This window comes from Roseovarius nubinhibens ISM, assembly GCF_000152625.1.
GTDB classification, from domain to species: Bacteria; Pseudomonadota; Alphaproteobacteria; order Rhodobacterales; family Rhodobacteraceae; genus Roseovarius; species Roseovarius nubinhibens.
On record NZ_CH724156.1, the window covers coordinates 2,479,602 to 2,529,601 of the forward strand.

Annotated in this window: 49 protein-coding genes and 1 tRNA gene (1 of these 50 only partly in view); 37 read left to right on the plus strand and 13 right to left on the minus strand. The window is 65.3% G+C overall.

Going from position 1 to position 50,000, the window contains the following annotated elements:
- The first annotated feature begins 174 nt into the window (after positions 1–174).
- The 4 genes from ISM_RS11795 to ISM_RS11810 all read left to right on the plus strand — a co-directional run bounded on the left by ISM_RS11795 (position 175) and on the right by ISM_RS11810 (position 2,304).
- Positions 175–660, plus strand: a complete 486-nt coding sequence (locus ISM_RS11795; protein ID WP_050754140.1) for an EF-hand domain-containing protein — start codon at positions 175–177, stop codon at positions 658–660.
- Between the two features lie 110 nt (positions 661–770).
- On the plus strand, positions 771–1,370 hold the full coding sequence (locus ISM_RS11800) for an RNA polymerase sigma factor (RefSeq protein ID WP_009814405.1): 600 nt from the start codon (positions 771–773) through the stop codon (positions 1,368–1,370).
- Positions 1,367–1,780, plus strand: a complete 414-nt coding sequence (locus ISM_RS11805) for a hypothetical protein (RefSeq protein WP_009814406.1) — start codon at positions 1,367–1,369, stop codon at positions 1,778–1,780. The genes ISM_RS11800 and ISM_RS11805 overlap by 4 nt, the downstream gene beginning before the upstream one ends.
- Entirely contained in the window at positions 1,780–2,304 is a 525-nt protein-coding gene (locus tag ISM_RS11810; RefSeq protein WP_009814407.1) for a periplasmic heavy metal sensor, read from the plus strand. The genes ISM_RS11805 and ISM_RS11810 overlap by 1 nt, the downstream gene beginning before the upstream one ends.
- Before the next feature lie 54 nt (positions 2,305–2,358).
- Here ISM_RS11810 and ISM_RS11815 read toward each other — a convergent pair whose 3' ends face one another.
- On the minus strand, positions 2,359–3,774 hold the full coding sequence (locus tag ISM_RS11815; protein ID WP_009814408.1) for a GGDEF domain-containing response regulator: 1,416 nt from the start codon (positions 3,772–3,774) through the stop codon (positions 2,359–2,361).
- Between the two features lie 81 nt (positions 3,775–3,855).
- Here ISM_RS11815 and ISM_RS11820 point away from each other — a divergent pair, with 81 nt between their 5' ends.
- The 5 genes from ISM_RS11820 (at position 3,856) to ISM_RS11840 (ending at position 7,795) form a co-directional block, all read left to right on the plus strand.
- Positions 3,856–4,143 (plus strand): DUF3572 domain-containing protein, encoded by a 288-nt coding sequence (locus ISM_RS11820; protein WP_009814409.1) that lies wholly within the window; start codon positions 3,856–3,858, stop codon positions 4,141–4,143.
- Positions 4,140–4,865, plus strand: coding sequence for an HAD family hydrolase (locus tag ISM_RS11825; protein WP_009814410.1), 726 nt, complete (start codon positions 4,140–4,142; stop codon positions 4,863–4,865). Before ISM_RS11820 ends, ISM_RS11825 begins: the two co-directional genes overlap by 4 nt.
- Positions 4,862–5,752, plus strand: a complete 891-nt coding sequence (locus ISM_RS11830; RefSeq protein ID WP_009814411.1) for a DMT family transporter — start codon at positions 4,862–4,864, stop codon at positions 5,750–5,752. The genes ISM_RS11825 and ISM_RS11830 overlap by 4 nt, the downstream gene beginning before the upstream one ends.
- Before the next feature lie 91 nt (positions 5,753–5,843).
- Positions 5,844–7,406, plus strand: coding sequence for a trimethylamine methyltransferase family protein (locus ISM_RS11835; RefSeq protein ID WP_009814412.1), 1,563 nt, complete (start codon positions 5,844–5,846; stop codon positions 7,404–7,406).
- Positions 7,406–7,795, plus strand: a complete 390-nt coding sequence (locus tag ISM_RS11840) for a GFA family protein (RefSeq protein ID WP_009814413.1) — start codon at positions 7,406–7,408, stop codon at positions 7,793–7,795. Before ISM_RS11835 ends, ISM_RS11840 begins: the two co-directional genes overlap by 1 nt.
- A 59-nt stretch (positions 7,796–7,854) precedes the next feature.
- Here the strand turns inward: ISM_RS11840 and ISM_RS11845 are convergent, their stop codons facing one another.
- The 3 genes from ISM_RS11845 to dctP are packed head-to-tail and all read right to left on the minus strand — an operon-like array spanning position 7,855 to position 10,641.
- Complete coding sequence (locus ISM_RS11845; RefSeq protein WP_040618050.1) at positions 7,855–9,150, minus strand: TRAP transporter large permease; 1,296 nt, start codon at positions 9,148–9,150, stop codon at positions 7,855–7,857.
- The gene (locus tag ISM_RS11850) at positions 9,150–9,644 is read right to left on the minus strand and encodes a TRAP transporter small permease (protein ID WP_156783375.1); all 495 of its coding nucleotides are present in this window, start codon (positions 9,642–9,644) and stop codon (positions 9,150–9,152) included. The genes ISM_RS11845 and ISM_RS11850 overlap by 1 nt, the downstream gene beginning before the upstream one ends.
- Before the next feature lies 1 nt (position 9,645).
- Positions 9,646–10,641: a TRAP transporter substrate-binding protein DctP gene (gene dctP, locus ISM_RS11855; RefSeq protein WP_009814416.1), complete on the minus strand. Its 996-nt coding sequence runs from the start codon at positions 10,639–10,641 to the stop codon at positions 9,646–9,648.
- A gap of 265 nt (positions 10,642–10,906) precedes the next feature.
- Between dctP and ISM_RS11860 the strand changes: the two genes are divergently transcribed.
- From ISM_RS11860 to ISM_RS11880, 5 genes are all read left to right on the plus strand, one after another.
- Positions 10,907–12,679, plus strand: a complete 1,773-nt coding sequence (locus ISM_RS11860; protein WP_040618051.1) for a DUF4153 domain-containing protein — start codon at positions 10,907–10,909, stop codon at positions 12,677–12,679.
- 76 nt (positions 12,680–12,755) lie between these two features.
- A complete protein-coding gene (locus ISM_RS11865; RefSeq protein WP_009814418.1) occupies positions 12,756–13,355 on the plus strand; it encodes a heme NO-binding domain-containing protein in 600 nt (199 codons plus the stop codon).
- A complete protein-coding gene (locus tag ISM_RS11870; RefSeq protein WP_009814419.1) occupies positions 13,352–14,389 on the plus strand; it encodes a GGDEF domain-containing protein in 1,038 nt (345 codons plus the stop codon). Before ISM_RS11865 ends, ISM_RS11870 begins: the two co-directional genes overlap by 4 nt.
- A 197-nt stretch (positions 14,390–14,586) precedes the next feature.
- Positions 14,587–16,038: an aldehyde dehydrogenase family protein gene (locus ISM_RS11875; protein WP_009814420.1), complete on the plus strand. Its 1,452-nt coding sequence runs from the start codon at positions 14,587–14,589 to the stop codon at positions 16,036–16,038.
- Positions 16,039–16,080: 42 nt separating this feature from the next.
- Positions 16,081–16,470, plus strand: a complete 390-nt coding sequence (locus ISM_RS11880; protein WP_009814421.1) for a carboxymuconolactone decarboxylase family protein — start codon at positions 16,081–16,083, stop codon at positions 16,468–16,470.
- 49 nt (positions 16,471–16,519) lie between these two features.
- On the opposite strand, the gene ISM_RS11885 is transcribed toward ISM_RS11880, so the two are convergent.
- On the minus strand, positions 16,520–17,149 hold the full coding sequence (locus ISM_RS11885; RefSeq protein WP_156783376.1) for a ribonuclease T2 family protein: 630 nt from the start codon (positions 17,147–17,149) through the stop codon (positions 16,520–16,522).
- A 127-nt stretch (positions 17,150–17,276) separates the two neighbouring features.
- Here ISM_RS11885 and ISM_RS11890 point away from each other — a divergent pair, with 127 nt between their 5' ends.
- Both ISM_RS11890 and ISM_RS11895 read left to right on the plus strand, forming a co-directional pair.
- Entirely contained in the window at positions 17,277–18,035 is a 759-nt protein-coding gene (locus ISM_RS11890; RefSeq protein ID WP_009814423.1) for a DUF1013 domain-containing protein, read from the plus strand.
- A gap of 314 nt (positions 18,036–18,349) precedes the next feature.
- Complete coding sequence (locus ISM_RS11895) at positions 18,350–19,528, plus strand: type III PLP-dependent enzyme (RefSeq protein ID WP_009814424.1); 1,179 nt, start codon at positions 18,350–18,352, stop codon at positions 19,526–19,528.
- 81 nt (positions 19,529–19,609) lie between these two features.
- Here the strand turns inward: ISM_RS11895 and recR are convergent, their stop codons facing one another.
- On the minus strand, positions 19,610–20,203 hold the full coding sequence (gene recR, locus ISM_RS11900) for a recombination mediator RecR (RefSeq protein WP_009814425.1): 594 nt from the start codon (positions 20,201–20,203) through the stop codon (positions 19,610–19,612).
- Between the two features lie 453 nt (positions 20,204–20,656).
- Between recR and ISM_RS11905 the strand changes: the two genes are divergently transcribed.
- Genes ISM_RS11905 through ISM_RS11915 form a run of 3 tightly spaced genes read left to right on the plus strand, consistent with a single transcriptional unit; the run spans position 20,657 to position 23,183 of the window.
- Complete coding sequence (locus tag ISM_RS11905) at positions 20,657–22,066, plus strand: cytochrome ubiquinol oxidase subunit I (protein ID WP_009814426.1); 1,410 nt, start codon at positions 20,657–20,659, stop codon at positions 22,064–22,066.
- An 11-nt stretch (positions 22,067–22,077) separates the two neighbouring features.
- Positions 22,078–23,082 carry a cytochrome d ubiquinol oxidase subunit II gene (gene cydB, locus ISM_RS11910; RefSeq protein WP_009814427.1) on the plus strand — a complete coding sequence of 335 codons (1,005 nt, stop codon included), beginning with the start codon at positions 22,078–22,080 and terminating at the stop codon, positions 23,080–23,082.
- Entirely contained in the window at positions 23,082–23,183 is a 102-nt protein-coding gene (locus ISM_RS11915) for a lipoyl synthase (RefSeq protein WP_009814428.1), read from the plus strand. Before cydB ends, ISM_RS11915 begins: the two co-directional genes overlap by 1 nt.
- 74 nt (positions 23,184–23,257) lie before the next feature.
- Here the strand turns inward: ISM_RS11915 and ISM_RS11920 are convergent, their stop codons facing one another.
- The 3 genes from ISM_RS11920 to ISM_RS11930 all read right to left on the minus strand — a co-directional run bounded on the left by ISM_RS11920 (position 23,258) and on the right by ISM_RS11930 (position 26,099).
- Positions 23,258–23,602 (minus strand): YbaB/EbfC family nucleoid-associated protein, encoded by a 345-nt coding sequence (locus tag ISM_RS11920; RefSeq protein ID WP_009814429.1) that lies wholly within the window; start codon positions 23,600–23,602, stop codon positions 23,258–23,260.
- A gap of 120 nt (positions 23,603–23,722) precedes the next feature.
- Complete coding sequence (locus ISM_RS11925; protein ID WP_009814430.1) at positions 23,723–25,585, minus strand: DNA polymerase III subunit gamma/tau; 1,863 nt, start codon at positions 25,583–25,585, stop codon at positions 23,723–23,725.
- Positions 25,586–25,721: 136 nt separating this feature from the next.
- Entirely contained in the window at positions 25,722–26,099 is a 378-nt protein-coding gene (locus tag ISM_RS11930) for a DUF202 domain-containing protein (RefSeq protein WP_009814431.1), read from the minus strand.
- Between the two features lie 172 nt (positions 26,100–26,271).
- Between ISM_RS11930 and ypfJ the strand changes: the two genes are divergently transcribed.
- The 9 genes from ypfJ to ISM_RS11970 all read left to right on the plus strand — a co-directional run bounded on the left by ypfJ (position 26,272) and on the right by ISM_RS11970 (position 34,160).
- A complete protein-coding gene (gene ypfJ, locus ISM_RS11935) occupies positions 26,272–27,111 on the plus strand; it encodes a KPN_02809 family neutral zinc metallopeptidase (RefSeq protein WP_040618508.1) in 840 nt (279 codons plus the stop codon).
- A gap of 7 nt (positions 27,112–27,118) precedes the next feature.
- Complete coding sequence (locus tag ISM_RS11940; RefSeq protein WP_009814433.1) at positions 27,119–27,604, plus strand: phosphatase domain-containing protein; 486 nt, start codon at positions 27,119–27,121, stop codon at positions 27,602–27,604.
- A 41-nt stretch (positions 27,605–27,645) separates the two neighbouring features.
- Entirely contained in the window at positions 27,646–27,780 is a 135-nt protein-coding gene (locus ISM_RS18605; protein ID WP_009814434.1) for a hypothetical protein, read from the plus strand.
- A gap of 174 nt (positions 27,781–27,954) precedes the next feature.
- Positions 27,955–28,743, plus strand: a complete 789-nt coding sequence (gene rpiA, locus ISM_RS11945) for a ribose-5-phosphate isomerase RpiA (RefSeq protein WP_009814435.1) — start codon at positions 27,955–27,957, stop codon at positions 28,741–28,743.
- A 96-nt stretch (positions 28,744–28,839) separates the two neighbouring features.
- Entirely contained in the window at positions 28,840–30,195 is a 1,356-nt protein-coding gene (gor, locus tag ISM_RS11950; RefSeq protein ID WP_040618510.1) for a glutathione-disulfide reductase, read from the plus strand.
- 82 nt (positions 30,196–30,277) lie between these two features.
- Positions 30,278–31,423 (plus strand): FtsH protease activity modulator HflK, encoded by a 1,146-nt coding sequence (gene hflK, locus ISM_RS11955; RefSeq protein WP_009814437.1) that lies wholly within the window; start codon positions 30,278–30,280, stop codon positions 31,421–31,423.
- Position 31,424: 1 nt separating this feature from the next.
- A complete protein-coding gene (gene hflC / locus ISM_RS11960) occupies positions 31,425–32,297 on the plus strand; it encodes a protease modulator HflC (protein WP_009814438.1) in 873 nt (290 codons plus the stop codon).
- On the plus strand, positions 32,294–32,491 hold the full coding sequence (locus tag ISM_RS11965) for a DUF2065 family protein (protein WP_009814439.1): 198 nt from the start codon (positions 32,294–32,296) through the stop codon (positions 32,489–32,491). The genes hflC and ISM_RS11965 overlap by 4 nt, the downstream gene beginning before the upstream one ends.
- 244 nt (positions 32,492–32,735) lie before the next feature.
- Positions 32,736–34,160, plus strand: a complete 1,425-nt coding sequence (locus ISM_RS11970) for a DegQ family serine endoprotease (protein WP_009814440.1) — start codon at positions 32,736–32,738, stop codon at positions 34,158–34,160.
- Positions 34,161–34,229: 69 nt separating this feature from the next.
- Here ISM_RS11970 and ISM_RS11975 read toward each other — a convergent pair whose 3' ends face one another.
- A complete protein-coding gene (locus tag ISM_RS11975) occupies positions 34,230–34,721 on the minus strand; it encodes a DUF1203 domain-containing protein (protein ID WP_009814441.1) in 492 nt (163 codons plus the stop codon).
- 154 nt (positions 34,722–34,875) lie between these two features.
- Positions 34,876–36,696: a BCCT family transporter gene (locus ISM_RS11980; RefSeq protein ID WP_009814442.1), complete on the minus strand. Its 1,821-nt coding sequence runs from the start codon at positions 36,694–36,696 to the stop codon at positions 34,876–34,878.
- A 399-nt stretch (positions 36,697–37,095) separates the two neighbouring features.
- Between ISM_RS11980 and ISM_RS11985 the strand changes: the two genes are divergently transcribed.
- The 8 genes from ISM_RS11985 to ISM_RS12020 all read left to right on the plus strand — a co-directional run bounded on the left by ISM_RS11985 (position 37,096) and on the right by ISM_RS12020 (position 45,724).
- Positions 37,096–38,322 (plus strand): aminotransferase class V-fold PLP-dependent enzyme, encoded by a 1,227-nt coding sequence (locus tag ISM_RS11985; protein ID WP_009814443.1) that lies wholly within the window; start codon positions 37,096–37,098, stop codon positions 38,320–38,322.
- Between the two features lie 57 nt (positions 38,323–38,379).
- The gene (locus ISM_RS11990) at positions 38,380–39,801 is read left to right on the plus strand and encodes a cryptochrome/photolyase family protein (protein WP_009814444.1); all 1,422 of its coding nucleotides are present in this window, start codon (positions 38,380–38,382) and stop codon (positions 39,799–39,801) included.
- A 109-nt stretch (positions 39,802–39,910) separates the two neighbouring features.
- Positions 39,911–40,369 carry a TrgA family protein gene (locus ISM_RS11995; RefSeq protein ID WP_009814445.1) on the plus strand — a complete coding sequence of 153 codons (459 nt, stop codon included), beginning with the start codon at positions 39,911–39,913 and terminating at the stop codon, positions 40,367–40,369.
- A gap of 3 nt (positions 40,370–40,372) precedes the next feature.
- On the plus strand, positions 40,373–41,311 hold the full coding sequence (locus tag ISM_RS12000; RefSeq protein ID WP_009814446.1) for an NUDIX domain-containing protein: 939 nt from the start codon (positions 40,373–40,375) through the stop codon (positions 41,309–41,311).
- 51 nt (positions 41,312–41,362) lie between these two features.
- Entirely contained in the window at positions 41,363–42,394 is a 1,032-nt protein-coding gene (locus ISM_RS12005) for a cysteine synthase A (RefSeq protein ID WP_009814447.1), read from the plus strand.
- Entirely contained in the window at positions 42,391–44,853 is a 2,463-nt protein-coding gene (locus ISM_RS12010; protein WP_009814448.1) for a DUF3772 domain-containing protein, read from the plus strand. The genes ISM_RS12005 and ISM_RS12010 overlap by 4 nt, the downstream gene beginning before the upstream one ends.
- 3 nt (positions 44,854–44,856) lie before the next feature.
- Complete coding sequence (locus ISM_RS12015; protein ID WP_009814449.1) at positions 44,857–45,573, plus strand: alanyl-tRNA editing protein; 717 nt, start codon at positions 44,857–44,859, stop codon at positions 45,571–45,573.
- A gap of 61 nt (positions 45,574–45,634) precedes the next feature.
- Positions 45,635–45,724 (plus strand) — tRNA-Ser (locus ISM_RS12020).
- Between the two features lie 64 nt (positions 45,725–45,788).
- Here the strand turns inward: ISM_RS12020 and ISM_RS12025 are convergent.
- Entirely contained in the window at positions 45,789–46,643 is an 855-nt protein-coding gene (locus ISM_RS12025; RefSeq protein WP_040618052.1) for a CE1 family esterase, read from the minus strand.
- Between the two features lie 236 nt (positions 46,644–46,879).
- On the opposite strand from ISM_RS12025, the gene ISM_RS12030 reads away from it, so the two are divergent.
- Positions 46,880–49,393: a cation:proton antiporter gene (locus ISM_RS12030; protein ID WP_040618053.1), complete on the plus strand. Its 2,514-nt coding sequence runs from the start codon at positions 46,880–46,882 to the stop codon at positions 49,391–49,393.
- A gap of 102 nt (positions 49,394–49,495) precedes the next feature.
- Here the strand turns inward: ISM_RS12030 and ISM_RS12035 are convergent, their stop codons facing one another.
- Positions 49,496–50,000 carry the 3' portion of a GlxA family transcriptional regulator gene (locus tag ISM_RS12035; RefSeq protein WP_040618054.1) on the minus strand. Its footprint extends 494 nt past the window's final position, so only the last 505 of its 999 coding nucleotides appear in the window; the start codon falls outside the window, past its right edge; its stop codon occupies positions 49,496–49,498.

Below are 50,000 nucleotides of genomic sequence, written 5' to 3' on the forward strand. Positions count from 1 at the left end.
GCGTGGGGGGGTGTGGGAGGGGGAGGAGTGGGGGTGCGAAATTTTTTCAAAGTTTTTGCGACGGAAGCCCCGAGCCCCTGCGTGTAAGGTGCGACATCGGGCAGAAAACGGTGTCTGAAACCGCAAACAAGATGGCGCGAGAGATCGGGCCGAAAGACTTGGAGAGACCCAAAGATGACACGTAACAACATTTTCAAGATGGTTGCCCTCAGCTCGGCGATTGCCCTGACCCTGCCGATGGCGGTGGCGGCTGGCCCCGGCAAGCACGAGCGTCCGAGCTTTGAGCAGCTCGACATCAATGGCGATGGCAAGATCACCCAAGACGAGATGAAAGCGCGCGGCGAGGCGCGGTTCAAGGAGGCGGATGCCAATGGCGACGGCATGCTGAGCCAGGACGAGCTTGCCGCGAAGGGCAGCGAGCGCGCCACGAAACATGCCGCCAAGATGATCGAGCGTCATGACACCGATGGCGATGGGCAGCTCAGCCAGGACGAGATGAAAGCCGGCATGAAGGGCAAGAAGGGCCATGACCGCGGCGCCAAGATGTTCGAAAAGGCCGACACCGATGGCGACGGCGGCATCTCGAAGGCCGAGTTCGACGCCATGAAGGAAAAAATGGGCGAGCGTCACGGCAAGAAACACGGCAAGAAAGAGCAGTAAGACTGCGCTGTGTCTCAGGTGGCGGGGGGTGTGTCCCCCGCCGCGATCCCGGTCGGGCAAGCTCTGGACCGGATTGAAGGTGGAACGATTAAAGGGTAGGCCGCGGCCCCATGATAGGACCGTTTCGGAAATCTGCGCCAAAGGGCGCGGGGCTGGCGGATGACGAGGCGTTGCTTGCGGCCTATGCTGCGGGCGATGCGGCGGCGGCGCGCGCGTTGACCGAGCGGCATTTGCCGCGGGTGCTGGCGCTGTCGATGCGGATGCTCGGCAGCCGGGCCGAGGCCGAGGATGTGGCGCAGGAGGCGATGTTGCGCCTTTGGCGGATCGCGCCGCGCTGGGAAGCGGGCCGGGCGCAGATCGGGACCTGGCTCTACCGGGTGGCGTCGAACCTGTGCACGGATCGGTTGCGGCGGCGGTGCGGCGTGGCGCTCGACGAGGTGGCCGAGCCGGTGGACGAAAGCCAGATGAGCGTCGAAGCGGCGCTGCATCAGGAGGCGCGGGTCGAGGCGTTGCAAGAGGCGTTGATGCGCCTGCCGGAGCGGCAGCGTCAAGCGGTTGTGTTGCGGCATATCGAAGGTCTGGGCAATCCCGAGATTGCCGGGATCATGGAGATCAGCACCGAGGCGGTGGAAAGCCTGACCGCGCGTGGCAAACGCGCCTTGCAGGCGGAGCTGGCACCGAGGCGCGAGGAACTGGGGTTGGACGGATGACGGACCGGAAAGACATGACGGGCGAGATGCGGGGGCCGGAACCTGGTGCCGGAGAGGCGGCCGGGCTCGAGCTCTTTTTCAAAGCGGCGCGTGCGCAGAGCCCGGTGCCGGGCGATGATCTGATGGCGCGGGTTCTGGCGGATGCGGCGGCTCTGCAGCCGCAGGGCGCGGCCTCGGCCGGGCTCTGGTCGCGGCTGGTGAGCCGGGCGCAGGGGCTGCGGCAGGAGATGGGCGGCTGGCCTGCGATGACCGGGCTGGCGGCGGCGACGGTGGCGGGGATCTGGGTCGGCAGTGTGGCCCCCGATCTGGCGTCAGAGGCGATCACCGGCTACTGGTCCGGAGAGAGCGAGGTCTATGTGTTCGACGTGATGGCGGGCGACGCCTATGCGAGCCTGGAAGGAGCGTTCTGATGAGCGAGCGAAATGACATGCCGGGACGCGGGCCGACGCCGGCGCGCAAACGGCGCGGGCTTGGCCTCTTGCTGACCCTGTCGCTGGGGGTGAACCTGCTGGTGGCGGGAGCGATCGGCACCATGGTCTGGATGCATGACGGGCATGGGCGCGGCGGCAAGAGCCATGGCAGCTTTGGCGGGCCGTTGACCCGGGCGCTCGCGCCCGAGGACAAGCGGGCGCTGGGCGATGCGCTGCGGGCGGCGCGGCAGGTCAACGGGCCGAGCCGCGAAGAGCGTGGGGCCTCCTATGATGCGATCCTCACGGCGCTGCGGGCACAGCCCTTTGACGCCGAGGCGCTGAGCGCGGCGATGAGCCAGCACCGGCAGATGTTCGAGACCGATATTGCCACCGGTCAGGCGCTCTTGGTGGGGCATCTGGCCAAGATGAGCGACGCCGAGCGCGCGGCATTTGCCGATCGGGTGGAAGAGCATCGCAAGATGCGCAAGCGTGGCAAGGACAAGCCCGCGGAGGGCGCGCAGTAACGCCGGGTCAGACCGGGGTGCGGGCCTCTGAGCGGGTGTGGATCAAGGCAGGGATCAGGCGGCGCTGCGCGGCTGATAGGTGACGGTGTTGCGGCCATGCGCCTTGGAGGCGTAGAGCGCCGCATCGGCGCGCGCCAGCAGCCTCTCGGACTCGCCGCCGGTGGGGGACAGCTCTCCCCGACCGGCGCGGCCCATCACCAGCCCGATGGACACCGTGATATGAACGGGCTGGCTATACCCCGTGAGTGGGATGGCAGTGTCGGCAATCTCGCGGCAGATGCGGTCGGCGGTCTGGCGGGCCTCGTCGGGGGTGACGCCGGGACAGACCAGCAGGAATTCCTCGCCGCCGATCCGGGCCACCATGTCGCAATCGCGCAGGATGGCGCGGAAATGATCGGCCACCTGGCGCAGCACCTGATCGCCGCCGGAATGGCCGTATTTATCATTGATATTCTTGAAAAAATCGAGATCGGCCAGCATCACCGCAAAGCCGGTTTCCAGAGTGTCGGTGCCGGCGCCCTCTTGCCCGGAGCAGACCCGTTCGAGAAAGGGCAGCGCGAAGCGGCGGTTGTAGAGCCCGGTGAGCGGGTCGGTGACCGAGGCGCGCACCCCGTCGCGGGTCTGGCGGCGCAGATGATCGAGCTCCTGCGCCTGGGTCAGGAGCCGGTCGCAGCGGGCGGCGAGTTCGCGGGCATCGGTGCGGCCCATCATGACATCCTCGACCCGCGCCTCGAGCAGGTGGAGCGCGGTTTCCTCCGCGCCGCTGTCGAGCAGGGCCAGCGCGGCGGCGTGGCGGGTCGAGCGGGCGGCGCGCAGCTCGGCCACCAATTCACGGGCGGCGCGGTCGCTCATATCCGGCAGGTAAAGCAGCACCACATCGGGGCGCGGCCCCGAGGTGAGGTCGGGAAAGGGGCGGGCGGCATCGACGAGCCGCAGGCTGTGCCGCAGATGGCGCGACAGCCCGCGCAGAAGCATCTGCCCGGGCGCGCCCTGCGGCGCGAGAATGGCGATATGGCCGGGCGGTTGCAGGCGCGGCACGGCGGGTTCGGCAAAGCCCGGCGCGCCGCCGCCCGATTGCAGGCGCAGATCGCGCAGCGTGTTGCGCTGCACCAAGAGCCCGCGCAATCGCGCCAGCAGCAGCGTGTCGGTGGTCGGACGCACAAGAAGCGCATCGACCCGGCCCGCCAGGTCGCGGCGCGCGGCCTCGGGCAGATGTTCGGTGATCAGCGCGGCGATGGGCAGATCGGCCTGCCCGGGCAGGGCGCGAATGGCGTCGATCAGCGTGGCAAGATTGTTCCCCGCAAGCCCGCTGTTGAGCAGCACGAGATCGGGCGCCTCCAGCCGGATGGCGCGCAGGGTCTCGGCCGCATCCGAGGCTTGGATCACCTCGAAATGGCCAGCCGCCAGCTTGACCTTCAGGAGGATCCTGTTGGTCGCCAGCGGCTCTGCGATGAGTATCTTGCCCGGCATAGGGTGCCTTTCTGACTTGCCCTTTTCTTGTGACCATCTATCCATGCAGGGAGTTAAGAAATCCTTTCCGGGTTAGTTTAAATGCGAGAAAATGAGCTGAATTCAGCCGAAACCATCGGTCTCAGGGCGCTGGGGTGGCTGGTCGGACATGACGATCTGTTGCCGGTGTTCCTGGGCGCTTCGGGCGCGAGCGAGGGCGATCTGCGCGCCGGGGCCAGCGATCCGGTCTTTCTCGGCTCGGTTCTCGATTTCATCCTGATGGACGATGCCTGGGTCATCGAATTCAGCGAAGCGGCGGGGATTGCGCCGGAAAAACTCGGTCGGGCGCGGCAGGCGCTGCCGGGCGGGGAGGCGGTCAATTGGACATGAAAACGGATGCGGCAGGGGCGGGGGGCCGGGCGATTGACGGGCTGCTCTTTGACAAGGATGGCACGCTTTTCGATTTTCACGGCACTTGGGGTGTCTGGGCGGGCGGCGTCATCGAGCATCTGAGCGGCGGTGATGCCGGGCGCGCGGCTGATCTGGCGCGGGCGATCCATTACGACCTTGGCGCGCGGCAGTTTCACGACACGAGCCCGGCGATTGCGGGGACCAACCGCGAGGTGGCCGAGCTCTTGGCGGACTGCCTGCCGGGGGCGGAGGCCGGGCGGATCGAGACCTATCTCATGACCTCTTCGGCCACAGCCCCCTTGGTGCCGGTGCTCGATCTGGTGGATTTCATTGCCGGGCTCAGGGCGCGGGGGCTGCGGCTTGGGGTGATGACCAATGATGCGGAGTTCAGCGCAAGGGCGCATCTGGCGGCCTCGGGGATTGGCGAGGCGTTCGATTTCATCGCAGGGTTTGATTCCGGCCATGGCGCCAAGCCCGATGCCGCGCCCTTGCTGGCCTTTGCCCGGGCCGAGGGGCTCGCGCCCGAGCGGGTGGCGATGGTGGGCGACAGCACCCATGATCTCGTGGCCGGGCGCGCGGCGGGGATGGTGACGGTGGCAGTGCTCACCGGGACCGCGCCCGAGGCAGAGCTCGCGCCCTATGCGGATGTGGTGCTGCCCGATATCGGATATTTGCCGGCCTGGCTGGACAGCCGCGGATGAGCGGTGCCGGCGCGCGCGGCACGGGTCTTGGCGGCCTGTGGCTGGCGCTGGCCGGGGCGTTGATCCTGACACCCGATGCGATGCTCATGCGGCTGTCGGGGCTGGAGACCGGGGCGATGCTCGGCTGGCGGGGGCTCTGCATGGGGTCGGTGCTGGTCCTCTTCTGGGGCTTCAGCACGGGCGACCGGCGGGGCGATCTGGCGGCGCTGCGCAGCGCGCCGGGGCTTGGCATTGCGGCCTGTCAGTTCTTCAATTCTCTGTTTTTCTGCCTTGGTATTGCGCTTGCCCCGGTGGCGGCGGTGCTCTTGGGGGTGGCGGTGGTGCCGGTCTGGGCCGCGCTGTTGGGCTGGCTGTTGCTGGGCGAGCGGGCCGGGCTGCGGACCTGGGCCACGATTGCGGCGGTGCTTCTGGGCATTGGCATCGCCATGTCGGGCCATGGCGGCGACGGGATCAGCTGGGACGCGCGGGCGGGGCTTGGCATCGGGCTTGGCCTGTTGGTGGCGCTGATGCTGGCGCTGAATTTCGTGATCCTGCGCAAGCATCACCATGTGCCCATTCCGCTGGCCATCGGGGCCGGGGCGCTGGTCGCGGGGGTCGGGGCCACGACGTTTTTTAGCGGAGCGATGTGGGCGGGGACGGTCTGGCCGATGCTGCTGACCGGGGCGGTCGTGCTGCCCGCGTCCTTCATGCTCTTGTCGCAGGCGTCGCGGCAGGTGAGCGCGGCGGTGGTGAGCCTCTTGCTGCTTCTCGAGACCGTGCTTGGCCCGCTTTGGGTCTGGCTCGCGGTGGGCGAGGCGCCGGGGGCGCGGATGCTCTGGGGTGGGGCGCTGGTGGTGGGCGCTTTGGCGCTCTTCCTGCTGCATCGGGCGCGACGGGCGCGGCGCTAAAATCAAAAACGACACACCTTGTCGCAAAACTGCGACCCATGCCCCGAATTTGGGTGTTTGCTATTCCTCAGTCCAGCAGGGAGTGACAGGAATGGCCGAGGTCAAGACACGTAGAAAACGGGGTGGCGGGCGCGCGGGCAATGCCGAGCGGCGCGGCTCGGGGGCCATCGAGCAGATGCCATGGAACCCGCCGATCAACACCGATCGGCCGACCGAACCGCTCACCGAAGAGGGGATCGCCGCCATTCACGACGGCACGATGCGCATTCTCGAAGAGATCGGTATCGAGATCCTGAACCCCGAAGCGCTCGAGGTTTTCCGCGCCTCTGGGGGCTGTACGATCAACGGTGAAAACGTCCGCATGGGCCGCGATTTCGTCATGGAGCAGATCGCGCTCGCGCCCGAGGAATTCACCATCACCCCGCGCAACCCGGCGCGGGCGATCACGCTGGGCGGCAAGCATCTCAACTTTGGCAATGTCTCGTCGCCGCCGAGCTATTGGGATATGGAGCTTGGCCGCAAGGTGACCGGCACGCGCGAGATGTGCGCCAATTTTCTCAAGCTGAGCCAGTATTTCAACTGCATCCATTTCGTCGGCGGCTATCCGGTGGAGCCGCAGGACATCCATGCCAGCATCCGCCATCTCGACGTGCTCTATGATAAGCTGACGCTGACCGACAAGGTGGCGCATGCCTATTGTCTCGGCCGCGAGCGGGTCGAGGATGTGATGGAGATGGTGCGCATCGCGGGCGGCCATAGCGACGAAGAGTTCGAAGCCAGCCCGAAGATGTATTCCAACATCAATTCGACCTCGCCGCTCAAGCATGACTATCCGATGCTCGACGGCTGGATGCGGCTGGCGCGGCGCAATCAGGGCCTTGTCGTCACGCCCTTCACGCTGGCCGGTGCGATGGCGCCAGTGACCATGGCGGGGGCGGTGGCGCAGAGCCTGGCCGAGGGGCTGATCGCGGTGGTTCTGGCGCAGCTCATCCGACCGGGGGTTGGCTGTGCGATTGGCACGTTCACCTCGAATGTGGATATGAAATCGGGCGCGCCGGCCTTTGGCACGCCGGAATATATGCGCGCCACGCAGATGACCGGCCAGATGGCGCGGTTCTACAAGCTGCCGATGCGGGCGAGCGGGGTCTGTGCCGCCAACGTGCCGGATGGGCAGGCGGTCTGGGAGACCTCGAACAGCCTCTGGTCGGGCGTGCAGTCGGGGGCGCATATGATCTATCACGCGGCCGGGTGGCTCGAAGGTGGGCTGATCGCCAGCCCGGAGAAATTCGTGATGGATTGCGAAATCCTGCAGCAAATTCAGCGCTATATGGATCCGATGATCACCGCGACCGGCCCCGATGAGATCGCCACGGAAGCGGTGCGGGAAGTGGGCGATCAGGGTCATTTCTTTGGCATCCAGCACACGCAGGACCGCTATACCACCGCCTTCTATCAGCCGTTCCTGAGCGACTGGCGCAATTTCGAGGCCTGGGAGGCCGCCGGGTCGGTCTGGACGGCGCAGCGGGCGCACCAAGTTTACAAGGATATTCTGGCCGAATTCGAAGCGCCGCCGATGGATGAGGCGGTGCGTGAGGAATTGGAAGCGTTTGTCGCCCGGCGCAAGGCCGAGGGTGGCGCGCCGACGGATTTCTGATGGCGCGCGCGCAGGCGGGCGGCTGTCTCTGTGGCGCGGTGCGCTACCGCGTCACGGGGCCGCTGCGCGATGTGATCTATTGCCATTGCAGCCAATGCAGACGGGCCTCTGGGCATCATGTGGCGGCCACGGCGGCAGCGCCCGAGGACCTTGATATCAAAGGCCAAGTGCAGTGGTATCGCTCGTCAGAGGAGGCGCAGCGGGGGTTCTGTCCGACCTGTGGCAGCAACCTCTTCTGGACGCCGGATCATGGCGGTCATATCTCGATCATGGCGGGCACGCTCGATGGGCCGACGGGGCTGCGGGTCGAGAGCAATTGGCATGGCGAGGATCGGGGGGATTACTATGATTTGCCGCCTGTCGGTACCACGTCGGTATCACGACAGTAAGACGACGGTGCGCCCCTGCCCCCCGAATGCGGGGGCAGGGGCCCGATTTCAGAGCCGGTTCACAGCAGGTCGAGCGCCCGCGGAATGGCCAGCGACAGGTCCGGCCAGAAGGTGGTGATCAGCATCACCGGGAAGGCCACGAAACCCATCAGCCCGAGCGCCGGCATCACCGCCTGCATGATCGGCGCGCGGGTGATCTTGCACGACAGGAAGAGCGTCGGCGCCACCGGCGGGCTGTTGGCCCCGATCACCACCGAACAGGCGACGATGGCGGCGAAATGCACCGGGTCGACCTGATTGGCGATCATCAGCGGCAGGAAGAGCGGCGCGATCACCACGGTGACCGAGACGTCATCCATCAGCGCGCCAGCCACGATCAGCACCAGATTGACCATCAAGAGCGCCGCGATGGGCGAGGTGACCACCGATTGGATCGCCTCGGTCAGGTCTTGCGGCACTCGCTCGAAGGCGAGGATGCGCGAGATCATGAACGAGAAGAGCAGGATCAGGATGATCGTGCCGGTGGTCTCGGCGGCCTGCACAAAGCTCGACCCGAGGCTGCGGAAGGTGAACTCGCGGTAGATGAGCCCGCCCACCAGAAGCGCCGTCACCGCCGCCACGGCCGCGGCCTCGGTCGGGGTGAAGATGCCGCCATAGATGCCGCCGAGAATGATCAGCGGCAGCGACAGCGCCGGCAGCGCCTTGAGCGTCACCCGGCCAAAGCCTTCGCGGCTGCCGGTCTCGGGCAGGTCGATCTCGTCAAAGGCGCGGCCCACCAGAAAGCGGTTGTAGAGCACGAGGCCGATGATCAGCAGGATCGCCGGGCCGATGGTCGCGGCAAAGCAGGCGGCGACCGATTGCCGTGTGACCACCGCAAAGAGGATCATGGTGATCGAGGGCGGGATCAGGATGCCCAAGAGCGACGAGATGCCCAAGAGCGCCGCCACCCGGCCGCGCGGATAGCCGCGTGCCACCAGCGGATCGGTCATGATCTGGCCGATCGAGGCGATGGCCGCCGTGGCGGTGCCGGCGATGGCGCCGAAGATCGCCGCCGAGAGCACCAGCGCCGTGCCCATGCCGCCGCGACCGGTGGCCATGCGCGACACGAAGGCGATGATGCGCTGGGCGATGCCGCCCGATTGCATCAGATAGCCGGTCAGGATGAACAGCGGCAGCGCCACCAGCACCAGCGAATTGAGCGAGCGGAAGCCCTGCAACATCAGCGTGTTGAGGTTCACATCATAGATGAAGGTGAGATAGGCCAGAACCCCGGCAAAGGACCAGGCGACCGGCAGGCCGATGCCCATCAGCGCGATCAGCAGCATCAGGGCGTAGAGTGCGTAAAATCCGTCCATCAGCCCTGCCTCAGCCGTTTGAGCGCGCCAAGAATGTCGCGCAGCCCGTAGCAAAAACACCCCACCGCCGCGAGGCCGATGGCCAGCTGCGGCACCCAGAGCGGGATCTGAAAGGCCGGGGTGGTCTGGGGGCGTTTCATGCCCCAGGTGAACATGTAATAGGCCCAGGTGATGAAGAAGAGCGTGATCACCACGGTCAGCACCGCGATCAGCAGATCATGCCAGGCCTTGCGGCGCGGGTCGGTGATCTGGCTCGCGACCCAGTCGACCGTCAGATGTTCGCGTTTGCGCGAGGCGATGACGGCCCCCACCATATAGAGCATGACGGCCGCGAGCATGATCAGCTCGTGCAGGCCGACGACAGAGATTTCCAGGACGTAGCGGGCGATGACGAGAAAGGCCATGAGCCCCACCACCACCGCCGAAGAAACCACCGCCAGCACGTTGAGCGTGCTGGCGATGATCGTTTCCATACGGGCGAATGCGCCGGTCATGTCAGAGCTTGGCCGCGTTGGCCCGCACGAGATCCATGATCTCCTTGCCGACACGCTCTTCCATCATGGGCCAGACTTCGGCGCGGACCTTGCGGGCCATCTCGTCGATCTGTTCCGGCGTCGGTTCGATATATTCCATACCGGCCTCTTTGGCCTTGTTGATATAGAATTGATCGCGTTCCTGCGCCTGGGCGAAGGCCTCTTCCATCACGGTGTTGGCGGCCTCGGCCACGACGGCCTGATGCTCTTCCGAGAGGCCGGCCCAAGAGCCTTCGTTCATCGTCATCACGCCGGTGATGAACTGCATCTTGGTCTGGTTGTAGTAATCCAGCACATCGCGGAAATACTCGTAATCCCAGTAGATGATGTTGGCGCCGTCGCCATCGACCACGCCGGTCTGGATCGCGGTGAAGACTTCGGACCAGTCGATGGTTTCGGTCTGATAGCCGAGCGCCTGCACCGATTCCGCCATCGGGAACATGGCGGGGACGCGGATCTTGAGATCGGCGGCCTCTTCCGGGGTCATCGCGTATTTGTCACGCGAGGCGATGCCGTTGAAGCCTTCGGGCCAGGGGCCAAAGAAGCGCAGGCCGAGATCGGCGAAGACGCCGGTCAGGATCTCGTTGACCCAGCCGCCGGGTTTATAGGCGTCGAACGCCTCGTCCCAGCTGCGCACCATATAGGGGGTGAAGAGCACGCCGAGACGGTTGTCATAGGCGGTGATCGGCCAGTTGATCATCATGTCGAGATCGCCCGCGACCAGCAGGTCGAGCACTTCGGCCTGGCTGCCAAGTTCGTTCTGGTAGAACACATCGACCTGCACTTCGCCGCCGGTGCCTTCTTCGATCAGCGCCGCCCAACGGTCGAGCGCATCGCCCGAGGGCGAGCCTTTGGCGCCGGAATCGGTCGCCAGTTTGAGCTGGGTCTCGGCCCAGGCCGGTGCCCCCGCCAAGAGCGCGGCTGCCGCGCCGGCAGCCAGAAGATTTTTGAGAAACATGATGTCCCCTCCAAGGTGGTTCCGGTCCCCTCTGAACCGGAAACGAAGATTAATCCGGGCAGGTGGACATGACTGTCTAGTCTTGTCAATCGCGATTCCCGGCGTCGCGCATAGCCATGGCGGATGCGCGGGGGGGCATCTGATCCAAAAGCGGCGTTTCGCTGTAAAATCCGGCGCGTGCGATCAAGCCGGAGGCGCTGCGGAAACATTGACACCGGGGGTGGGGCGGGCAAGGTGGGGCCGTTCCAGCAGGTGAGGACAGTAGATGCCCGTCGATTTTACCCCTGATTCCCGGCCCGATCCCGCCGCCTCTGTGCTCGGCACGCGTTGGCTCTTGATTGCCGTCGGCGCGGTGGCCGGGCTCGCCCATTGGGCGGTGTTCGATCTGTTGACGGATCATGTCGCCTATGACCGGCTGGTGCTCGGGCTCGGGGTGGCGGTGGTGGTGTTTTTCGCGGCGCTGATGATGATGCTCGGCCCGGTGCGGCCGGGGCGCGCGATGGCCGGGGCCGGGGCGCTGGCGGCGGTTTGTGCCGCGCTCATGCTCTGGGCGAGCCTGCGGTTCGATCATGTGTCGGAGTTTCTCGACAGCGGTAAGCCGCTGGTCGCGGTGGCCACGTTGGCGGTGATCGCGGCGCCGTTCATCGCAGCGCTCTTGCGCGAGCGGGGCGGCTGGCGGCACTATCAGCTGTTGTTCGACACCAGTTGGGAAAGCGTGCTGCGCTATGTCGCGGGGGGGCTTTTCACCGGGCTGGTCTGGGGGCTTTTGTACCTGTCGGACACGTTCCTTGGCCTTGTGGGGATCACCCTCATCGACGATCTGATCGATCTCGACCCGGTGCCGTGGCTGATCAGCGGCGTGGCGCTCGGGCTTGGCCTGTCGGTGTTCTACGCGCTGCGCGACTATATCTCGGCCGATCTCTTTGTGCAGCTGTTGCGGCTGTTGACGCCGCTGGTTCTCGGGGTGGTGGTGATTTTCATCCTGGCGCTGCCGTTCCGGGGGCTGTCGGGGCTGTTGGGCGGGCTGTCGCCGGCGGTGACGCTGGCCGGGGTGAGCCTCGCCGGTGTGGTGCTGGTCAGTGCGGCGGTGCATGGCGGGACGGCGGGCGAGGTGCAAAGCCCGGTGATGCGGCTGGCGGCGCGGGTGCTGAGCGGGGTGATCGCGGTGCCCGCGGTGCTGGCGGTCTATGCGGTGGCGGTGCGGATCGGGCAATACGGGCTGACGCCGGACCGGATCGCGGCGCTGGTGGCGGCGCTGGTGGTGCTGGGGTATGGGGCGAGCTATGCCGTGCTGTCGCTGTTGGGGCGCGACTGGATGGGGCGGCTGCGGCAGGCGAACCTCGCGCTGGCGGGGCTGGTGGTTCTGGTTTCGGCGCTGTGGCTGACGCCGCTCCTCAACCCCGAGCGGATGAGCGTCGCGAGCCAGCTCGACCGGGCGCGGGCCGGGGGGGCGGTGGAGGAGCTGCCGCTGTGGGAGATGGCGTGGGACTGGGGCCGGGCCGGGACGAACGGACTGGCCGCGCTGCGGGCGCTGGAGACCCATCCGGAGCACGCGCAGCTTGTGGCGATGATCGAGCGGGCGGAAGCGACGCAATTTGAGTATGAATTCAGACAGGAGTCTGAGGAGGCCAGTCAGGTCAGCCTGCATGAGATCGTGCCGCTGCGCCCGGTCGGGGTGCTGCTGCCCGAGGGTAGTCTCGACCGGGTTTCGATCTATGAACGCATGAGTTTGCGGGAGGGCTGTGCGCGCAAGTTCAGCGATGGCCAGCCGGGCTGTGTCCTCGTCGTGGCGGATTTTGATCCGAATGTGGAGGAGGTCGAGGGGATCTTGCTGTGGCGCTCGGGTCATGGCTCCGTGCAGGTGCTCGGGCTGCGGATTTTTCCCGACGAAGGCAGCCATCGGGTCTCTGTCATCGGCAACACCGCGACGCTGGAGGACGAGGATATCCAGCGGGTGCTGAACGGCGAGTTTGAGATCGCGCCGGTCAGCCGCAAGGCGCTTCGGATCGGCGATCAGGAGATTTATCCTTACAATTGAACCTGTTTGCCACCCGTTAAGACCGCTCTGGCAGTCTGCCCCGGTGAGATAAGGGGCAGACGTTCAGGAGGCGGCGATGCACGGGCTGATCAATCGCGCGATAGAACGGTTCATTCGCGATACATACGGGCGCGATGTCTGGGCGTTGATCGTGGCGCGGGCGGGGCTTGGGTTTTCCGAGTTCGAGGCGATGCTCAGCTATGAGCCGGCGCTGACCTGTGACGTGCTGGCGGGGGCCGAGCAGGTGCTCGACCGGACGCGGGACACCATCCTCGAAGATATCGGGACCTATCTCGTGTCGCACCCAAAGCTCGACCCGTTGCGGCGGTTGCTGCGCTTTGGCGGGGTCGATTTTGTCGAGTTTCTGCAATCGCTTGATGAATTGCCCGGGCGGGCGCGGCTCGCCGTGCCGGATCTCGACATTCCCAATCTCGAGCTCAGCGCCCATGGCGGCAATATCTATCAGCTGCGCTGTGATGTGCCGACGGCGGCGGGGCCGGGGTTTGGTCATGTGCTCGTCGGGGTGCTGCGGGCGATGGCGGATGATTACGGCGCTCTGGTGGTGCTTGATCACGCGGGCGGCGGCAAGGATGTGGAGATTTTGCAAATCCAACTGTTGAGCGAGGCGTATAGCAGCGGGAAAATGTTCGATCTTGCCGCGGGGCAAGGGACATGAGCGGGGCGGCGGAGGGGCTCGCCGGGCTGCTCGATCAGCTCTGCCCGATGCATGCGCTGCTCGATGCCACGGGCCATATTGCCCATGCCGGGCCGACGCTGGCGCGGCTCTGCCCCAAGGAGGAAATGACCGGCGCGCGGTTTCTCGAGCTTTTCGAGCTGCGCCGCCCGGCGCGCAGCGCCACGATGGACGATCTGCGGGCGTTGGCCGGGCGGGGCTTGCATCTCATGACACGGGGCGCGCCGCGGCTGCCGCTCAAGGCGGTGCTGACCCCCTTGCCGGAGGGCGGCACGCTCGGCCCATCGGGCGGGGCGCTCGTCAACATGTCCTTTGGTATCGCGGTGACCGAGGCGATCCGGCAACTCAACCTCACGGCGCGGGATTTCGCGGCGACGGATCTGACGGTCGAGATGCTCTATCTCATCGAGGCCAAGACGGCGGCGATGGAGGCGTCGCGATTGCTGAACCTGCGGCTGCAAGGGGCCAAGGCGGCGGCGGAGGAACAGGCCTTTACCGACACGCTCACCGGGCTCAAGAATCGCCGCGCGCTCGACCCGGTGCTGACACAGCTGATGGCGTCGGAGACGGATTTCGCGCTGGTGCAGCTCGATCTCGACTATTTCAAGGAGGTGAACGATCAGTTCGGCCATGCGGCGGGCGACCATGTGCTGCAGCTCGCGGCGCGGGCGATGCGGGCCGAGACCCGCAAGGAGGATGTGCTGCTGCGGGTGGGCGGCGATGAGTTCGTTCTCATCCTCAGCGGGGTGACCGATGCAGCGCGGGTGCGCGATATTGCCGAGCGGGTGATCGCGCGGCTCGAGGCCCCGATCGACTATGAGGGGCAGCCCTGCCAGATTTCGGCCAGCGCGGGCGGGGCGCTGTCGTGCCGCTATCCACACCCGCAGGCGGCGGAGGCGCGGATCATGGAGGATGCCGATATCGCGCTCTACGCGGCGAAGAGCGCGGGGCGCGGGTGCTTTCGCAATTTCGAACCGTCCATGCGGCAGGATCGCGAGGCGCGGCGGAGCTCGTAAATCGCGGATTTGGCCGGGGATTATCTGGGCCACCGGGCGGATAGACCGGAGAAAATGGAGGTGAGTCGCAAACGTGCAAGCTCTGTCGCCATGGTAAAAGCCCAGGGGCGCGAATGCAGGCAGGTCTGGCCCCGATAAGGACAGGCAAGCCGCCGCGCAGAGGGCTGCGCCGGGGGCTGTGACAGAGAGGGCGCCGCATGAACGAGATCAAATCCTATTGGCAGAATTACATCGACGGCGCATGGGTCGATGGCGGCGCGGGGCGGGTTGAGGTGATCAACCCGGGCACCGGGGCGGTGCTCGCCGAACAGGCGCTGGCCGATGCCGGTGATGTGGACCGCGCGGTGACGGCGGCGGAACGGGTGCATCTGTCGGGCGTGCTCACCGCGCTGCGGCCGGTGGAGCGGGGGCGCATGGTGCAGGCCATGGGGCGCTATCTGCTGGACCGGGTGGAGGAGATCGCGCCGATCCTGTCGCTGGAACAGGGCAAGCCGCTCTGGGAGGCGCGGATCGAGGTGGAAGGCGCGGCGCGCTATTTCGAATATTACGGCAATCAGGCCGAGACGGTCGAAGGCCGGTCGATCCCGCTGGGCGCGAATTATTTCGATTTCACCCATTACGAGCCCTTTGGGGTGTCGGCGCAGATCATCCCGTGGAACTACCCTCTCGAGATGACGGCGCGGTCGCTGTCGGCGGCGCTGGCCACCGGCAATACGGCGGTGATCAAGACGCCCGAGCTGACGCCGCTCAGCAATGCCTATTTCGCCCATGCGGCCGAGGCGGTGGGCCTGCCCAAGGGGGCGGTCAATATCCTCTGTGGCTGGGGGCATGAGGCGGGGGCGGCGCTGTCGTCGCATCCGGGCGTGCGCCAGATCGTTTTCACGGGCTCGGTGCGCACCGGCATCGCCATTGCCACGGCGGCGGCGCAGAATGTGGTGCCCTGTGTGCTCGAGCTTGGCGGTAAATCCGGGGCGATCGTCTATGAGGATGCCGATCTCGAGGCGTTTGAGAATGACATTCGTTGGGGGATTTATTTCAACGCGGGTCAGGTCTGTAGCGCCATGAGCCGGGTGATCGTCCATGAGAGCCGCCGCGACGAGTTGGTCGAGCGGGCGGTGGCCGTGGCGAGATCGCTCTCGGTCGGGCCGGGGATCGAACGCGGCGAGATGGGCCCGACGATGGGCGCCATGGTGAGCGAGGCACAGCGGGATCGCGCCGCCGATATGGTGGCCGCGGCCGAGGGTCAGGGGGCGACGCTGGCCGCGGGCGGGCGCAAGATGAACATCCCCGGCGCGTTTCTCGAGCCGACGGTTCTCAGCGGGGTGACCCCGGAGATGAGCATCGCGCAGGAAGAGGTGTTTGGTCCGGTGCTCTCGGTGCTGAGCTTTCGCGACGAGGCCGAGGCCATCGCCATCGCCAATGGCACGCCCTATGGGCTGGTCGGCGGGGTGTTCACCCGCGATCTCGACCGGGCGACGCGGGCGGCGCAGAAGATCCGCGCCGGGCAGGTTTTCGTCAATGAATGGTTCGCGGGCGGGGTCGAAACACCCTTTGGCGGCTATGGCAAATCGGGCTATGGACGGGAGAAGGGCCGCGAGGCGCTGTGGAATTACGTCCAGACCAAGAACGTGGCGATCCGCGTCAGGTGACGGGCCGGACAGGGCAACAACAGGGCAACAAAGGATGGGGCTATGAGCGTTTTTGACGAGGATCTTTTCCTCAAGGGGTTGGAGCAGCGCAAGGGCACGCTTGGCGCGGAATATGTCGAAAAGAACCTGGCGGCGGCGGATGGGTTCACCCGGCCGTTTCAGGAGGCGATGACGGCGTGGTGCTGGGGCTTTGGCTGGGGCGATGAGGTGATCGAGCCGAAGACCCGCAGCATGATGAACCTCGCCATGCTGGGCGCGCTGGGTAAGTTGCATGAGTGGGAAACCCATTGCCGCGGGGCGCTCAACAACGGGGTGAGCCGCGACGAGATCCGCGCCATCGTGCATGTGATCGCGATCTATTGCGGGGTGCCGCAGGGGCTCGAATGTTTCCGGGTGGCGCGCAAGGTTCTGGAAGAAGCGGGCGAGATCTAGGGCGAAATCCTGAAAAGGATTTCGGGCGGCTTTCTTTGCAAGAAAGCCGTCACCGGATCGGATCGAAGAGCGCGTCTTGCAAGCTGCAGTCGCGGATCACGTCGCGCCCGCAGGGCACCGGGTCGAGCGATTTCGACAAGCAGATGCGGGCCTCCTGAATGCGGCCCGCGCGGCAGGTGATGGTGATCATGTCACGCTCAAGTGACGGATTTGCCTTGAGAAACGCCTCTTCGACCACATGGGCGGGCAGGCGCACCGGGTCCTTGAGCTTACGAAACACCTCGGGGCGGGTGACGCTGTCATAGGCCTCGCGTGACAGGGCGAAATAGGCCGGGGCCGAGAGGCCCGAGCAGCGCCCGTGTTTCTTCCATTGATACCAGGCGAGCCCGGGGTTGCCCATGATGTCGGCCATGTCGCGGGTCAGGGCGCGGGATGGCGGGCGTTCGGCGCTTTGGCAATAGCTCGGCCAGCCGCGATGATATTGCGGCCACAGACCATGCAGCACCCAGCCGGTGTCGGCGCTGTCCTCGCATTGCTCGGCGCGCCGCGCATCGCCTTCGAGCGCGCACCATGTCGGTGACCAGCTAAGTGCCAGAACGTAGTAATCAAAGGCGCCGGAGCGGTCGCCCTCGGCGGCGGCCAAGGTGGCGGAGAAAAGCCAGATCAGAAGGGTGCGCATGATTTCCGCTTTCATTTCGTCTTGCCTGCGACTATATACGCGCCAAGTTCCCCGACAACGGAAACCGTCCCAATCCCGGGACAGCCTTTCCAGGCGACGGGAGAGATTTGTTTAGGAGATGCGAGAGATGGCAAAACCGCTCATGGCAAAGGCCACAGCCGTCTGGCTGGTGGACAACACCACGATCAGCTTTAAGCAGATTGCCGATTTCGTTGGCATGCACGAGCTGGAAATTCAGGGCATCGCCGATGGCGATGTGGCGCAGGGCGTCAAAGGGTTCGACCCGGTCGCCAACAGCCAGCTGACCCAGGACGAGATCGACGAGGCGGAAAAGAACCCGCTGCACAAGCTCAAGCTCAAGCATAACCCGGCGGCTGTCGGTGAGGAAAAGCGGCGCGGCCCGCGCTATACGCCCCTCTCCAAGCGGCAGGACCGGCCCAACGCGATCCTGTGGCTGGTGAAGTTTCACCCCGAGCTGGCCGATGCGCAAATCGCCAAGCTGGTGGGCACGACCAAGCCGACGATCCAGACGATCCGCGAGCGCACCCATTGGAACATCGCGAATATGCAGCCGATCGACCCGGTGGCTCTGGGCCTGTGTAAACAGTCCGAGCTGGACGCCGCCGTGCAGAAGGCCGCCGCCAAAAAGGCCAAGGACGGCGAGACGATGAGCGATGACGAGCGTCGCAAGCTGCTGTCGACCGAGCAGAGCCTGTCGATGGATCCCGAGCCCAAAATGCCCACGGCAATCGAAGGGCTTGAGACCTTCACGCTCAGCGAAAGCCATGATGACGAGGACGACAAGAGCCGCGATCATGTGCCGGATGCGGACAGTTTCTTCAACCTGCCGGACAGCAGCGATGATGAGGAGGATGACGACCGCTAAGCCGCGTCATCCCTTAGGAAATAAAGCCCCGGTGCCGCATTTGCGGGCCGGGGTTTTTCGTGCCGGATGCCCTGTCGGTATCGCGTCGGCACTGCGACAGTAAAGCGACGGTGCGGCCTTCACGCCGCGACGAGCGAGAGAAATTTACCCAAGGGGTAGAAAACCTGTTGCGCGAATCTGAAAACGCCTTATATGCGCCGTCAGACGCCAACGCGCGCGCCTCTGGCCGGCCCTTCTGGGCATGAGTTTAAGTAGCGACGGTAACGTTTCCTTTTTGTGATCCACGCCCGGGATTGGGCAGGTCTATTCTGGAGATGACCATGACCGCTACCATGAATGGCGCCTTTGGCGCCGGCGAAGCCATCCGTATCGACGCAGCAGCAGCCCATATCGCTGTGACCCGGTTTGACCGTCCGACGCTTGTCGTCGACCGTGGTCGTATCGCGCAGCAATATGACGCCCTGGCCGAAGGTCTCGGCGAGGCGCGCATTCACTATGCGGTCAAGGCAAACCCGGCCCCGGAAATCATCGCCATGCTGGTGCAGCGCGGCGCGCGGTTTGACGCGGCGAGCCGTGGCGAGATCGAGCTCTGCCTGTCGCAGGGCGCCAAGGGATCGGATATTTCCTTTGGCAACACGGTCAAACGTCCCTCGGACATCGCCTTTGCCCAATCGGTGGGGGTCGAGCTCTTCTCGGCTGACAGCGACGCCGAGCTGGAAAAGATTGCCCAGCACGCGCCGGGCGCCAAGGTCTATCTGCGGGTGATCGTCGAGAACGAGAATGCCGACTGGCCGCTGAGCCGCAAGTTCGGCTGTGCGCCGGGCGCGATGGCCGAGCTGATGGACTATGCGCGCGGTCTCGACGTGGATATCGTGGGCCTGTCCTTCCATGTCGGAAGCCAGACCAAGGAAGCGCGTCACTGGCTGCCGGTGCTCGATCAGGTGGCCGAGCTGTGGCATGCCGCCCGTGCCGCCGGTCATGACATGCGTGTGCTGAACCTCGGGGGCGGGTTCCCGGCCCATTACGACCAGAGCGTGCAGGGCCCGCAGGCCTATGCCGCCGAGGTGATGGAGGCGGTGCGCGCGCGGTTCGGTCAGCCCGAGTATGTGATGGCAGAGCCGGGTCGCGGCCTGGTCGCCGAAGCCGGGCATATCGCCGCCGAAGTGATGCTCGTGTCGCGCAAATCGCCGGACGATCTGCACCGCTGGGTCTATCTCGACATCGGCATGTTCTCGGGTCTCGCGGAATGCGCGGGCGAGGCGATCCGCTACAAGATCGACACGCTGCGCGATGGCGAGGAAACCGGGCCTTGTGTTCTGGCCGGTCCGTCCTGTGACAGCGCCGATATTCTCTATGAGAAACGGCCCATCCAGCTGCCGCTGTCGCTGCAATCGGGGGATCGGGTGATGATCCGCAACTGTGGCGCCTACACCAGCAGCTATTCCTCTGTGGGCTTCAACGGGTTTCCGCCGCTCGAGGTCGTGGTTCTCTGAGCCACCGACCCGCGCGGGAAAGGGCCGTCTGCCACGGGAGGGGCAGGCGGCTTTGCTACATTTGGGGGTAAGGGTGGTGGCCTAGAAGGCCTTGCGCGCCGAGAGCGCGGCGGTGATCGTGCCATCGTCGAGATAGTCGAGCTCGCCGCCGATGGGCACGCCTTTGGCCAGCGAGGTGAGCGTCACCCGGTCCTCGATCTGATCAGCGATGTAATGGGCGGTGGTCTGACCGTCGACGGTGGCGTTGAGCGCGAGGATCACCTCGGTGATGTTCTCCTCGGCGAGCCGCGCGACGAGGCCGGGAATGCGCAGCTCGTCCGGGCCCACCTGATCGAGCGCCGAGAGCGTGCCGCCGAGCACATGGTAGCGCCCCTTGAAGGCGCCGGCGCGTTCCATCGCCCAGAGATCGGCCACATCTTCGACCACGCAGAGAAGCCCGGTGGCGCGGCGGTCGTCGCGGCAGATGTCGCAGATGTCGGTGGTGCCGACATTGCCGCAGCGGTCGCATTCGCGGGCGGTGGCGGCGACGATCTGCATCAGGTCGGCGAGCGGGCGCAGCTTGTGCTCGCGCTTGCGGATGAGATGCAGCACGGCGCGGCGGGCCGAGCGCGGCCCGAGGCCGGGCAGCTTGGCCATCATGTCGATCAGCGCGTCGATATCCTTGGTGCTGCTCATCTGCGCAAGCCTTTGCAGGGGTGGGTCGGGCCGTTTTACCCTATCGCGGGGAGGAGATGAACCGGGGATTTGGCCGAAGAATTGCCCGGGTGTCTCGCGTCGGTCCCGCCTGTGGCGTGCCCGGTCCGGCGCGTCGAAACGCGGCACGGTGACGCGGGGCGTGCGTGCGATGCCCTTGAAAACAAAGGGATTCCCGATATGCGCGCGCGGGGCGCGACCTTTGGTGCCATCGGGGCGCGGCGCGTGCTGTGGCATCGTCTGGGCAACAGGTCCGCCGCGGATGATCTGCGGGGGATGTACGGAAGCAGCCGCAGGAGCGTATCATGCCCATGTACCCCAGTCATGTCGGGGCGGCCCATTTGGCCGCAACCGCCGGTACCCGAGCCCTTCGCAGGCGGGGCAGTATTTTGTGTAGAGCCGCACGGGTGACGCGTGGCGACGAGGAGAGCAGAGATGTTTGACGGAGCTTCTGCGGAGCTGCTGGCGCGGTTTCAATTCGCCTTTACCGTATCTTTTCACATCATTTTCCCGGCCTTTTCCATCGGGCTTGCCAGCTATCTGGCGGTGCTCAACGGGCTCTGGCTTCGGACCCGGGACGAGACCTATCTGCGGCTTTTTACCTATTGGAAAAAGATCTTTGCCGTGGCCTTTGGCATGGGCGTCGTGTCGGGCATCGTGATGTCCTATCAATTCGGCACCAATTGGTCGGTGTTTTCCGACAAGGCCGGGCCGGTGATCGGGCCGCTGATGGCCTATGAGGTGCTGTCGGCGTTTTTCCTCGAGGCGGGGTTTTTGGGCATCATGCTCTTTGGCCGCGAGCGGGTGGGCGACAAGCTCCATATGCTGGCGACCTTCATGGTGGCCTTTGGCACGCTGATGTCGGCCACCTGGATCCTGTCGGTCAACAGCTGGATGCAGACGCCGGCGGGCTATGGCATGAACGAGGTGGGCCAGTTCATCCCCGAGGATTGGTGGAAAGTGGTGTTCAACCCGTCCTTCCCCTATCGGCTGGTGCATATGGTGCTGGCGGCCTATCTGACCACGGCCTTTGTGGTGGCAGCGGTGGGCGCGCTGCATCTTTTGCGCGATCGCAGCGATGCCGAGGCGCGGCGGATGTTTTCCATGGCGATGTGGATGGCGGTGATCGTGACGCCCTTGCAGATCCTCGCGGGGGATCAGCACGGGCTCAACACGCTTGAACATCAGCCGGTCAAGGTGATGGCGATGGAGGGGCATTTCGACAGCCATGATCATGGCGCGCCGCTCATCCTCTTTGGCATCCCCAATGTGGAAGAGAAGCGCATTGATTATGCGGTGGAAATCCCCAAGCTCAGCTCGCTCATCCTCAAGCATGATCTGAACGCGCCGCTGGCCGGGCTTGACACCGTGCCCGATGACGAAGAGCCGCCCATCGCGATTGTCTTCTGGAGCTTTCGGGTGATGGTCGGTCTTGGCTTTGCCATGCTCGGGGTCGGGCTCTGGGCGCTGTGGCGGCGGGCGCGGGGGCGGCTCTATGAAGATCGCTGGCTGCACCGGGCGGCGCTAATGATGGGGCCGAGCGGCTTTGTCGCGGTGCTGGCGGGCTGGGTGACGACGGAGGTCGGACGGCAGCCCTGGACGGTCTATGGGCTGTTGCGCACCTCCGACTCGATTGCGCCGGTGGAAGCGCCGGCGGTGGCCGCGTCGCTCATCGCCTTTGTGGTGGTCTATTTCTTCGTCTTCGGGGCGGGCACCTATTACATCCTGCGGATGATGAACAAACCGGCCGCGACGCGGCATCTCGGCCTGCGCGACGGGCCGGTGCGGGCCGCCGGGATCACCCCAACCCAGCAGGTGTCCCATGACACCTCGGTTCTGGATTAAGGAGCAGCGACATGGAATTCGATCTTGCGTTCATCTGGGCCGGTCTCATCGCCTTTTCGGTGCTCACCTATGTCATTCTCGATGGGTTTGACCTTGGGCTTGGCATCCTCTTTCCCTTTGCCAAGAGCGACCGGGACCGCGATGTGATGATGAATTCGGTGGCGCCGGTCTGGGATGGCAACGAGACCTGGCTGGTGCTCGGGGGTGGGGGGCTTTTTGCCGTGTTTCCTTTGGCTTATGCGATCATCATGCCGGCGCTCTATATGCCGATCATCCTGATGCTGCTGGCGCTGGTGTTTCGCGGCGTGTCCTTTGAATACCGCTGGCGCACGACGCGCTGGCGCAAGGTCTGGGACGCGGCATTCTTTGGCGGTTCGACCATTGCGGCGCTCTGTCAGGGGATCGCGCTCGGGGCGTTGGTGCAGGGGATCGAGGTCAGCGAACGCGCCTATGCGGGCGGCTGGTTCGATTGGCTGACACCGTTTTCGATCCTCACCGGTGTGGCGGTGGTGGTGGGCTATGCGCTCTTGGGCGCGGCCTGGCTGGTGATGAAGACGGCGGGCGAGGTGCAGGCGCAGATGCGTGGCTTTGCCGTCTATCTCGGGGCGGCGACGCTTGGCCTCATCGGGGTGGTAAGCCTGATGACGCCGTTTCAGGACCCGGTCTATCTGCAACGCTGGTTCAACCTGCCCGGAAGCCTCTGGACCATGGTGGTGCCGCTGCTGATGCTGGTGCTGACATGGCGGTTCTTTGCCTCGCTCAAGGCCGAGAAGGATCACGAGCCGTTCTTTGCGGCGCTGGGGATTTTCGTGGTGAGTTTCATCGGCATCGGGATCAGTTTCTATCCGATGATGGTGCCGCCGAGCGTCACCATCTGGCAGGCCGCCGCGCCGGATGTGAGCCTTGGCTTTGCCCTCGTGGGGGCGGTGGTTCTGGTGCCGCTGATCCTTGGCTATACCGCCTATGCCTATTGGGTGTTTCGCGGCAAGGTCGACCCGGAAGAGGGCTATCACTGATGGGCGCGCGGCTGCGCAAGGGGGCGTGGTTCGTGGCGCTCTGGCTGGCGGGGGTCGCGGCGGTGGGGGTCCTGGCCTTTGTGATCAAGCTCTTTCTCTGAGCACCTGAACGGCGCGCAAGAAAAAGGCCGGGGCCGCGAGGGGCGCCCGGCCTTCATCCTGTCGGATCAGGCGGTTAGAAGGGGAGCTTCATGTCCTTGGGCAGGCCCATGCCTTCGGTCAGCTTGCCCATTTCTTCCTGCGCCTTGTCGCTGGCCTTGCCCTGCGCGTCCTTGATCGCGGCGAGGATCAGGTCTTCGACCACTTCCTTGTCATCGGTGTTGAAAATCGACGGGTCGATGTCGAGCGATTTGAGCTCGCCCTTGCAGGTGGCGACGGCCTTGACCAGACCGGCACCGCTTTCGCCGGTGACGGTCATGCTGTGCATTTCTTCCTGCAGATTGGCCATTTTCTGCTGCATTTCCTGGGCGGCCTTCATCATCTTGGCCATATCGCCCATCTGGCCCAATCCCTTGAACATGTGCTGTCTCCGCTGGTTTTGCTGAATTGCGTGCTTGGGCTCTAGATACGGGTCCGCGCCGCCCGGGACAAGGGCGGGGCGTGCCCGGCGGTGCGATGCGCGGATCGTGGCATGGGCGGCTCAGTCGTCTTCGAACGGGTCCCATTCCTCGTCGACCTCGGGCAGGGCGTCGGCCTGCACCTCTTGGGCGATGGCGTCGGGGGTGCGGATGTCGAGGATCTTGGCGCTTGGGAAATTGGCGATAACCGCCTGAACCAGCGCGTGTTTCTTGGCCTCGGCCTCGAGCGCGAGCCGGGCGGCGTCGCGTTTCTCGGCGATGGTTTCATCGCCGCCCTCGGCGACCACGGTCACTGCCCAGCGGTTGCCGGTCCAGCGTTGCAGGGCGGAGCCGAGTTTCTGGGCGAGATCGGGGGCGGCGTCTTCGGTGGGGGCGAATTCGATCCGGCCGGGGCGGTAGGCGGCGAGGCGGAGGCAGTTTTCCACCTCGACCAGCAGTTTCACATCGCGGTTGGCGCGGATGAGTTCGATCACATGCTCAAAGCTCGGGTAGCGGGCGAGGGCCTGATCGGCGGCGAGCGCGGTGGCGGTCTGGGCGCTGCCGGAGCCGGAGCCCGAGCCCGAGCCAGAACCCGAGGCGGAGGCGGTGGGCGCATAGCCGGATCCGCCTGTCGGCATCGCGTCGGTATCCTGTCGGTAAGACGACGGTGCGCCGGAGGGGGCCTGAGCGCTGCCCTGAGCGCCGCCAGAGGGCGCGCCTGCGCCGGGGCCGGGGCCATTGGGGCCTGGGCCGGAATTGGGGCCGGGGGCCGGGGGCTGGGGCGTCGATTGCAGGCGGCGCAGCAGGTCCTCGGGGCTTGGCAGATCGGCGACATGGGTCAGCCGGATCACCGCCATTTCGGCGGCCATCATCGTGTTGGGCGCGGCGGCGACCTCTTCGAGCGCCTTGAGCAGCATCTGCCACATCCGGGTCAGCACCCGCATCGGCAGCGCCTCGGCCATCTGCTGACCCCGGGCGCGTTCATCGGGGCCGATGGTCGGGTCTTCGGCGGCCTCGGGGGTGATCTTGACCACCGAGACCCAATGGGTGACCTCGGCCAGATCGCGCAGCACCGCCAGCGGGTCGGCCCCGTCGGCATATTGCGTGCTGATCTCGGTGAGCGCGCCGGCGGCGTCGCCCTTGAGGATCAGATCGAAGAGATCGAGCACCCGCCCCCGGTCGGCGAGGCCGAGCATGGCGCGCACCTGTTCGGCGGTGGTTTCACCCGCCCCGTGCGAGATCGCCTGATCGAGAAGCGAGGTGGCGTCGCGGGCCGAGCCTTCGGCGGCGCGGGTGATCAGCGCCAGCGCGTCGTCGGAAATCTGGGCCTGTTCGGCATCGGCGATGCGGCGCAGCAGGGCGATCATCACCTCGGGTTCGATGCGGCGCAGATCGAAGCGCTGACAGCGCGACAGAACGGTGACCGGCACCTTGCGGATTTCGGTGGTGGCGAAGATGAATTTCACATGTTCGGGCGGCTCTTCGAGCGTTTTGAGCAGCGCGTTGAAGGCGCTGGTCGAGAGCATGTGAACTTCGTCGATGATGTAGATCTTGTAGCGGGCCGAGGCGGCGCGATAGGCGACGCTGTCGATGATTTCGCGGATGTCGCCGACCCCGGTGCGCGAGGCGGCGTCCATTTCGAGCACATCGACATGGCGGCCTTCCATGATGGCGGTGCAATGTTCGCATTGGCCGCAAGGTTCGGTCGTCGGGCCGCCATTGCCGTCGGGGCCGATGCAGTTCATCCCCTTGGCGATGATCCGCGCGGTGGTGGTTTTGCCGGTGCCGCGGATGCCCGTCATGATGAAGGCCTGCGCGATGCGGTCCGCCTGAAACGCGTTTTTCAGGGTGCGCACCATGGCGTCCTGGCCGACGAGATCGGCAAAGGTTTCGGGCCGGTATTTCCGGGCGAGGACCTGATAGGCGCCGCTGGCGGTATCCTGCATGAAGATGTCCTGACGGGATTCGTGAATGGATCGCCCCCCAAGTTAAGACCTGCGCGGCGGTTGGTCCATGGGGGTCTCGGTCGGGACGTAGGTCGGGGGGCTGGGCGGGGGGCTGGCCTGTGATCTGGCGGAGCGGTCAGAGCCCCCAGAGCACCGCGCCGGTGGCCAGTGTCGCCACCGTCATCACCGAGGTGATCAGGGTGAAATTCTTGGTCGGCATCGAACAGGCGTCGTTTTCCGACAGCCGGTCGAGCGTCTTATGCGCTTGCCGTCGCGCCGCCCAGAAGATCACGATGGCGGTGAGCAAAAAGAGCGTCGCCACGAGTTTCGCGGCCCAGGTCGGATCGAAATCGCCGAACACCGCCTTGAGCGCGATGGCCACACCGACCGAGCCGAGCCCGGTGCCCATCCAGGAATTGAACGTGCGCTCATTGGCCATGATGGTGCGGTCCTCGGCCCAGTTGGTGCGCAAGGTGGCCTTGTCCGTGTTGGAGATGTCGTCGTCGCTGGCCATGAACCGATGCCTTGTGAGGTGCCGTAGATAATGGCGCGTTTGCGCTCGGGGTCCAGAGGCGGGGCGCGCAGGGCGGTTTGACCGGGGCGCGGGTTGCCCCATCTTTTGGTTGGTGATGGGCCCGCGCGGGCGTATCGTGACGGCGTATCTCTGTCAGACCTTGGGGGGTCACATGCGTTTGAGAAATATCCGGGGCAGCCGGAATATCGAGGATCGCCGCCGCAGCGGGGGCGGGGCCGAGGCCGGGATCGGCGGTGTCGGTCTTTTGGTGGTGCTCGCCATCGGCTATTTCGCGGGGATCGATGTGACGCCGCTCTTGCAGGGGCAGGACCCCTACGCCCAAGGCCAATCGGGGCGCGCGCCGACGGCGGAAGAGGAACGCGCGGCCGAGTTCACCTCGAAGGTGCTGGCCACCACCGAGGAGGTCTGGGCCGATCTCTTTCGTGAGCAGCTCGGCCAAGAGTATCGCCCGCCGGTTCTGGTGCTCTATTCCGGGGTGACGCAGAGCCCCTGTGGCGGGGCCTCGGGGGCGACCGGGCCGTTCTATTGTCCGGCGGATCGCAAGGCCTATCTCGACACCGCGTTTTTCGCCACGCTGGCGCAGCGGCTCGGGGCGGGGGGCGATTTTGCCGCCGCCTATGTGATCGCCCATGAGGTGGCGCATCATGTGCAAAACGAGCTTGGCATTCTGGGGCAGGTCAATGAGGCGCGGCAGGCCAGCGGCGAGGCGCGGGCCAATGCGCTTACCGTGCGGCTCGAATTGCAGGCCGATTGCCTGAGCGGGGTCTGGGCGCAGGCGGTGGGCGGGCTGCTGGAGCCCGGCGATATCGACGAGGCGCTGAATGCGGCGCGGATGATCGGGGACGATCATTTGCAGCGCAGCGCCGGGCGGGTGCCGCAGCCCCATACCTTTACCCATGGCACGTCGGAACAGCGCTCGGGCTGGTTCACCAAGGGCTATCGCAGTGGCCGGATGCAGGCTTGCGACACATTCGGGGCCGATCGGCTCTGACCCGGCGATGAGCGTGGTCATCAAGGCGTTGCAGGTGGCGGGCGGGATCGTCGCGATCTGCCCCTGTCCCGGCGGCGACGGCGAGTTCGACGCCGACATGGCGCATATCCGCGACTGGAAACCGGCGCTGGTGATCAGCCTGACGCCAAGCGCGGAAATGGCGGCGCTGGGCTGTGCCGATCTGGGTGCGCGGTTTATCGAACAGGGCGCGCGCTGGCTGCATTTTCCGATCGAGGATTTCGGCGTGCCCGGCGAGATCGACACCAAGACCTGGGGCGAGATCGAGGCGCGGGCGCTGGCGGCGCTGCGCGGCGGCGGGCGGGTGCTCATCCATTGCCGCGCCGGGCGGGGCCGGTCGGGGATGATCGCGCTGCGGCTGATGATCGCGGGCGGCGAGCGGCCGGTGGCGGCGCTCAAGCGGTTGCGGGCGGTGCAGCCCGAGGCGGTCGAGACGCCGGGGCAGATGAACTGGGCCACGGGTAAGCACGGTTAACCGCGATTTTACCGGAATCAGCCATCCTGGGAGCCACTGGAATGGAGGCACCCATGCGGATCAACCTGAGAATGTTCAGCCTGCTCTTGCTGCTCTCGCTGCCGGTGGTGGCGCTGGCCGCCATCTGGGAGGCGGGCCGACCGGAGGTGGCCTATCGCGGCTGGTCCTCTCCGTGAGCGATGGACCGGCCCCGGCGCGGCGCGCCGGGCGGCGATAGGGCCGAAGGGGGCCGTTTGTCGCGGCTTTGCCCCCGCCTGCCGGGCAGAACCGGGCAGAACCGGGCGAAAGCCCCTCGCACGGCGCGGATGTCTCGCCTATAACTCCGGCGAGACATTTGGGGAGTCGTCATCATGTCAGGGGAATTGTCGCCCATCGATCAGGCCAAATTCGTCGCCGCGAAGAAGGCGGTGGAATATGTCGAGGACGGCATGCGCGTCGGGCTCGGCACTGGCAGCACGGCGGCCTGGATGGTGCGATGCCTTGGCGAAATGGTGCGCGAGGACGGGCTGCGCATCAAGGGCGTGCCGACCTCGACCCGGACCGCCGCGCTGGCGCAGGAGTTGGGCATCGACGTGGTCAGTCTCGACGAGGCCAAATGGCTCGACCTGACGATTGACGGGGCGGATGAGTTCGATGGCGAGCTGAACCTGATCAAGGGCGGCGGCGGCGCGCTCTTGCAAGAAAAGATCGTGGCCACCGCCAGCGACCAGATGATCGTGATCGCCGATGTCGGCAAGGAGGTCGAAAGCCTCGGGCATTTCCCGCTGCCCATCGAAGTGATCCCCTTTGGCTGGCAGACGACCCGGGCGCTGGTCGAAGAAATGCTGGTCTCGATGGATGTGCTGGGCCGCGACGTGACGCTGCGGATGAGCGGCGACCGGCCCTATGTGACCGATGAGGGCAATCACATTCTCGACCTGCATCTCGGCCGGATCGGCAACCCGCGACAATTGTCGATGGTGCTCAATCAAGTGCCGGGGGTCGTTGAAAACGGGCTATTCATTGATATCTGTGACATTGTCTGCGTGGGCTATGGCGATGGCCGCGTGGAAGTGCGGGACATCAATGACGGCACGGTGCGCCAGGACCGGCTCGATTTCGTGGAAAGCGACAATCTGTTCTCGGACCTGTCGGACTGAGCCCGCGCCGGTTGGCGTGCCTTGGCAAAGCGGCTAGGGTCCGGATGAGACAAGCGACTGCGCCGGGCCGAGGGGCCGGGCCTTGGGAGGAAGATGATGAGTTTCGACTATGACCTGTTCGTGATCGGGGGCGGTTCGGGCGGTGTGCGCGCGGCGCGCGTGGCGGCCCAGACCGGGGCCAAGGTCGCGCTGGCCGAAGAAGACCGCTATGGCGGCACCTGCGTCATCCGCGGCTGTGTCCCGAAAAAGCTCATGGTCTATGCGAGCGAGTTTCCCGGCGCGATCAAACAGGCGGCCGAATATGGCTGGACCGTCCATGCCGGCGGCTTTGATTGGGGCGCGTTCCGCAGCAAGCTTCATGCCGAGCTGGACCGGCTCGAAGGGGTCTATCGCAAGATCCTCGGCTCGAACGGGGTCGAGACCTATGATGCGCGCGCCACGGTCAAGGATGCCCATACGGTACGGCTCTCGACCGGTGAGGAAAAGACCGCCAAGCATATTCTGGTGGCCACCGGCGGGCGGCCCGTCAAACCGGATATGCCCGGCGCCGAACATGGCATCACCAGCAACGATATTTTCCATCTCGAAGAGCTGCCGAAATCTGTTCTGATCATCGGCGGCGGCTATATTGCCTGCGAATTTGCCGGTATTCTCAACGGGATGGGCGTGCAGGTCACGCAGTATTATCGCGGCGCGCAGGTGCTGCGCGGCTTTGACGACGAGGCGCGCGGGCTGGTGGCCGACGAGATGATCCGGGGCGGCGTCGATCTGCATCTCGGCACCAATATCCTCGAGCTGGAGCCGCGCGATGGCGGCATCTGGACCAAGGCCACCAATGGCAGCGAGAAGATCTTTGACAAGGTGCTTTTCGCCACCGGGCGGGCGCCCAATACCGAGGGGCTCGGCCTTGAGGAGCTTGGGGTCGAGCTTGGCCGGGGCGGCGAGGTGAAGGTCGATGAGTATAGCCAGACCGCGGTGCCGTCGATCTATGCGATCGGCGATGTGACCGACCGGGTGAACCTCACGCCGGTGGCGATCCGCGAGGGCATGGCCTTTGTCGAGACCGTGTTCAAGGGTAACCCGACGCCGGTCGATCACGAGCTCATCCCGACCGCGATCTTCACCCAGCCCGAGATGGGCACCGTGGGGCTCAGCGAGGAAGAGGCGCGTGAGAAAGAAGAGATCGAAGTCTATGCGACCTCGTTCAAACCGATGCGCGAGAGCTTTGCCGGGCAAGAGGAACGCGTGCTCATGAAGCTCATCGTGAGCCGTGCCAATCGCAAGGTTCTCGGCTGTCACATCGTGGCACCGGGGGCGGGCGAGCTGATCCAGATGGTCGGGATCGCCGTCAAGATGGGCGCAACCAAGGAAGATTTCGACCGGACCGTGGCGGTGCATCCGACCATGTCCGAGGAACTGGTGACCATGAAGGAACCCGTGCGCCGCGCTTGATTTTCGCGCGGTCATATACAGGTATGAAGAGCGCCCGGGACAGCGTAGAGCAGGGCGAGTGGATGAAAAAGGAAGGTTTTTGATGGCTGGACATTCTGGCGGCCCATGGGGCGGCGGACAATCGGGCGGCGGTGGCAACCGCGGCAACAACGGCGGAGGCGGCGGCAACAATGGCGGCGGCCGCAAGCCCCCTGAAGGTGGCGGGTTGCCCGAGATCGACGATCTGGTTCGCAAGGGTCAGGATCAGCTGCGCGTCCTCATGGGCGGCAAAGGCGGCGGCAATGGCACGCGCGGCCCCCGGGGCGGCGCAGGCGGCCCCGGCTTTTCGCGCGGCACCGTGGGCCTCGGTGTTCTGGCGGTGATCGGGCTCTGGGCCTTTTCCAGCTTTTACACGGTCAAACCCGAAGAGCAGGGCGTCGAGCTCTTCCTTGGGGAATACAGCAACACGACCGGTCCCGGTCTCAACTTTGCGCCCTGGCCCCTGGTCACCGCAGAGGTGATCGCGGTGACCCGTGAGCAGAGCGAAAACATTGGCGTCGGCCCGCGCGGCAGTGAAGCCAATCTGATGCTCACCGGCGACGAGAATATCGTCGAGATCGATTTCCAGGTGGTCTGGAACATCAACGACCCGGCGAAATATCTGTTCAACCTGCAGGATCCGCAGGCGACGATCCGCGCGGTGAGCGAAAGCGCCATGCGCGAGATCATCGCGCAATCCGAGCTGGCCCCGATCCTCAACCGGGACCGTGAATCGATTGCCGACCGGCTGCAGGATCTGATCCAGCTGACGCTCGACAGCTATGACAGCGGTGTGAGCATCATCCGGGTCAACTTTGACAAGGCGGACCCGCCGGAGCAGGTGATCGACGCCTTCCGCGACGTTCAGGCCGCGGCGCAGGAACGTGACCGTCTCGAGAAACAGGCCGATGCCTATGCGGCAAAGGTTCTCGCCGAGGCGCGCGGTGAAGCGGCGCAGACGCTCGAGGTGGCCGAGGGCTATCGCGCCCGTGTGGTCAACGAGGCCGAGGGTGAGGCGAGCCGGTTCTCGGCGGTTCTGGGCGAATATGAGAAGGCCCCGAACGTGACCCGCAAGCGTCTCTATCTCGAAGCGATGGAAGATGTTCTCGGCGGGATGGACAAGATTATCCTGGACGAAACATCGGAGGGGGGCAGCGGCGTCGTGCCTTATCTGCCCCTGAACGAGCTGCGTCGCTCGGGAGGTGAATGAGATGAGCAAGTTGAAGTATCTTTTCCCGATCCTCGTGATCGTCGTCATCGGCGCCCTGTCCTCGATCTTTATCGTGGACGAGCGTGAAAAAGTTCTCGTCATGCAGTTTGGCAAGGTGGTCAAGGTCAAGGAAGACCCCGGTCTCGGCTTCAAGATCCCGCTGGTGCAGGAGCTGGTGCGCTATGACGACCGTATCCTGAGCCGCGATGTCGGGCCTCTCGAGGTGACGCCGCTCGACGATCGTCGTCTGGTGGTCGATGCCTTTGCCCGCTACCGGATCCGCGATGTGCAGACCTTCCGTCAGGCGGTCGGTGCCGGGGGCATTCCGCTCGCCGAGCAGCGGCTTGATTCCATTCTGCGCGCCAAGACGCGGGAAATCCTCGGGTCGGTCAGCTCGAACGATATCCTGAGCACGGACCGGGCGGCGCTCATGCTGCGGATCCGCAACGTCGCCATTCGGGACGCGCAGGCGCTCGGGGTCGAGATCATCGACGTACGGCTCAAGCGGACCGACCTGCCGCGCGAGAACCTCGAAGCCACCTTTGCCCGGATGCGGGCCGAGCGCGAACGCGAAGCCGCAGACGAGGTGGCGCGCGGTAACGAGGCGGCGCAGCGGGTGCGCGCCCAGGCCGACCGGACCCAGGTCGAGATCGTGTCGGACGCCAAGCGTCAGGCCGAGATCATCCAGGGTGAGGCCGATGCCAAGCGCAACGCCATCTTTGCCGAGGCCTTTGGCGCGGATGAGGAATTCTTTGAATTCTACCGTTCGCTCAATGCCTATCGCGAGGCGCTCAAGGGCGAGAACTCGACCATGGTTCTGTCACCGGACAGCGAGTTCTTTAACTACTTCAAGAGCGACAGCCCCCGGCAATGATCGGGGTTGCCGCACTTGCCCTCGGGCTTGTCTTATTGGTGGAGGGGCTGGCCTATGCGCTGGCCCCTTCGCTTATTGAGCGGATGCTGGTGGTGTTGCGGCAACTGCCGATTGACCAGCGGCGTCTGATGGGGTTGGCTGCGATGGCGCTGGGGCTCGTTCTGATCTGGCTCGGCAAGAGCCTCGGGGCGTGAGCCCGGCGGTTCTGTGGGGCCCGGGCGCACAACCGGCGCGGTTTTGCCGAGGCGTGGGCTTCACAGCGTCGTGACTGGACCATTGTGACTTTGTTATCTTTGGATGACACCCTACATAGAGACGAGAGACATCGGCCGGAGACGGATCGGAGACCGATCTTCGGCAAGATGAGCTGGCAGTTTTCAAGAGGAGGAAAGCGTGAGAGCCCTTGCCCTAACCGCGAAACATGAAACGACGAGCGCCATGCGCGCCCTGTGGTTCTGGGCCGTCGCCCTGGCCCTGGTGCTGGCACAGACCCTCGCGGCGCAGGCCCGCCCCGAGAGCTTTGCCGATCTGGCCCAGAAGGTCAGCCCGGCGGTGGTCAACATCACCACCTCGACCGTGGTCGCCGCGAATACCGACACGCTTCCCATGGTGCCCGAAGGCTCGCCCTTTGAGGATTTCTTTCGCGAGTTCCGGGATCGCAATGGCGGCGAAGATCAGCCGCGCCGGACCTCGGCGCTGGGCTCGGGCTTTGTCATCAGCGAGGACGGGTTCATCGTCACCAACAACCATGTGATCGAGAGCGCCGATGAGATCATCATCGAGTTCTACGAGGGCGGCGAGCTTAAGGCCGAGGTGATCGGCACCGACCCCAAGACCGATATTGCGCTGCTCAAGGTCACGGCGGATGGGCCGCTGCCTTTTGTCAGCTTTGGCGACAGCGACACGGCGCGGGTTGGCGATTGGGTGATGGCCATGGGCAACCCTCTCGGCCAAGGGTTTTCGGTCTCGGCCGGGATTGTTTCGGCCCGCAATCGCGCGCTGAGCGGCACCTATGACGACTATATTCAGACCGATGCCGCGATCAACCGGGGCAACTCGGGCGGGCCGCTGTTCAACATGAGCGGCGAGGTTGTCGGCGTGAACACCGCGATCCTGAGCCCCAATGGCGGCTCGATCGGGATCGGTTTCTCGATGGCGTCGAATGTGGTGACCCGCGTGGTCGAGCAGCTCAAGGAGTTCGGCGAGACCCGCCGCGGCTGGCTTGGGGTGCGCATTCAGGACGTGACCGAGGATGTGGCCGAGGCGATCGGGCTTGAACAGGCGCGCGGCGCGCTGGTCACCGATGTGCCGGAAGGTCCGGCGATGGACGGCGGCATGAAATCCGGCGACGTGATCCTGAGCTTTGACGGCAAGGATGTCGAAGACACCCGCGGTCTCGTCCGGCGCGTTGGCAATGCCGAGGTCGGCAAGGCGGTGCGCGTCGTGGTGTTCCGCGATGGCAAGACGACGACGCTCAAGGTGACGCTGGGCCGTCGCGAAGAGGCCGAGGGCACCGTGCCCGCCGCGCAGACGCAAGATGCCGAAGATCCCGCCCCGGTGGAGCGCGATGTTCTGGGTCTGACGCTCAGCGAGATGAGCGATGAGCTGCGTCAGCAACTGGATCTCAAGCCCGAGGCCAATGGTCTCGTGGTGCGTGATGTCGATCCCGAGAGCGAGGCCTATGAAAAGGGCCTTCGGGGCGGCGATGTGATCACCGAAGCCGGCCAGCAGAGCCTGGCCACGGTCGAAGATTTCGAAACCCGTATCGAAGACGCGAAAGAGGCGGGGCGCAAATCGCTGCTGCTTCTGGTGCGTCGGTCCGGCGAGCCGCGTTTCGTGGCCTTGTCGCTGGACGACGAGTAACGGTCGAGGGGCAGCGGCTTTACAAGCCAGCAACGGGGAAGGCGTCGCGCGAGCGGCGCCTTTTTCGCGTCAGTGGCCCATGGGTTCGCATGGATAGGCGCGGGCCGCAAAACAGCCGGGTGCGGCATTGTGCAGATCGACAAAGGCGATGTCGGGACGGGCGAGCAGCGTGGTCAGGATCGGCCCGCAATCGCCGCCCTGCGCGAGCTCTGCCGCCTGCATCATGCCCGCCTCGTCGAAGCCGCGCAGCGACAGCATCCGGCAGGAGAGCGCCGGGGGGATGTCGCCCGGGGCGGGGCGGGCCTCGGGCGCGGTTTCGCGCAGGTAGATCGCGTGGCGCGCCGCATAGGGCGAGGCGATGTCGAGATGCTGGTAGTTCAGCAAGAGCAGCGTTTCGCCGGCACGCGCGTCCTCGAGGCTGATCCGGCAGGGGTAGCCATGATCGGCCTCGGCGGTGACGCGGTGGATCGCGCGTTTTGCCAGCGCGGCGTCGGTGAGGGCGAAGAGCGGCGCAAAGCGGGCGCGGGGCAGGGCGGTGATCTGAAAGGATTGAAAGGACATGGGCGGGGCTCCTATGGCGGTGTCCCGGCCAATCTGGCGGGGCTGTCGCCCTCGGGCGACCCGGTTCCTGCGCAAATCCTGCGAGGTCTAGAGCTACGAAAAACGGCGCCGCGAGAGGCGGCGCCGTTCAAGGCCGATGGCATGGGGGCGGGGGTTATTCCGCCGGCTGTTCAGCCACGCCGTATTTCTCGCGCTTGTTGTCCATCCAGAGCGCCTTGATCAGCGAGATGCACATCAGCCCCATGACCATGGTGAAGGGCAGCGCGCCGATGATCATCGCGTTTTTCAGCGCGTCGAGCGGGTTGTTTTCGCCCGCCGCCAGAATCAGCGTGCCGATCACCAGCGTCAGGATGATGCCCCAGACGATGCGGTGACGGATCGAGGTTTCCTGGCTGCCGCCCGACATGATCGTGTTCATCACGAGGATGCCCGAGTCGGCCGAGGTCACGAGGAAGGTCATGATCAGCACCACGCACATCACCGTCAGACCCTGCAGCAGGCCGCCGTCGATCATCTGACCGAGCGTCGCGAAGAGCTGATTGGTTTGCGATGCGCCGGTGATCGCGCCTTCGGCCACGCCCGAAAGTTCGAGATCGATCGCGGTGCCGCCGAGGATGGTCATCCAGGCAAAGCAGACCAGCGCCGGTGCGAGAACGCAGCCGATGATGAATTCGCGCACGGTGCGGCCTTTGGAGATCCGCGCCAGGAAGAGACCGACGAAGGGCGAGAAGGCAATCCACCAGGCCCAGTAGAAGGTGGTCCAGCCCGACTGCCAAGCGAATTGGCGACCGGCGTTGCCCGCCTCGTAGACGGCGGCGAGTGTGGCTTCGTCAAGCTCGGCTGCGGCGCCCTCAAGACCACCGGTGAAGCCAGCAAAGCTGCCCCAGGGGTTGGTGGCGCCGGCATAGAGCTGATCGGCCAGCGGGCGCGCGGCTTCGGGCAGGGCTGCGGCGAAGGCGTCGGCCGATTGCGGGCCATAGGCGTTGAAGCTCAGCGAGGCGAAGTTCAGGATGTAATCCACCAGAGCCGAGCCATAGGTCGTCATGGCAAAGGCAAAGGAGCCAAAGACCACGAAGGTTGCCAGCAGGATCAGCGACAGCACGAGGTTGAGGTTCGACAGGTATTTCACCCCACGCCCCACGCCCGAGACCGCCGACAGGATCGACAGGAACATGATGGCCAGAAGCGCGGCGATCAGGCCGGTTTTCGTGGGCACCGGAACTTCGTCCGTGCTGACCATCCATTCCATGCCGGTGATGGCATAGAGACCGTCGACGAACTGGCTCACGCCAAAGCCGATGGTGACCGACACGCCGAGGATCGTGGCAACCACGCCGAGCACGTCGAACACATGGCCGAGAAAGCCGTTCAGCGCGCTGCCAAAGATCGGCGTCAGCGCCGAGCGGATCGTCAGCGGCATGTCACGGGTATAGGCGTAATAGGCCAGGCAGAGCCCGGTCACCACATAGATCGACCATGCGTGAAACCCGTAATGCGCAAAGGTCCAGCGATAGGCCCCGGTGAGCGCCTCTTCGGTGTTGGGCGCAACCTCGCCGGCGATCACCAGAGGGTTCGAGCCCCACAGGCCGAGCGGCTCGGCGGTGGCAAAGACCATCAGACCGACGCCGAGACCGGCACCGAACATCATCGAGAACCAAGAGAAGGTCGAGAACTCGGGCCTTTCGCCCTCGGTGCCCATCAGCTTGCTTCCGGTGGCGGGCAGCACGGCCAGCACCAGCAGGAAGAAGGCAAAGAAGCCGACGATCACGATGTAGAACTGGTTGAAATACTGGAGCAGCGCGCCGTTGATCTTGCCCAGCATGCCATTGGCATTGGCCGGGAAGGCCAGCGCCCAGACCACCAGCAAAACCATGATCCCCTTGGAGACCAGTGCGATGGGCAGGCTGTTGTTTTCGTAGAATCCCGAATCCTGTGTCTTGATCTCGAGATCGGTAAAAGGCGGTTTTACACTCATACCTTCTGTCCCCTATTTGTTAGGATTTTTCTGGTTAACGTCTCTCTCGGGCAGCCTGTTCCTCCCTTTTTGAAAGGCTGCCGGCGGAGAGGGAATTTGGTCAGTGGCGCATAGTCTTCCATGCGGCACATGCCGTCATGTGGCGGTGAACGGCGCTTCCGTATCTATAAGCGACCTGAGCCAAGGTTAAAACCGGCTTAAATTGGAGTAAATTTCATATTTCTACAATTTTCTTCGGATTTCTTGAATTGCCGTCGGGTTAGCTTGGGCGGTTCTGCCCAGATCGTGACCTGCACGCGGCCCCCCGGGCTTGCCCCCTGCGGGCAATGGTGGTTCTGTCACGAGAGGAAAATGACCCGCTGAGAAGAGAGGCGGGCGACAGAGACGAAAGGCAGTCAGATGGCAATGTTGGATATTGAATATGTGCGAGGTCAGTTCCCGGCCTTTGACGAGCCGAGCCTCAAGGGGCAGGCGTTTTTCGAGAATGCCGGTGGGTCCTATACCTGTCGCCCGGTGATCGAGCGGCTGACGCGGTTCTATCACGCCCGCAAGGTGCAGCCCTATGCGCCCTATGAGGCGAGCCGTCTTGGCGGGGCCGAGATGGACGAGGCGCGCACCCGGCTGGCCGGATTGCTGGGGGTGGGCGAGGACGAGCTGAGCTTTGGCCCGTCGACCACCGCCAATACCTATGTGCTGGCGCGGGCCTTTGCCGGGTTCATGGAAAAGGGCGAGGCGATCATCGTCACCAATCAGGACCATGAAGCCAACAGCGGCCCGTGGCGGCGGCTGGCCGAGGAAGGCTTTGAGATCCGCGAATGGAAGATGAACCCGGAGACCGGGCATCTTGACCCCGATGATCTCGACGATCTGCTGGATGAAAAGGTGCGGCTTGTTTGTTTTCCCCATTGCTCGAATGTGGTGGGCGAGGAAAACCCGGTGGTCGAGATCACAGCGCGCGCCCATGCGGCGGGGGCCTTTGTCTGTGTTGACGGGGTGAGCTATGCGCCGCACGGGTTTTGCAATGTCGGGATGATGGGGCCGGATATTTACCTGTTTTCGGCCTATAAGACCTATGGCCCGCATCAGGGGATCATGGTGATGCGCCGTGAATTGGCGCGGCAATTGCCCAATCAGGCGCATTATTTCAACGCCGAGAGCCTGACCAAGAAATTCACCCCGGCGGGGCCGGATCATGCGCAGATCGCGGCCTGTGCGGGAATGGCCGATTATATCGACGCGCTGGCCCAGCATCACGGGATTGCGGGCGATGCGGCGAGCCGCTGTGACGGGGTGCATCAGCTCATGCGGGACCATGAGGCGGCGCTGTTGCAGCCTCTGTTGAACGGGGTGAAAGGGCGCAATGCCGTGCGTCTTCTGGGGCCGGATCAGGCCGAGCGCCGCGCGCCGACCGTGGCGCTTGCGCTGAGCCACATGAAAGGCGAGGCGGCGGCAGAGCAGCTCGCGGCGCGGGGCATCATGGCGGGGGGCGGTGATTTCTACGCGGTGCGCGCGCTCGAGGCGCTGGGCATTGATCCGGGGCATGGCGTGCTGCGGCTGAGTTTCGTGCATTACACGCGCCGCGATGAGATCGATGCGCTGCTCAACGCGCTGGACGATATTCTTTGACCCGGTAAGCCCGCGCCCTATCTCTGGTCGAACCCAGCCCAGAAAGGATCGCGCCCGGTGACCAATCCGACCTTGCTCTGGCTCAGGCGCGATCTGCGGCTGAGCGATCACCCGGCGCTGCGGGCGGCCGTGGCGCGGGGCGGGCCGGTGATCCCGGTGATGATCCGCGATGATCAGATGCATGGGTTGGGCGCGGCACCGAAATGGCGTCTGGGGCTTGGCATCGAGGCCATGGGCCGCGCGCTGGCCGAGAAAGGCAGCCGTCTCATCCTGCGCAGCGGGCAGGCGGCAGAGGTACTATCGGCGCTGGTCGAGGAGACCGGCGCGGGCGCGGTCTATTGGACGCGGGCCTATGATCCCGAGAGCATTGCGCGCGACCGGGGGGTGAAAGAGACGCTGGTTGCGGCAGGGGTCGAGGCGCAGAGCCATGCCGGGCATCTGCTCTTTGAGCCTTGGGAGGTCGAGACCGGGCAGGGCAGCTATTACAAGGTCTACACGCCCTATTGGAACGCGGTGAAGTCGCGCGATGTGGCGGCACCGCTGACGGCGCCTGCGGAGATCACAGCGCCCGCGCATTGGCCCGAGAGCGAGGATCTGGACGACTGGGCGCTGGGGGCGGCGATGCAGCGCGGGGCGGCGGTTTGCCTGCCGCATCAGCATGTCGGCGAAGCCACGGCGCAGGGGCGGCTCGGGGCGTTCATGGCGCAGGGCATCGCGGAGTATCGCGCGCGGCGCGACCTGCCGGGCGAAGCGGGGACCTCGGGCCTGTCGGAAAACCTGAGCCTTGGCGAGATCTCGATCCGCCAATGCTGGCACGCGGCGATGCGGGCGCGGCAGGAGGGGGCGGCGGGGGCGGAGACATGGGCGAAAGAGCTCGTTTGGCGCGAGTTTGCCTATCACCTGATCTATCACACGCCGCGTCTGGCCTCGGGCAATTGGCGCGAGGAATGGGACGGGTTTCCATGGCGCGAGGCGGGGGACAGCCCGGAGGTTATGGCCTGGAAACAGGGGCGCACCGGCGTTGAATTCGTCGATGCGGCGATGCGCGAGATGTATGTGACCGGCAAGATGCACAACCGTGCGCGGATGGTCGTGGCCTCCTATTTGACCAAGCATTTATTGACCCATTGGCGTGTCGGGCAGCGCTGGTTCGAGGAGCATCTGAGTGATTGGGATGTGGCGTCGAATGCGCTCGGCTGGCAATGGGTGGCCGGGTCGGGGCCGGATGCGGCACCGTTTTTCCGGGTCTTCAACCCGGACACCCAGGCCGAGAAATTCGACAAGGGCGGGGCCTATCGCCGGGCGTGGATCGCCGAAGGTCAGGACGCGCCGCCCGACACGGCGCTGGCCTATTTCGAGGCGATTCCGCAAAGCTGGAACCTGTCGGCATCGCGTCGGTATCCCGACAGTCCCATTGTCGGGCTGAAAGAGGGGCGGCAGGCGGCGCTTGCGGCCTATGAGGCGCGCAAGCCCGGTTGAGCCGCCCGCGCCACAGGGCGCGCGAAAAGTGATCGCCGCCCTTGCGCAACGCGCGACTTGTCCCGAAAGTGAGGGCGAGGACAGGACAGGCAGGCGAGGAAATCACACCATGCGTCCCTCGGACAAGATGCCCACGATTGCGCGGCTGGTGGCGGCGCTCTGCCTGGCGGCCATCGGCTGGATCGGGTCGGAGATCGTCCGCCCCACCATGCCGCCCGAGACGAATTTCGGCTGGTTCAACTATGTGAACGCAGGGATCGGCCTGTTTTGCGGCTGGACCGTGATCGGCAGCCGTCTCGGCACCGGGTTCAGCGACGCGATCAGCACCGGGCTCACCGGGGTCGGCGCGATGGTGTTCTGGGTGCTCTTTGCCCATAGCTGCAACCAGATGCTCGCCAATGCGCTCGACCGGGATTACAAAGGTCTGATGGACGCGCTGACGGGGATTTTCGAGATCGCCACCGAATATGCCTATTACCTGCTGAACCTGCCGCTCTTGGGGCTGTTGATCGGGGGCGGCATCGTGATAGGTCTTCTGGCCGAAACCCTGCACCGGCGCTGGAGCTGATCTGTGACATCCCCCAAGCTTGATGGCCCTCTGGGCGACAAGGCGCTGCGCGACATCGTGCTGAATGGCTGCGCGCCGGCCGAGATCGGCGATACCGAGATTGCGCGGCTCGACCATTATGCGCGGGCCACCGGCCTCAGCCATGTGTCGGGAGAACGCTATGGCGAGGCCGAGGAGGGCGGCGCCGGGGCGCTCGAGCGGTTGGCGGCGCAGGAGATCATGGGCGGCTTTGGCCGGATTGCGCCCGAGACGCTCTATCAGCGGCGGGGCATGATCCTGTCGCGGGCGGCGGCGCGGATCGCGGCGGCACCGGGGGTGCCTGCGACGCAGCGCAGCGACCAAAGCGCCGAGACGGTCGAATTGATCCGGTCGGAGAATATGCACGAGGGGTTTTTCACCTTTCGCGCCATGGAGCTGCGGCATCCGCGTTTTGACGGCGGCATGAGCGATGTGCTGCGCCGCGAGGTGTTTGTCGCCACCGATGCGGCGATTTTGCTGGCCTATGATCCCAAGCGGGACCGGGTGCTGCTCGTCGAGCAGTTCCGCATGGGGCCCTATGGGCGGGGCGATCCGCGGCCCTGGATCCTCGAGCCGATTGCCGGCCGGGTCGACGGCGGCGAGAGCCCCGAGGCCACCGCCCGGCGCGAGGCGCGCGAGGAGGCGGGGGTCGAGCTCTATGGGATCGAGCGGATCAGTTCGCATTACTGCACGCCCGGGGCCTCGACCGAATATTTCCATCTCTTCCTCGGCTTGTGCGATCTTCCCGAGTTGGGCCATGGCCAAGGCGGGCTTGATGCGGAACATGAGGATATTCGCACCCATGTGATCGACTATGAGGTCGCGCAAGGGTTGCTCGACAGTGGCGAGGCAGACAACGGGCCGTTGATCCTGTCGCTTCTGTGGCTGCAAAGAGAACGTGAAAGGCTGCGTGCATCCGCTTGAGTTCCGCTATGCTGGGGCCTACATCAGGGCGGACGGAATTGGAGAGACAACATGCGTATTGCACAGGATTTGGCCGCTGCGGTCGGCAACACACCCCTCATCCGGCTGCGCCGGGCCAGTGAAGAGACAGGGTGTAACATCCTGGGCAAGGCTGAATTTCTGAACCCCGGTCAGTCGGTCAAGGACCGCGCCGCCCTCTATATCATCAAGGATGCGGTGGCGCGCGGCGATCTCAAGCCCGGTGGCACGATTGTCGAAGGCACCGCGGGCAACACCGGCATCGGTCTGGCGCTTGTCGGCGCGTCGATGGGGTTTCGCACGGTCATCGTGATCCCCGAGACGCAGAGCCAGGAAAAGAAGGACATGATCCGGCTGGCGGGGGCCGAGCTGGTGCAAGTGCCCGCCGCGCCCTATCGCAACCCCAACAATTATGTGCGCTATTCCGGCCGTCTGGCCGAAGAGATGGCGCGGCATTCCAATGAGGGCGTGATCTGGGCCAACCAGTTCGACAATGTCGCCAACCGGCAGGCCCATATCGAGACCACCGGCCCGGAAATCTGGGAACAGACCGGCGGCAAGGTCGACGGGTTCGTCTGTGCCGTGGGCTCGGGCGGGACGCTGGCAGGGGTCGGCATGGCGCTGCAGCCCAAGGGCGTCAAGATCGGCCTCGCCGATCCCGATGGCGCGACGCTTTATAATTTCTACAAACATGGCGAGCATAAATCCGAAGGGTCTTCGATCACCGAAGGCATCGGGCAGGGGCGGATCACTGCCAATCTCGAAGGGTTTACGCCGGACATGGCCTGGAACATTCCCGACAGCGAAGCGCTGCCCATCGTTTTCGACCTGCTGGCCGAAGAGGGGCTCTGCCTTGGCGGATCGTCGGGGATCAACGTGGCCGGGGCGATCCGCATGGCCCGCGAAATGGGGCCGGGCCACACGATCGTGACGCCGCTGTGCGATTACGGCACGCGCTATCAGTCGAAGCTCTTCAACCCCGAATTCCTGCGCGAGAAAGGCCTGCCGGTGCCTGGCTGGCTCTCGGAAGCGCCGCGCTCGATCCCCGGGGTGTTTGAAGAATGATCAAACTGCTGCGCCTGCTGGCCCTTGTTCTGGCGCTGGCCCTGCCGGCCGCCGTGACGATGACCCTGGTCGCGCCGGATGTGGCCGAGGCGCAGCAACCCCCGGCGGAGCCGGATTACGACGATTGGGATACTCTCGCCCAGCGCGCCGATGAGGCGGTCGAGCAGGCGCGGCTCTCGTCGCCCGCGCTCGAAGAGCTGCGGGCCGAGCTGGCCGGTTGGCGCGATGTCTTCGTGGCGGCGCAGCGGATCAATGGCGCGGCGATCGAGACCGCGCAGGCGCAGCTCGATGCGCTGGGGGCCAAGCCCGAGGAGGGCACCGAAGATCAGGCCATTGCCCAGCAGCGCGAGCGGCTGACCGAGGAGCTCGCGACGTTGCGCGCCCCGCGGCAGCGCGCCGAAGTGGCCTTTAGCCGGGCCGATGGGCTGATCAAATCCATCGACACGATCATCCGCGAACGTCAGGCGCGCGAGCTTCTGGAGCTTGGTCCGTCGCCGCTCAACCCGGCGAATTGGAGCGTCGGGATCAGCGCCATCCTCGACACGGTGGGCAAGGTCGGCACCGAGGTCAGTGCGCCGTTTCAGGACGAAGAGCGCCGCGCCGATGTGATGAGCGAGCTGCCCTTCGTGATCCTCGTGGTGCTGGTCGGGCTGTTGTTCATGATCCGCAGCCGGTTCTGGGTCGAACGGCTGGTGCGGCTGCTGTTGCTGCGCAAGAACACGCCGCTGCAATGGCTGGTGTCGCTGCTGGTGTCGGTGGGCGAGATCGTCGTGCCCTATCTGGGCTTTGTCTTTGCCAGCGCGGCGCTCGAGGTCGGCGGGCTCACCGGGGAGACGAGTGAGCTTGTGCTGACGGTGCTGGCGCCGGCGTTTTTCATCTTTCTCGTGGCGCGCTGGCTCTCGGTGCGGATTTTCCCACGGATCGACCAGCAGCGGCTGCCGCTGCAGCTCAATGCGGCGGATCGGCGGGCCGGGCGGGTCTATGGCGCGTTTCTCGGGCTGGTCATCGCGATTTTCTATTTCATCGATGCGCTGGCCGAGGAACTCGAATGGAGCACCGAGGCCTCGGTCGTCATTCTCTTCCCGGTGATCGTGGTTGCCGGGCTGCTGCTCGTCTGGCTGGCGCGGGTGCTGGGCCGGCAGGGCACGGGCACGGCGCAGGACGAAGAGAACGAGACCTATCGCAGCCGGTTGAGCAAGCTCCTGGCGCGGGTGCTGATGATCCTTGCGGTGATCTCGCCGGTGCTGGCGGCGGTGGGCTATTTCAAGGCGGCGACGGCGATCATGCTGCCGTCTCTTCTGTCGCTGATGGTGCTCGGCGGTCTGCTGGTCGTTCAGCGCATCATCGGCGAGCTCTATGTGCTCGCCACGCGGCACCGCGATGGCACCTCGGACGAGCTGGTGCCGGTGCTCTTGGGCTTTCTCATGGTGCTTCTGTCGATGCCGGTCTTTGCGCTCATCTGGGGCGCGCGGCTGACCGATCTGACCGAGCTCTGGGGCAAGTTCATGCGCGGCATGTCGGTGGGCGGGCTGACCATCTCGCCCTCGGTCTTCATGACGCTGGCCATCGTCTTTACCCTCGGTGTGATCCTCACAAGGTTCCTGCAGAGCACGCTGCGCAACACCGTCCTGCCCAAGACGCGGATGGATGCGGGCGGCCGTACCGCAGTGGTGTCGGGCCTTGGCTATATCGGGATTTTCCTGTCGGCGATCATCGCCATCACCAGCGCCGGGATCGACCTCAGCAACATCGCTCTGGTGGCTGGTGCGCTCTCGGTCGGGATCGGTTTTGGCCTGCAGAACATCGTGTCGAACTTTGTCTCGGGCATCATCCTGCTGATCGAGCGGCCGATCAGCCAGGGCGACTGGATCGAGGTTGGCGGCCAGCATGGCTATGTCAAGGATATCTCGGTGCGCTCGACTCGGATCGAGACCTTTGACCGCTCGGATGTGATCGTGCCCAATGCCGATCTCGTCAGCGGCACCGTCACCAATTACACGCGCGGCAACACCGTGGGCCGGGTCATCGTGCCGGTGGGCGTGGCCTATGGCACCGACACCCGCAAGGTCGAAGCGATCCTGCGCGAGATTGCCGAGGCGCATCCGATGGTGGTGATCAACCCGCCGCCAGCGGTGATTTTCCGCAGTTTCGGGGCCGATGCGCTGGAATTCGAAGTGCGGGCGATCCTGCGCGATGTGAACTGGATGCTGAGCGTGCATTCGGACATGAACCACGAAATTGCCCGCCGCTTTACCGAAGAAGGCATCGAAGTGCCCTTTGCCCAGCGCGATCTCTGGCTGCGCAACCCCGAGACGCTGGTCGGGCCCAAGTCCGGCAAGGGCTGGACCAGTGGCGAGGGCGCGGCGGACGAGGCCAGCCCGGCGAAACGCTCGGGCTCGGTCCATCTCACCGATGGCGATGTGGGCGCCGAGGCCGATCCCGATGGCGATGGGCGCTAGGTCATGACGCGGGCGCTCTATCACGAAGATGCCTATGCGGCGCAGGCGCGGGCGCGGGTCGAGGCCCATACGCCCGAGGGCGGTATCGTGCTCGATCAGACGGTGTTCTATCCGGCGGGCGGTGGTCAGCCGGGCGACAGCGGCCGGCTGAGCTGGGACCGGTCCGAGATGACGATTGCCACCGCGGTGCGGGGCGAGGGCGATCAGGTGGTGCTGGTGCCCGCCGAGCCGCGCCGCCTGCCGCCGGTGGGCGCGCATCTCGAACAGCGCATCGATTGGGAGCGCCGCCACCGCCACATGCGGATGCATACGGCGCTGCATATTCTGTCGGTGGTGATCCCGCTGCCGGTGGTCGGTGGCGCGGTGGGCGACGGGCGCGGGCGGCTCGATTTCGACATGGGCGAGGCCTCGGCGGATGTCGAGACGCTCGAAGAGCTGCTCAACGAAGCGGTGGACCGGGATCTGCCGGTGGAGGAGGAGTGGATCACCCAGACCGCGCTGGCCGAGAACCCGCAGCTGATCAAGACCGTGGGCGCCATGCCGCCGCGCGGGGTCGACCGGGTGCGTCTCGTGCGGATCGGCACCGGGGGCGATCAGATCGACCTGCAGCCCTGTGGCGGCACCCATGTGGCGCGCACCGGAGAGATCGGCCATCTGCGCATTTCGCGCATCGAAAGCCGGGGTCGCCGGACCCGTCGTGTGACCCTCACACTGGGCTAGGTGCGTTTTTTCGCGCCCCCCCTTGCAGAGGCCCCGAAACTGACGTTATTAGCAGCCCAACGGAGCGGTGGCCGAGTGGTCGAAGGCGCACGCCTGGAAAGTGTGTAGGCGGGAGACCGTCTCCAGGGTTCGAATCCCTGTCGCTCCGCCAGATACCCCTATTTCTCAGATTTTCCGATTTTGTCAGGTGTTTGGCCCGTCCGAGCGCAGGCCGCTCAGCGTCCGCGCATCGCATTGAGCCATTGCCAGGCGTCCGCAGAGATGTCTGGCCCCGCCGTGTAGAACCAATGGGTGTGGCCGGGGATGAGGATGAGGCTGTTGTCATGGCCGTTTCGGGCCATAGCTTGACCGGCGTCACGGGCCGTTACGACCGGGAAGATATGGTCGCGGTCGCCGAGGTAGAGCCGGTAGGGCTTGGGCGTGTCGGGGGCGCGCACGGATTCGGCGGGGAGATAGCCTGCATGGAGGGCGGCGGCCTGCCACGGGCCTTGGCTGCGATTGAGCAAGAGCTGGGCATAGGCCGCGCCGTCTGAATGGCCAAAGAGATAGATCCGGGCCGGGTCGATGGTATGGCGGGTCTGCAGGTCTTCGATCATCTCGTGAAGAAACGCGGGGTTGGGCGCCGAGAAGGGCCAGGTCGAGCCGAAGGAATTCGGCGCCAAGAGCGCCACCCCGTGCCGGTCAGAGACCTCTTGCCACATCTCGATCATCGACAACCCGTCGCGGCCCGCCCCGTGCAGGAGGATGACGAGCGGCATGTCGGAACTCGCGGCTGGGACGAGCGTGTACCAGTTGCGCGGCGTGATCCCGTAGAGGCCCCAATGTCGGGTGGCGCGCTTACGAATGGCGGCTGAGGGGGTGAACTCATAGACCTGCGGCCGTGTGACGGGGAAGCTGGTGTTGCGGCTCTCCGTATATTGTCCCGGTGAACGGGCCTCGGGCAGGATGGTCATCCGCAGGGATGCGTTTTTCGTATCGGCCCGGTCCTTGAGCCGGAGCGCCGTGCCGGTGAGGGCGATCAGGATCAGGGCAACGCCGGCTGAAATCAGAAGAATTCGAATAAATTTCATCTCAACAAACCAAAATTTCACAATAAGGCCCGCGAGGTCCCTGCGTATCAGTAAAGAAGTAGCTGCCCGGGGAATGCAACCACAGCCGCCAGATGTCTGGGGACGTCTGCCCCAAACCTCATCAAGATCGGGCCACAGTGCCGCGCAGAGAGGCAGGGGCGCAGATTGACGTTTTTCTACGCCCTGCGACAGAAAATCGGGGGTGCGTCGGCGGCTACTTCTGGTAATCCAGACCTATGGATATCGTTCTTATAACCACGATTATTGCATCGCTTTTCCTCGTGATTGGCGCGGCCGAGCCTTTGGCGGCGCGGTTGCGGCTGCCTTATAGCGTGATCCTCGCGGTTCTTGGCGTGCTGATCGGGGTTGGGGCCACGTTTTTCCTGCATACCGAGCTGACCGATGCGCTCAACCCGGTGGCGGAGGCGATTCTCGATCTGCCGATCCGGTCGAACGTCTTCCTCTATGTGTTTCTGCCGACGCTGCTCTTTCAGGCGACCTTGGGCATGAACCTGCGCCGGATGATCGACGACTGGGTGCCGATCCTCATGTTGGCGGTGGTGGCGGTCGTGGTGGCGACCGTTAGCGTCGGCTATGCGCTGGCCTGGGTCAGTGCGCTGCCGCTGGCGGCCTGTCTGCTCATCGGGGCGATCGTGTCGACCACGGACCCGTCGGCGGTGGTCTCGATCTTTCGCTCGATCTCCTCGCCGCGCCGCCTGGCCCGGATCATCGAGGGCGAGAGCCTGTTGAACGACGCCGCGGCCATTGCGCTCTTTGGTCTCTTCATGGGCTTTGTGATGCTCGGCACGCCGGACCCGGAACTGGGCGATGCGCTGCTGCGGTTTCCGCTGTTGATTGCCGGGGGCGCGATCACCGGTTGGCTCTGTGCGCGGGTGGCGGTCTGGATCATGGCGCTCTTTGGCCGGCATGAGCTGGCGCAGATCTCGGTCTCGGTGGCCTTGCCCTACCTCGCCTATATCGGGGCCGAGCAGATTGTCGGGGCTTCGGGCGTCATTGCGGTGGTGGCGGCGGGGCTGACGCTCAACCTCGTGGCGCCGGGGCGGTTGCCGCCGCAGAGCTGGACCAATCTGCGCGAGCTCTGGGGCGTGCTGGCGCATTGGGCCGGGGCGCTCATCTTTATTCTCGCGGCATTGCTGATCCCGCGGCTTCTCGAAGAGGTGCGGATTGGCGATATCCTGTTGGTGGCGGTGGTGATCGTCGCGGCGGTGGTGGCGCGGATGGTGATCCTCTTTGGCCTCTTGCCGCTGCTTGCAAGGCTGCGCCTGTCGCCGCCGGTCGATCGGCCCTATCGGGTGGCCATCCTCTGGGGCGGGTTGCGCGGGGCGGTGACGCTGGCGCTGGCGCTGGCGGTCACCGAGAGCTTTCGCGTGCCTGACGATATTCAGCGGGTGGTGGGCATTCTCGCCACCGGGTTCACTCTCTTTACCCTGATCGTGCAGGGGACGACGCTGCGCTGGGTGATCGGGCGGCTCGGGCTTGACCGGCTGTCGCCCATCGACGAGGCGCTGTCGCGGCAGGTGGTGGCGGTGGCGCTGCAGACCGTGCGCGAGGATCTGGCCAGCACCACGGAGAATTACGACCTCAGCCGCGATATCGTGCGATCCGAGGCCAAGCGCTTTGGCGAGCGGCTCGACGAGGCGGTGAAGACCGCCGAGGACAGCGCCGACATTCTCGACCGCGACCGGATCGCGCTCGGCCTGATCGTGCTGGCGGGTCACGAGCGGGACACGATCATCGACCGGGTCCGCGAGCGGACGATTTCGGCGCGGATGGCCGAGAAGGTCATGTCGGATGCCGAGCGGCTCATCGAGGGGGCGCGCAGTCAGGGGCGGAGCGGCTATCAGCGGGCGGCGCGGCGGAGCGTGGCCTATGGCAAGGGGTTTCGGGCGGCGGTCTGGCTCAACCGGCGGCTGGGGATCTCGGCGCCGCTGGCGCAGATGACCACCGACCGGTTCGAGCTCATGCTGTCGCAGCGGCTTATCCTGCGCGACCTTGGCGGCTTTATCGACGGGCGCATCCGGCGCATCCATGGCCGGCGGGTGGCCGAGCTCTTGCATGAGCTATTGTCGCGGCGGATCGAGGCGGTGGAGACCGCGCTCGAAGGGTTGCGGCTGCAATATCCGGGCTATGCCGAAGAGCTTGAGCGGCGGTTCATCCGGCGCACGGCGCTGCGGCTCGAAGAGCGCGAATATATGATGATGCGCGAGGACGGGCTCATCGGGGCCGAGGTCTATATGTCCCTGATGGCCGATCTTGGCGCGCGGCGGGCGGCGGCGGAGACACGGCCCAAGCTCGATATCGCCTTGCAAAGAACGGCTTTGGTGCGGCAATTCCCGCTCTTTGCCGAGTTCAGCGACCGGGCGCTGAGGCAGTTGGCCCGGGGGCTCGAGACGCGCTATGCCAATGTCGGCGAGGCGATCATTCGCAAGGACAGCGCGGCGAAGCGGGTGTTCTTTATCGCCTCGGGCGCGGTCGAGCTGGAAAGCGCGGGCCAGACCTGGCGGCTGGGGCGCGGCGAGATGTTCGGGCAGATGGCCATTTTGATGCAGAAATCCGTGCGCGCCGAGGCCAAGGCGATTGCGCCGACGACGCTTCTTGTTCTGGACGAAGACCGGTTCCGGCGGCTTCTCGGGCGGAGCAAGGCGCTGCGCAAGGCGGTGCGGGAGAGCGCCGAGAAACGCGGGATCGAGCCGTCGGCCCTGCTGCCCCCGGCGAAAGACGCGAGCTAGGAAACCGGCCAAAATGCCATGTCGGTAACCCGTCGGTATTACGACGGTAATACGACAGTGGCGATTTTCGCCCCTTTCGGCCCGCCGCGGCCCTCTGAAATCCTAGCGCGAGGGCGCGTTGTCGCCCTTGCGCGCCTGCCGGGGGGTGAGGCCAAATTCGCGCTGAAACGCATTGCTGAGCGCGGTGGAAGAGGAAAAGCCGCAGGCGATGGCAATCTCGAGAAAGGTGAGCTTGGTATCGCTGGCGAGCTTGCGCGCCTGTTTAAGCCGCAGCCGCGTGTAATATTTCGCGGGCGTCGTCTGGACATGGGTGAGAAAGAGCCGCTCGAGCTGGCGGATCGAGATGCCCGCCTCATCGGCGATCTCGGCGGTGCGTAGCGGGTGCTCGATGTTTTGCTCCATCACCGCGATGGCCTTGACCAGACGGCTGCCGAGGAAATTGGCGTTCTGGCCCGCGCCGCTCGGCTGATCGCCGGAAAAGCCGCGGGCGGTCTCGAGGATCATGGCGCTGGTCAGCTCGGCGCAATATTGCGGCGAAAGCGTCTCGGCCAAGAGCCGGATCACGATCTCGGCGGTATGGGCGCGCCCGGCACAGGTGTGGATGCCG

Bases quoted from the DNA above. Each gene is read 5' to 3' on its own strand.
- ISM_RS11795 (WP_050754140.1), top strand. From the start codon at position 175: ATGACACGTAACAACATTTTCAAGATGGTTGCCCTCAGCTCGGCGATT.
- ISM_RS11800 (WP_009814405.1), top strand. From the start codon at position 771: ATGATAGGACCGTTTCGGAAATCTGCGCCAAAGGGCGCGGGGCTGGCG.
- ISM_RS11805 (WP_009814406.1), top strand. From the start codon at position 1,367: ATGACGGACCGGAAAGACATGACGGGCGAGATGCGGGGGCCGGAACCT.
- ISM_RS11810 (WP_009814407.1), top strand. From the start codon at position 1,780: ATGAGCGAGCGAAATGACATGCCGGGACGCGGGCCGACGCCGGCGCGC.
- ISM_RS11815 (WP_009814408.1), bottom strand. From the start codon at position 3,774: ATGCCGGGCAAGATACTCATCGCAGAGCCGCTGGCGACCAACAGGATC.
- ISM_RS11820 (WP_009814409.1), top strand. From the start codon at position 3,856: ATGCGAGAAAATGAGCTGAATTCAGCCGAAACCATCGGTCTCAGGGCG.
- ISM_RS11825 (WP_009814410.1), top strand. From the start codon at position 4,140: ATGAAAACGGATGCGGCAGGGGCGGGGGGCCGGGCGATTGACGGGCTG.
- ISM_RS11830 (WP_009814411.1), top strand. From the start codon at position 4,862: ATGAGCGGTGCCGGCGCGCGCGGCACGGGTCTTGGCGGCCTGTGGCTG.
- ISM_RS11835 (WP_009814412.1), top strand. From the start codon at position 5,844: ATGGCCGAGGTCAAGACACGTAGAAAACGGGGTGGCGGGCGCGCGGGC.
- ISM_RS11840 (WP_009814413.1), top strand. From the start codon at position 7,406: ATGGCGCGCGCGCAGGCGGGCGGCTGTCTCTGTGGCGCGGTGCGCTAC.
- ISM_RS11845 (WP_040618050.1), bottom strand. From the start codon at position 9,150: ATGGACGGATTTTACGCACTCTACGCCCTGATGCTGCTGATCGCGCTG.
- ISM_RS11850 (WP_156783375.1), bottom strand. From the start codon at position 9,644: ATGACCGGCGCATTCGCCCGTATGGAAACGATCATCGCCAGCACGCTC.
- dctP (WP_009814416.1), bottom strand. From the start codon at position 10,641: ATGTTTCTCAAAAATCTTCTGGCTGCCGGCGCGGCAGCCGCGCTCTTG.
- ISM_RS11860 (WP_040618051.1), top strand. From the start codon at position 10,907: ATGCCCGTCGATTTTACCCCTGATTCCCGGCCCGATCCCGCCGCCTCT.
- ISM_RS11865 (WP_009814418.1), top strand. From the start codon at position 12,756: ATGCACGGGCTGATCAATCGCGCGATAGAACGGTTCATTCGCGATACA.
- ISM_RS11870 (WP_009814419.1), top strand. From the start codon at position 13,352: ATGAGCGGGGCGGCGGAGGGGCTCGCCGGGCTGCTCGATCAGCTCTGC.
- ISM_RS11875 (WP_009814420.1), top strand. From the start codon at position 14,587: ATGAACGAGATCAAATCCTATTGGCAGAATTACATCGACGGCGCATGG.
- ISM_RS11880 (WP_009814421.1), top strand. From the start codon at position 16,081: ATGAGCGTTTTTGACGAGGATCTTTTCCTCAAGGGGTTGGAGCAGCGC.
- ISM_RS11885 (WP_156783376.1), bottom strand. From the start codon at position 17,149: ATGCGCACCCTTCTGATCTGGCTTTTCTCCGCCACCTTGGCCGCCGCC.
- ISM_RS11890 (WP_009814423.1), top strand. From the start codon at position 17,277: ATGGCAAAACCGCTCATGGCAAAGGCCACAGCCGTCTGGCTGGTGGAC.
- ISM_RS11895 (WP_009814424.1), top strand. From the start codon at position 18,350: ATGACCATGACCGCTACCATGAATGGCGCCTTTGGCGCCGGCGAAGCC.
- recR (WP_009814425.1), bottom strand. From the start codon at position 20,203: ATGAGCAGCACCAAGGATATCGACGCGCTGATCGACATGATGGCCAAG.
- ISM_RS11905 (WP_009814426.1), top strand. From the start codon at position 20,657: ATGTTTGACGGAGCTTCTGCGGAGCTGCTGGCGCGGTTTCAATTCGCC.
- cydB (WP_009814427.1), top strand. From the start codon at position 22,078: ATGGAATTCGATCTTGCGTTCATCTGGGCCGGTCTCATCGCCTTTTCG.
- ISM_RS11915 (WP_009814428.1), top strand. From the start codon at position 23,082: ATGGGCGCGCGGCTGCGCAAGGGGGCGTGGTTCGTGGCGCTCTGGCTG.
- ISM_RS11920 (WP_009814429.1), bottom strand. From the start codon at position 23,602: ATGTTCAAGGGATTGGGCCAGATGGGCGATATGGCCAAGATGATGAAG.
- ISM_RS11925 (WP_009814430.1), bottom strand. From the start codon at position 25,585: ATGCAGGATACCGCCAGCGGCGCCTATCAGGTCCTCGCCCGGAAATAC.
- ISM_RS11930 (WP_009814431.1), bottom strand. From the start codon at position 26,099: ATGGCCAGCGACGACGACATCTCCAACACGGACAAGGCCACCTTGCGC.
- ypfJ (WP_040618508.1), top strand. From the start codon at position 26,272: ATGCGTTTGAGAAATATCCGGGGCAGCCGGAATATCGAGGATCGCCGC.
- ISM_RS11940 (WP_009814433.1), top strand. From the start codon at position 27,119: ATGAGCGTGGTCATCAAGGCGTTGCAGGTGGCGGGCGGGATCGTCGCG.
- ISM_RS18605 (WP_009814434.1), top strand. From the start codon at position 27,646: ATGGAGGCACCCATGCGGATCAACCTGAGAATGTTCAGCCTGCTCTTG.
- rpiA (WP_009814435.1), top strand. From the start codon at position 27,955: ATGTCAGGGGAATTGTCGCCCATCGATCAGGCCAAATTCGTCGCCGCG.
- gor (WP_040618510.1), top strand. From the start codon at position 28,840: ATGAGTTTCGACTATGACCTGTTCGTGATCGGGGGCGGTTCGGGCGGT.
- hflK (WP_009814437.1), top strand. From the start codon at position 30,278: ATGGCTGGACATTCTGGCGGCCCATGGGGCGGCGGACAATCGGGCGGC.
- hflC (WP_009814438.1), top strand. From the start codon at position 31,425: ATGAGCAAGTTGAAGTATCTTTTCCCGATCCTCGTGATCGTCGTCATC.
- ISM_RS11965 (WP_009814439.1), top strand. From the start codon at position 32,294: ATGATCGGGGTTGCCGCACTTGCCCTCGGGCTTGTCTTATTGGTGGAG.
- ISM_RS11970 (WP_009814440.1), top strand. From the start codon at position 32,736: ATGCGCGCCCTGTGGTTCTGGGCCGTCGCCCTGGCCCTGGTGCTGGCA.
- ISM_RS11975 (WP_009814441.1), bottom strand. From the start codon at position 34,721: ATGTCCTTTCAATCCTTTCAGATCACCGCCCTGCCCCGCGCCCGCTTT.
- ISM_RS11980 (WP_009814442.1), bottom strand. From the start codon at position 36,696: ATGAGTGTAAAACCGCCTTTTACCGATCTCGAGATCAAGACACAGGAT.
- ISM_RS11985 (WP_009814443.1), top strand. From the start codon at position 37,096: ATGGCAATGTTGGATATTGAATATGTGCGAGGTCAGTTCCCGGCCTTT.
- ISM_RS11995 (WP_009814445.1), top strand. From the start codon at position 39,911: ATGCGTCCCTCGGACAAGATGCCCACGATTGCGCGGCTGGTGGCGGCG.
- ISM_RS12005 (WP_009814447.1), top strand. From the start codon at position 41,363: ATGCGTATTGCACAGGATTTGGCCGCTGCGGTCGGCAACACACCCCTC.
- ISM_RS12010 (WP_009814448.1), top strand. From the start codon at position 42,391: ATGATCAAACTGCTGCGCCTGCTGGCCCTTGTTCTGGCGCTGGCCCTG.
- ISM_RS12015 (WP_009814449.1), top strand. From the start codon at position 44,857: ATGACGCGGGCGCTCTATCACGAAGATGCCTATGCGGCGCAGGCGCGG.
- ISM_RS12025 (WP_040618052.1), bottom strand. From the start codon at position 46,643: ATGAAATTTATTCGAATTCTTCTGATTTCAGCCGGCGTTGCCCTGATC.
- ISM_RS12030 (WP_040618053.1), top strand. From the start codon at position 46,880: ATGGATATCGTTCTTATAACCACGATTATTGCATCGCTTTTCCTCGTG.